This is a genomic window from uncultured Paracoccus sp. (genome assembly GCF_945915435.1).
Lineage (GTDB): Bacteria > Pseudomonadota > Alphaproteobacteria > Rhodobacterales > Rhodobacteraceae > Paracoccus.
In genome coordinates, this window is the sequence record NZ_CAMEFG010000034.1 from 1 (window position 1) to 41,689 (window position 41,689).

Annotated in this window: 39 protein-coding genes, 1 tRNA gene and 1 pseudogene; 17 read left to right on the forward strand and 24 right to left on the reverse strand. The window is 65.1% G+C overall.

The features are described 5' to 3' along the window. Positions 1 to 154: 154 nt before the first annotated feature. The 6 genes from Q0O97_RS11885 to Q0O97_RS11910 are packed head-to-tail and all read left to right on the forward strand — an operon-like array spanning position 155 to position 6,923. Complete coding sequence (locus tag Q0O97_RS11885; protein ID WP_294929332.1) at positions 155 to 412, forward strand: DUF4212 domain-containing protein; 258 nt, start codon at positions 155 to 157, stop codon at positions 410 to 412. A gap of 13 nt (positions 413 to 425) precedes the next feature. Beyond that, positions 426 to 2,237 carry a sodium:solute symporter family protein gene (locus tag Q0O97_RS11890; protein WP_294929335.1) on the forward strand — a complete coding sequence of 604 codons (1,812 nt, stop codon included), beginning with the start codon at positions 426 to 428 and terminating at the stop codon, positions 2,235 to 2,237. A gap of 55 nt (positions 2,238 to 2,292) precedes the next feature. Beyond that, complete coding sequence (locus tag Q0O97_RS11895) at positions 2,293 to 4,104, forward strand: DUF294 nucleotidyltransferase-like domain-containing protein (protein WP_294929338.1); 1,812 nt, start codon at positions 2,293 to 2,295, stop codon at positions 4,102 to 4,104. 7 nt (positions 4,105 to 4,111) lie between these two features. Further along, positions 4,112 to 4,609 carry a hypothetical protein gene (locus Q0O97_RS11900; RefSeq protein WP_294929341.1) on the forward strand — a complete coding sequence of 166 codons (498 nt, stop codon included), beginning with the start codon at positions 4,112 to 4,114 and terminating at the stop codon, positions 4,607 to 4,609. Beyond that, positions 4,609 to 4,980, forward strand: coding sequence for a response regulator (locus Q0O97_RS11905; protein ID WP_294929344.1), 372 nt, complete (start codon positions 4,609 to 4,611; stop codon positions 4,978 to 4,980). The genes Q0O97_RS11900 and Q0O97_RS11905 overlap by 1 nt, the downstream gene beginning before the upstream one ends. After that, entirely contained in the window at positions 4,974 to 6,923 is a 1,950-nt protein-coding gene (locus Q0O97_RS11910; protein ID WP_294929347.1) for a 3'-5' exonuclease, read from the forward strand. Before Q0O97_RS11905 ends, Q0O97_RS11910 begins: the two co-directional genes overlap by 7 nt. Positions 6,924 to 7,069: 146 nt before the next feature. Here the strand turns inward: Q0O97_RS11910 and Q0O97_RS11915 are convergent, their stop codons facing one another. The 12 genes from Q0O97_RS11915 to Q0O97_RS11970 form a co-directional block, all read right to left on the reverse strand. Next, on the reverse strand, positions 7,070 to 8,596 hold the full coding sequence (locus Q0O97_RS11915) for a M81 family metallopeptidase (protein ID WP_294929350.1): 1,527 nt from the start codon (positions 8,594 to 8,596) through the stop codon (positions 7,070 to 7,072). A gap of 6 nt (positions 8,597 to 8,602) precedes the next feature. Further along, entirely contained in the window at positions 8,603 to 9,553 is a 951-nt protein-coding gene (locus Q0O97_RS11920; RefSeq protein ID WP_294929353.1) for an ATP-binding cassette domain-containing protein, read from the reverse strand. Then, positions 9,550 to 10,467, reverse strand: a complete 918-nt coding sequence (locus tag Q0O97_RS11925; protein WP_294929356.1) for an ABC transporter ATP-binding protein — start codon at positions 10,465 to 10,467, stop codon at positions 9,550 to 9,552. Before Q0O97_RS11925 ends, Q0O97_RS11920 begins: the two co-directional genes overlap by 4 nt. After that, positions 10,464 to 11,285, reverse strand: coding sequence for an ABC transporter permease (locus Q0O97_RS11930; RefSeq protein ID WP_294929359.1), 822 nt, complete (start codon positions 11,283 to 11,285; stop codon positions 10,464 to 10,466). Before Q0O97_RS11930 ends, Q0O97_RS11925 begins: the two co-directional genes overlap by 4 nt. A 3-nt stretch (positions 11,286 to 11,288) precedes the next feature. Further along, the gene (locus Q0O97_RS11935; protein WP_294929362.1) at positions 11,289 to 12,224 is read right to left on the reverse strand and encodes an ABC transporter permease; all 936 of its coding nucleotides are present in this window, start codon (positions 12,222 to 12,224) and stop codon (positions 11,289 to 11,291) included. 66 nt (positions 12,225 to 12,290) lie between these two features. Then, on the reverse strand, positions 12,291 to 13,883 hold the full coding sequence (locus tag Q0O97_RS11940) for an ABC transporter substrate-binding protein (protein ID WP_294929365.1): 1,593 nt from the start codon (positions 13,881 to 13,883) through the stop codon (positions 12,291 to 12,293). Positions 13,884 to 13,951: 68 nt separating this feature from the next. Beyond that, on the reverse strand, positions 13,952 to 15,589 hold the full coding sequence (locus Q0O97_RS11945; protein WP_294929368.1) for an amidohydrolase: 1,638 nt from the start codon (positions 15,587 to 15,589) through the stop codon (positions 13,952 to 13,954). A 158-nt stretch (positions 15,590 to 15,747) separates the two neighbouring features. Further along, complete coding sequence (locus tag Q0O97_RS11950) at positions 15,748 to 18,060, reverse strand: FepA family TonB-dependent siderophore receptor (RefSeq protein ID WP_294929371.1); 2,313 nt, start codon at positions 18,058 to 18,060, stop codon at positions 15,748 to 15,750. A gap of 126 nt (positions 18,061 to 18,186) precedes the next feature. After that, the gene (locus Q0O97_RS11955; RefSeq protein WP_294929374.1) at positions 18,187 to 19,119 is read right to left on the reverse strand and encodes an MYG1 family protein; all 933 of its coding nucleotides are present in this window, start codon (positions 19,117 to 19,119) and stop codon (positions 18,187 to 18,189) included. A 135-nt stretch (positions 19,120 to 19,254) separates the two neighbouring features. Further along, positions 19,255 to 19,566 (reverse strand): ETC complex I subunit, encoded by a 312-nt coding sequence (locus Q0O97_RS11960; RefSeq protein WP_294929377.1) that lies wholly within the window; start codon positions 19,564 to 19,566, stop codon positions 19,255 to 19,257. Positions 19,567 to 19,648: 82 nt separating this feature from the next. After that, positions 19,649 to 20,014 carry a DUF983 domain-containing protein gene (locus Q0O97_RS11965; protein ID WP_294929380.1) on the reverse strand — a complete coding sequence of 122 codons (366 nt, stop codon included), beginning with the start codon at positions 20,012 to 20,014 and terminating at the stop codon, positions 19,649 to 19,651. A 132-nt stretch (positions 20,015 to 20,146) separates the two neighbouring features. Further along, positions 20,147 to 21,307 (reverse strand): porin family protein, encoded by a 1,161-nt coding sequence (locus Q0O97_RS11970; RefSeq protein ID WP_294929384.1) that lies wholly within the window; start codon positions 21,305 to 21,307, stop codon positions 20,147 to 20,149. A 281-nt stretch (positions 21,308 to 21,588) separates the two neighbouring features. On the opposite strand from Q0O97_RS11970, the gene Q0O97_RS11975 reads away from it, so the two are divergent. From Q0O97_RS11975 to Q0O97_RS11990, 4 genes are all read left to right on the forward strand, one after another. Beyond that, complete coding sequence (locus tag Q0O97_RS11975; RefSeq protein ID WP_294929387.1) at positions 21,589 to 21,795, forward strand: hypothetical protein; 207 nt, start codon at positions 21,589 to 21,591, stop codon at positions 21,793 to 21,795. 6 nt (positions 21,796 to 21,801) lie between these two features. Continuing rightward, entirely contained in the window at positions 21,802 to 22,116 is a 315-nt protein-coding gene (locus Q0O97_RS11980; protein ID WP_294929389.1) for a hypothetical protein, read from the forward strand. Positions 22,117 to 22,445: 329 nt separating this feature from the next. After that, positions 22,446 to 23,252, forward strand: coding sequence for a DNA adenine methylase (locus tag Q0O97_RS11985; protein WP_294929392.1), 807 nt, complete (start codon positions 22,446 to 22,448; stop codon positions 23,250 to 23,252). Between the two features lie 5 nt (positions 23,253 to 23,257). Then, the gene (locus tag Q0O97_RS11990; protein ID WP_294929395.1) at positions 23,258 to 23,464 is read left to right on the forward strand and encodes a hypothetical protein; all 207 of its coding nucleotides are present in this window, start codon (positions 23,258 to 23,260) and stop codon (positions 23,462 to 23,464) included. Positions 23,465 to 23,662: 198 nt separating this feature from the next. Here Q0O97_RS11990 and Q0O97_RS11995 read toward each other — a convergent pair. After that, a pseudogene (locus Q0O97_RS11995) lies at positions 23,663 to 23,770 on the reverse strand (IS5/IS1182 family transposase); the annotation flags it as partial. 213 nt (positions 23,771 to 23,983) lie between these two features. Further along, positions 23,984 to 25,345 (reverse strand): hypothetical protein, encoded by a 1,362-nt coding sequence (locus Q0O97_RS12000; RefSeq protein WP_294929398.1) that lies wholly within the window; start codon positions 25,343 to 25,345, stop codon positions 23,984 to 23,986. 403 nt (positions 25,346 to 25,748) lie between these two features. Between Q0O97_RS12000 and Q0O97_RS12005 the strand changes: the two genes are divergently transcribed. Then, positions 25,749 to 26,801 carry a hypothetical protein gene (locus Q0O97_RS12005; protein ID WP_294929400.1) on the forward strand — a complete coding sequence of 351 codons (1,053 nt, stop codon included), beginning with the start codon at positions 25,749 to 25,751 and terminating at the stop codon, positions 26,799 to 26,801. A gap of 214 nt (positions 26,802 to 27,015) precedes the next feature. Here the strand turns inward: Q0O97_RS12005 and Q0O97_RS12010 are convergent, their stop codons facing one another. From Q0O97_RS12010 to Q0O97_RS12020, 3 genes are all read right to left on the reverse strand, one after another. Further along, entirely contained in the window at positions 27,016 to 27,159 is a 144-nt protein-coding gene (locus Q0O97_RS12010) for a hypothetical protein (RefSeq protein WP_294929403.1), read from the reverse strand. Between the two features lie 45 nt (positions 27,160 to 27,204). Then, positions 27,205 to 28,134 carry a mechanosensitive ion channel family protein gene (locus tag Q0O97_RS12015; RefSeq protein ID WP_294929406.1) on the reverse strand — a complete coding sequence of 310 codons (930 nt, stop codon included), beginning with the start codon at positions 28,132 to 28,134 and terminating at the stop codon, positions 27,205 to 27,207. Positions 28,135 to 28,817: 683 nt separating this feature from the next. Continuing rightward, positions 28,818 to 28,893: transfer RNA gene (locus Q0O97_RS12020), tRNA-Ile, on the reverse strand. A 170-nt stretch (positions 28,894 to 29,063) separates the two neighbouring features. Between Q0O97_RS12020 and purM the strand changes: the two genes are divergently transcribed. Together purM and purN are read left to right on the forward strand one after the other, a co-directional pair. Next, positions 29,064 to 30,110 carry a phosphoribosylformylglycinamidine cyclo-ligase gene (gene purM, locus Q0O97_RS12025; protein ID WP_294929409.1) on the forward strand — a complete coding sequence of 349 codons (1,047 nt, stop codon included), beginning with the start codon at positions 29,064 to 29,066 and terminating at the stop codon, positions 30,108 to 30,110. After that, positions 30,107 to 30,703 carry a phosphoribosylglycinamide formyltransferase gene (gene purN / locus Q0O97_RS12030; RefSeq protein ID WP_294929412.1) on the forward strand — a complete coding sequence of 199 codons (597 nt, stop codon included), beginning with the start codon at positions 30,107 to 30,109 and terminating at the stop codon, positions 30,701 to 30,703. Before purM ends, purN begins: the two co-directional genes overlap by 4 nt. Here purN and Q0O97_RS12035 read toward each other — a convergent pair. From Q0O97_RS12035 to Q0O97_RS12055, 5 genes are all read right to left on the reverse strand, one after another. Continuing rightward, a complete protein-coding gene (locus Q0O97_RS12035; RefSeq protein WP_294929415.1) occupies positions 30,700 to 32,040 on the reverse strand; it encodes a branched-chain amino acid ABC transporter permease in 1,341 nt (446 codons plus the stop codon). The two genes, purN and Q0O97_RS12035, sit on opposite strands and share 4 nt — an antisense overlap. Positions 32,041 to 32,052: 12 nt before the next feature. Then, a complete protein-coding gene (locus Q0O97_RS12040; protein ID WP_294929417.1) occupies positions 32,053 to 33,060 on the reverse strand; it encodes a branched-chain amino acid ABC transporter permease in 1,008 nt (335 codons plus the stop codon). A gap of 5 nt (positions 33,061 to 33,065) precedes the next feature. Continuing rightward, a complete protein-coding gene (locus Q0O97_RS12045) occupies positions 33,066 to 33,776 on the reverse strand; it encodes an ABC transporter ATP-binding protein (RefSeq protein WP_294929419.1) in 711 nt (236 codons plus the stop codon). Further along, complete coding sequence (locus Q0O97_RS12050; RefSeq protein WP_294929424.1) at positions 33,773 to 34,558, reverse strand: ABC transporter ATP-binding protein; 786 nt, start codon at positions 34,556 to 34,558, stop codon at positions 33,773 to 33,775. The genes Q0O97_RS12045 and Q0O97_RS12050 overlap by 4 nt, the downstream gene beginning before the upstream one ends. 84 nt (positions 34,559 to 34,642) lie before the next feature. Next, a complete protein-coding gene (locus Q0O97_RS12055; RefSeq protein ID WP_294929427.1) occupies positions 34,643 to 35,830 on the reverse strand; it encodes an ABC transporter substrate-binding protein in 1,188 nt (395 codons plus the stop codon). Positions 35,831 to 36,041: 211 nt separating this feature from the next. Between Q0O97_RS12055 and Q0O97_RS12060 the strand changes: the two genes are divergently transcribed. Further along, positions 36,042 to 37,445: a class II 3-deoxy-7-phosphoheptulonate synthase gene (locus Q0O97_RS12060; protein WP_294929431.1), complete on the forward strand. Its 1,404-nt coding sequence runs from the start codon at positions 36,042 to 36,044 to the stop codon at positions 37,443 to 37,445. A 68-nt stretch (positions 37,446 to 37,513) separates the two neighbouring features. Here Q0O97_RS12060 and Q0O97_RS12065 read toward each other — a convergent pair whose 3' ends face one another. Beyond that, a complete protein-coding gene (locus Q0O97_RS12065) occupies positions 37,514 to 38,218 on the reverse strand; it encodes a PAS domain-containing protein (RefSeq protein ID WP_294929434.1) in 705 nt (234 codons plus the stop codon). Positions 38,219 to 38,492: 274 nt separating this feature from the next. Here Q0O97_RS12065 and gmk point away from each other — a divergent pair, with 274 nt between their 5' ends. From gmk to Q0O97_RS12080, 3 genes are read left to right on the forward strand one after another with little or no spacing between them, the layout of a single operon-like run. Further along, positions 38,493 to 39,122 carry a guanylate kinase gene (gene gmk, locus Q0O97_RS12070; protein WP_294929446.1) on the forward strand — a complete coding sequence of 210 codons (630 nt, stop codon included), beginning with the start codon at positions 38,493 to 38,495 and terminating at the stop codon, positions 39,120 to 39,122. A gap of 2 nt (positions 39,123 to 39,124) precedes the next feature. After that, on the forward strand, positions 39,125 to 39,661 hold the full coding sequence (locus tag Q0O97_RS12075; protein WP_294929437.1) for a gamma carbonic anhydrase family protein: 537 nt from the start codon (positions 39,125 to 39,127) through the stop codon (positions 39,659 to 39,661). Continuing rightward, positions 39,661 to 40,725 (forward strand): ATP-binding protein, encoded by a 1,065-nt coding sequence (locus Q0O97_RS12080; protein ID WP_294929440.1) that lies wholly within the window; start codon positions 39,661 to 39,663, stop codon positions 40,723 to 40,725. The genes Q0O97_RS12075 and Q0O97_RS12080 overlap by 1 nt, the downstream gene beginning before the upstream one ends. A gap of 20 nt (positions 40,726 to 40,745) precedes the next feature. On the opposite strand, the gene Q0O97_RS12085 is transcribed toward Q0O97_RS12080, so the two are convergent. Further along, the coding region (locus Q0O97_RS12085) for an amidophosphoribosyltransferase (RefSeq protein ID WP_294929443.1) at positions 40,746 to 41,689 on the reverse strand (944 nt) is incomplete at its 5' end.

Below are 41,689 nucleotides of genomic sequence, written 5' to 3' on the forward strand. Positions count from 1 at the left end.
GGCCGTCGTCGACGAACTGATCGAAAACAGAATGAACAGGGAGTGAGGGGAACGCAGGAAGCGCATCCCGGCCCCACCGCCGGAGGATCGGGATGCACATTGTTTCAAGGAAAGGCGGACAGAGACTTGTCTGAACAGGGAGGAACTGACGGACATGAGTGACAAGCAATCATCGAATGCCTATTGGCAGGCGAACCTGAGGCTGATCTATATCTGCATGGCCATCTGGGCACTGGTGTCCTACGGCTTCGGGATCATCCTGCGGCCGCTGATCTCGGGCATCACCATCGGCGGCACCGATCTGGGCTTCTGGTTCGCGCAGCAAGGCTCGATCCTGACCTTCATCGTGCTGATCTTCTTTTATGCGTGGCGCATGAACAAACTCGATGCCGAATATGGCGTGGAAGAGTGAGGGGAATGGATAGATGAGTCAATTTACCCTCAACCTTCTGGTGATCGGGGCGTCCTTTGCCCTTTACATCGGGATCGCGATCTACGCACGCGCCGGATCGACGGCGGAATTCTACGCCGCGAACCGCGGCGTCAGCCCGGTGATGAACGGCATGGCGACGGCGGCGGACTGGATGTCGGCGGCCAGCTTCATCTCGATGGCGGGGATCCTGGCCTTCGGCGGTTACGACACCTCGGCCTACCTGATGGGCTGGACCGGCGGCTATGTGCTGCTGGCGATGCTGCTTGCGCCCTACCTGCGCAAGTTCGGCAAGTTCACCGTGCCCGAATTCATCGGCGACCGCTTCTATTCGCAGACTGCGCGCATCGTCGGCGTGATCTGCCTGCTGGCGATCTCGATCACCTATGTGATCGGGCAGATGACCGGCGTGGGCGTGACCTTCTCGCGTTATCTCGAGGTCTCGAACTCGACCGGGCTGTGGATCGGCGCGGCGCTGGTCTTTTGCTATGCGGTTCTGGGCGGCATGAAGGGCATCACCTATACGCAGGTGGCGCAATATGTCGTGCTGATCATCGCCTATACGATCCCGGCGGTCTTCATCTCGCTGCAACTGACCGGCCATGTGCTGCCGCTGACGGGGCTGTTCGGCTCGCTCAGTTCGGATGGCGGCAAGTTCCTTGCCACGCTGGACCAGGTGGTGACGGATCTGGGCTTCAACAGCTATACCGGGCATCATGGCTCGACGCTGGACATGGTGCTGTTCACGATGGCGCTGATGATCGGCACGGCGGGCCTGCCGCATGTCATCATCCGCTTCTTCACCGTGCCGAAGGTGGCGGATGCGCGCAAATCGGCGGGCTGGGCGCTGGTCTTCATCGCGCTGCTCTACACCGTCGCGCCCGCCGTGGGCGGGATGGCGCGCTTCAACCTGACCACGACCATGTGGCCGGGCGCGACCACGGGCGAGACCTTCAGCCAGCCCGCCGTCTCGCTGGAAGCCATCGAGAACGATCCTGACAAGGAATGGATGCGGACCTGGGGCCAGACCGGCCTGCTGGCGTGGGAGGACAAGAACGGCGACGGCCTGATCCAGTATTACAACGAAGCCGGTGCCGGGAACGAACCGCTGGCCGCCGCCATCGAGGAACAGGGCCTTGTCGGCAACGAACTGACCACCGTGAACAACGACATCATGGTTCTGGCCAACCCGGAAATCGCCAACCTTCCGGGCTGGGTCATCGCCATCGTCGCGGCGGGTGGCCTGGCTGCGGCGCTGTCCACGGCTGCGGGCCTGTTGCTGGCGATTTCCAGCGCGGTCAGCCATGACCTGATCAAGGGCGCGATCAACCCCAATATCAGCGAAAAGAACGAGCTGCTGGCGGCCCGTATCTCGATGGGGGTGTCGATCCTGGTGGCGACCATCCTGGGGCTGAACCCGCCGGGCTTTGCGGCGCAGACCGTGGCGCTGGCCTTCGGGCTTGCGGCAAGCTCGATCTTCCCGGTGCTGATGATGGGCATCTTCTCCAAGCGCATGAACAAGGAAGGTGCGATCGCGGGGATGCTGGCGGGCGTCGTTGCGACGGTGCTTTATATCTTCACCTACAAGGGCTGGTTCTTCGTCGCGGGCACCAACATGCTGCCCGATACGCCTGACGCCTGGCTGTTCGGCATCTCGCCCGCGTCCTTCGGGACGGTGGGTGCGCTGATCAACTTCGGCGTGGCCTACCTGGTGTCGAGCGCCACCAAGGCACCGCCCGCCGAGGTGCAGGAGCTGGTCGAATCGATCCGCGTCCCGCGCGGCGCCGGTGCGGCCCACAGCCACTGAAAAATCGGCCGCGCCCCATGATTCGGGGCGCGGCCTTCACCCAGGGGGCAGGACCATGACCGATATCGCCGAATTCATCGCCTCGGTTCACCCTTACGATTCTCTGCCGCGGGACGAACTGGCGCGCGTCGCCACTTCCTTCAGCCGCAGAACCTGGCCCGCGGGCAGCGAGATCTATCGGCAGGGCGAGGCATTGCCCGGCATCTTCCTGATCGAAAGCGGGGTCGTGCGGATCTCGGACGCGGGGGGCGACAGCGTTTCTGAACTGCACAGCCGCAATTCCTTTGGCGAACGCGGACTGCTGCGCGACGGCGTGGCGGTCACGACCGCGACGGCCACCCAGGACGCCGCCGTGCTGATGCTGCCCCATGCCGAGCTGATGCGGCTGATCGACGCCTATCCCGCCGTTGCGCGTTTCTTCGACCGGGGCGCATTGGCCAGCCCGCGCGGCAACGACCTGGCGGTGCTGAAGGTGGGCGACCTGATCGGGCGGACGGCTCCGCTAAGCTGCGCGCCCGATACGCCGGTGATGGATGCCGCCCGCGCCATGCGCGATGCCCGGGCGGGCAGTATCGGCGTCGTGGACGGCGGGCGGCTGGCCGGTATCGTCACCATTCGCGACATGTCCAGCCGCGTCGTGGCCGAGGGACTGGACGTGAACACCCCGATCAGCCGGGTGATGACGCCCGATCCGATCACGCTTTCACCCACTGAACTGGGCTATGACGTGCTGAGCATCATGCTCGAACGCCGCATCGGCCATCTGCCGGTGGTCAGCGAGGGCCGCTTTGTCGGCATGGTCAGCCAGACCGACCTGACGCGGGTGCAGGCGCTGTCGGCCTCGGCCCTGATCCGCGACATCGCGCAATCGGCCGATATCTCCGGAATGGCGGGCGCGACGGCGCGCATCCCCGAATTGCTGATGCAGATGGTCAATGGCAATTACCGGCACGAAACCATCACCCGCATGATCACCGATATCGCCGATGCCGTGACCCGCCGCCTGCTGGTCATGGCCGAGGCGCGGCTTGGCCCGGCGCCCGGCCCCTGGCTGTGGGCGGCCTGCGGCAGCCAGGGGCGGCAGGAACAGACCGGCCTGACCGATCAGGATAACTGCCTGATCCTTGGCGACGATTGCGACCCGCTTGATCCGTGGTTTGCCGAGCTGGCGCGTTTCGTCTGCGATGGGCTGAACGCCTGCGGCTATGTCTATTGCCCCGGCGAGATGATGGCGATCACCCCGCGCTGGCGCCAGCCGCGCCGGGTCTGGCAGGAATATTTCCGCGACTGGATCGCCCATCCCAGCCCCGAGGCGCAGATGCTGGCCTCGGTCATGTTCGACCTGCGGGCGATAAGGGGCGATGCGGCGCTGCTGGACGGGCTTCAGGCCCAGACCCTGGCGATGGCGTCGAAGAATTCGATCTTCATGGCGCATATGATTGCGAACGCCCTCAAGCATCGCCCGCCTTTGGGGCTGATCGGTGGGTTTTCGACGGCGCGCTCGGGCCAGCATCGCAACCGGATCGACATGAAGCTGAACGGCGTCGTGCCGGTCGCCGACCTGGCCCGCGTCTATGCGTTGCAGGGGCAGGCGACTGCCGTGAACACCCGTGCCCGGCTGGTCGAGGCGCAGGCGGCGGGCGTGATCTCGGGGCGCGGCGCGGGGGATCTGATCGCGGCCTATGACCTGATCCAGTCCACGCGGCTTGAACACCAGGCCGCACAGGTCCGCGCGGGTGAACGGCCCGGCAACCACCTGGCCCCCGCCGATCTGCCCGATTTCCAGCGCAGCCATCTGCGCGATGCTTTCGTGGTGGTGCGCGGGATGCAATCCGCGCTAGGCCACGGCAAGGGAATGTTGGGATGAGGTGGACATGACCGGAATCGGGGTCGAACTGCTGGGCGTGATCGCGGTCGGCGTGGGGGCGGCGGCGCTGCTTTATGCGGGGATGCACCTTGCGCGCAAGCTGGGGCTGACGCCCGCGCGCTGGCTGCTGCCCGCCGGAATCGGATTGGCGATGGTCACCTATTCGATCTGGTATGACTACGCCTGGTATGACCACGAGGCGGCGCAACTGCCGCCGGGTTCGCATATCCTGCTGGTGGGGCGCGACAGTCAGCCCTGGGCGCCCTGGACCTACCTTGCCCCGGTCGAGACCCGCTTTGCCGCACTGGACCCCGCCAGCGTTTCCGACCTGCCCGCGGGCACCCGCCGGGCCGAGATCAGGCTGGTCGAGCGCCGCGGTCCCACGGTGATCGTGCCGCAGGAATTCGACTGCGCAAGGGGCATGATCCGCCCGGCGCGGGGCGAATGGATGCCCTCCGGCCCATCAGACCCGGCATGGACCCTCGTCTGCGAAGGGCAAGGCTGATGGCGCGGATCCTTGTGGTCGAGGATGAGGACAACATCGCCATCGCGCTGGATTTCCTGCTGACGCGCGACGGCCACGATCACCGGCGTCTTGCCACGGGGGCCGGGGCGGTCGATGAAATTCGCGCCAGCCCGCCCGATCTGGTGTTGCTGGACGTGATGCTGCCCCAGGTCTCGGGCTATCAGATCTTGCAGGATCTGCGCGCCGATCCTGCCCTGAACGATGTGCGGGTGCTGATGATGACCGCGCGCGGCTCGGCCGTGGAACGGCGCAAGGGGATGGCGCTGGGGGCGGACGGCTTCATCGCCAAACCGTTCGAGCTGTCCGAGCTGCGTGCCGAACTGGCACGGCTTCTGGACGGGCGATGCTGACGCGGCTGTCGCTGCGGACCCGCGTCCTGCTGATCTTCGCGGGGCTTGCGGGCGGGGTTCTGGCGCTGCTGGCGCTGGGGCTGTGGGTTGCAGGGCAAAGCCTGGCCTCGGGCGCGGCGGTGATCGACGCGCTGGTGCTGGCGGCCTTGATCGCGGGTTTCGGGGCGCTGGGGATCGCCGTCTGGGTCTGGTTCCTCTTCGACCGCAACGTCGCCCGCCCCATCGAGATGCTGGCAGGCGGGCTGCGCACCGGCCAGACCCCGCAGATCGACGAGGCCCGCTACCTGGCCGATCTCGGTCCCGCCGCTCGCGATGCCGCCGAGGCGCGGGCGCGTTCCGCCGAGGCGCTGGCCGAGGCCGTGACCGAACACGCCGCCGACCTGCAACGCGAGAAAGAGACGCTCGAGGCCATCCTCGCCGATATCGGCGCGGGCGCGGTGATGACGGATGCAGCGGGGCGGGTGGTCTTTTACAACGCCTCGGCCAGCAACCTCTTGCCGGGTATCGCGCTGGATCGCCCGATCGACCGCCACCTGCCCGGCGGCGCGATCGAGGCCGCCGCCGCGCGCTTGGCGGCGGGGGCGGCGGCAACCGATATGACCTGCCTGACCTCGGGCGGCCAACGGCTGTGGGGGCGGATGCGCGGCATCGACGGCGGCATGCTGCTGATCCTGCGCGACCGCCCCGCGCAGCGTCCCGCGCCCCACGCCCGGATCGAGGCGCTGCGTCGCCATGCCTCGACCCTCGTGCCGATGCTGGACGCGCTGGACGGGCCGATCCCGCCCGCCCTCGCGCAGGCGATCCGGGCCGAGGGGCAGGGGCTGGCCAATGCCCTGCGCGGCCTGACCGAGGCGGTCAGCGGCGATGCCTCGCCGGGACGCGCCGGGCTGAACGAACTGGCCGCCGGGCTGGAGCTTGCGCCCGGCCAGCCCGCGCTTGCGCTGCTGGCCGATGCCGCCGGGCTGAACGGGTTGCTGCGCCACCTGGACCGGCGCCTGCGCGAAGGCGGCATCACCCCCCGGTTTGCCGTCGAACCCGACGGGACCGAGGCCCGCCTGCTGCTGGTCTGGCCCGGCCCGCCCGTGCCGATGGACCGGCTGGAGGACTGGCTTGCCGAGCCGCCCGATTCGACGCAGCCCGAACTGACCGGGCACGAGATCCTTGCCACCCATGCCACCGGCATCTGGCCCGAGGCGCAGGGGGAACAGGCCCGCCTGGTCCTGCCGCTGCCCGTCGCGACCGGCGGTCCCGGGGGCACCGGGCTGACCTATGATTTCGCGCTGTCGCGGCGCGGCGCGGCCTCGTCGCGGGTGGCGGACCTGACCTGCGTGGTCTTCGACACCGAAACCACCGGGCTGGACCCCGCCACCGACCGGATCGTGCAGATCGCCGGCGTCCGCATCGCGCGGGGCCGCCTGACCGGCGAGCGTTTCGACACGCTGGTCGATCCGGGCCGCCCGATCCCGCCCGGCTCGACGGCGGTGCATGGCATCACCGATGCGATGGTCGCGGGCGCCCCCGACATGACCGCCGCGCTGACCGCCTTTCGCCATTTTGCCGAGGACGCCGTTCTGGTCGCCCATAATGCGCCCTTCGACATGGGTTTCCTGCGCCGCGCCGCGCCCGAGACGGGGGCGCATTTCGACAATCGTGTGCTGGATACGGTGCTGCTGTCGGCAATGGTCTGGGGCGGATCCGCACCCCATTCGCTGGATGCGCTGGCCGAAAGGCTGGACATCGTGATCCCGCCCGAGGACCGCCACACGGCGATGGGCGACACCATCGCCACGGCCCAGGCCTACCTGCGCCTGGTCGCCGCGCTGAAGGCGCGCGGGCTGGAACGGATCGAGGATGTCCTGGCCGAATCCCGCCGCCACCGCCGGCTGATCGAGGATGCGAACGAAGCGGATGCCGATTCCGCCGCCGCGACGCCAGCGACCTGATCGCGCGCGCGACGGGGCGAAAACGCCCCCCTTTCTTCATCATGCAAATACCCATGCGACGCTGCCGCCCGGCGTTGTGCAGGCATTCTACGCCCGCCCGCGACTGCTGGCGGATCGGGCACGACCGCCGCCCGATTGCCCGCCGGTCAGGTGCGGGTGGGCGAATCGAAGGCGGGCGGCTGGAAGTCGCGGTCCAGTGGCCACAGCGGGCGGGGCACGCGGCGATAGGGCCGCCGCTCGGCCCGCGGCGTCGCCAGCGCACCCGAATCGCACAGGACGACCTTGCCCGCCACCGGCTCGAACGCGGCGCGGAAATGCTGCATCGACTTGACCGCCAGCACGCGGCGCGCAGTCGGCTCGATCCCGAAGGCGCGGAGTTGTTGCAGGTCACGCATCTGTTCGGCCTCGCTGGTGACCAGCACCTCGATGCCCCGGACATCCAGCACGGCGGTCGGGCCAAAGCTGTGCGCCAGCCCGCCAAGGATCGGCCCGTCGCCGGTATAGGTCCCGTCCGACAGCTTGCGGATCACCCCGGTCACCTTCAGCGGGCCGCCGCCGAAATTCGGGTCGCCCTTGCCGCCAAGGGCAAGGGTCACGGTGTCGCCCTCGCGGTGGCGATGCAGCAGGGCCGCCGCCCCGGCATCGACCATCGGGGCCAGCACGGCGCCGGTGACGCCCGCGTCCAGCAAGCCTTTCAGCAGCGCGGTCGAATCGCCATAGGCCCCCGCGCCGGGGTTGTCGGCGTAATCCGCGATGACCAGCGGGCGCGGACCGCGCCACGCCAGCGCCTCGGCGGCGGCCTGATCCACGTTCAGGAAAGGGTCCAGCTTCTTCAGCCGCCCCTCCCATATCTGCGCGGCGATTTCGCGGGTCACGGCCTGCGCCATCGCCCGCGCCGCCGGGTCGCGGCTGTCGTAACTCGCAAGCACGGTCGGGCCGACGCAGGACACATCCGCCCCGGTAAAGCCCGCGTTGACCGATACGGCCAGCAGCCCCTGCGCCTCGGCCTGCCGCGCGCGGTCGTAGAGCGCCCGCGTCGCGGGGATGTCGCTGCGGCCCGCGTTCGCCTCGTCCAGCATCGGCACATGGGTGCGCAGGGTGCGGGGGGCGATCTCGCCCGCCATCGCGCGGCCAAGGATGCGGGCGGCCTGCGCGCCCACCTCGCGCATGTCCACATGCGGATAGGTCTTGTAGGAAACGACGATCTGCGCATCGCGAACCATCGCGCCCGACACCATCGCATGCAGGTCCAGCGTGATCGCGATGGGAATATCGGGGCCAAGCCGGGCGCGCAGCAGGGCCAGCAGGTGGCCCTCGCCATCCTCGCAGAACTCGGGCACCATCGAGCCGTGCAGGCCCAGCAACACCCCGTCGATCCGGTCGCGGTTCGCCTGCGCGGCGGCGACGATCCGCCCGGCGATATGGTCATAGGCCCCGCGCGTCACCTGTCCGCCGGGCACCGCATGGGCCGAGACCGCATGAATCACGCGCCAGCCCGCGGGCCGCGCCACGTCCAGAAAACCCGCAAGCTCGGTATTGGCGTCGCTTCGGGCGCGGATGGCGTCCTCGCCGTAATGCAGCGTGTCTATCTCGAACTGCGGCAGGTCGGTGCGATAGCGCGAAAACGTGTTGCTTTCGTGCATGAATTCGGCGGTCAGGACGGTAAAGGACATGTCGGATCAGTCGGCAAGGCGGACGCGGTGACCGGGTCCGATTTCGGTCAGGCTGCTTGGCTCGGGCATATCCGAAGGATCGGGCCGGGCCGAGATATCGGGCGAAAACCGCCGCCCTTCGGGTATCGGCGCGGGGTCGGGGACCCTGCGCGCGCCGGTCAGGATCGCTTCGGCATCGGGGACCGAGCCGATCAGGCGGCGCGTATAGGGATGGGTCGGGCGCTGGAAAACGGATTGCCAGCCGCCTTCCTCGACCACGCGGCCGAAATACATCACCGCCACCCGGTCGCTGACATGTTCCACCACGGAAAGATCGTGTGAAATCATGATGTAGGACAGGCCCATGCTTTCCTGAAGGTCCATCAGCAGGTTGATGATCTGCGCCTGGATGGACACGTCCAGCGCCGAGACGGGTTCGTCCAGCACAAGGATCTGCGGGTCCAGCATCAGCGCGCGGGCAATGCCGATGCGCTGGCGCTGGCCGCCGGAAAACTCGTGCGGGAAACGCCCGGCGTGGTCGGGTTGCAGGCCGACGCGGGTCAGCATGTCGGCGACGCGGTCGCGGGCCTCGGACCCGCGCGCGATCCCGTGCAGCGCCAGTTGCGCGGCCAGCGTGCTTCCGATCGTCTGGCGCGGGTTCAGCGAGGCATAGGGGTCCTGGAATACCATCTGCGCGATCCGCGCGCGTTCCTTGCGCCCCGGCGCCCCCGGCCCGGCCAGCGGCTTGCCCCGGTAGAGAACCTGCCCCGAGGTCGGTTCCTGCAATCCCATCACGGTCAGCGCGGTGGTCGATTTCCCGCAGCCGGATTCGCCGACGATGGACAGGCACTCACCCTCGTTCAGCGTCAGGTTCACGCCCTGGACGGCGCGCAGGATGCGTTTGGGGCCGAAGGGCGTCTGGCGGGGCAGGGTGAAGTGGACCGAGAGGTCGCGGATTTCCAGAAGCGGTGCGCTCATGCCGTCACCTCTTCCCTTGGGCCGCGCGGGGTGACCAGCGTGGGCGCATCGCGGCCCCGGTCGCTGGCGGTGACGACCTGATCCAGTTCGGTCAGCCGCCCGCGCTGGCCGGCGATGCGCGAGCCAAGGCGCGGGCGCGCGGCCAGCAGGCCACGGGTATAGGGGTGCAGCGGGTTTTCGAACAGGGCACGGGTGTCCTGTTCCTCGACCAGCCGCCCGCGATCCATGACGCCGACGCGCTGGCACATGTTGGCGATCACGCCAAGGTCGTGGCTGACCAGCAGGACCGCCGTGCCCTCGGCCCGGCACAGATCGGCGATCAGTTCCAGCACGCCCGCCTGAACGGTCACGTCCAGCGCGGTGGTGGGTTCGTCCGCGATCAGCAGGTCGGGGCGGCAGGCCAGCGCCATCGCGATCATCACGCGCTGGCGCATGCCGCCGGAAAGCTGGTGGGGATAGGCGCGGGCGCGTTCCTCGGGTGCGGGGACGCGGACGTTCTCCAGCGCCTCGACGGCCTTTGCGCGGGCCTGCGTCCAGCCCATGCCGCGGTGGATCACGAACATCTCGGCGATCTGGCGACCGATGGTGGCCAGCGGGTTGAGCGCCGTCATCGGTTCCTGGAACACCATCGCCATGCGGTCGCCGCGCAGGCGGCGGCGTTCGCGGGCGGACAGTTTCAGCAGCTCGCGGTCCTTGAAATACAGCGCGCCGCCGTTCACCGCCAGCGGGCGCTTGAGCAGCCCCAGGACCGCAAGGCCGGTCACGCTCTTGCCGCTGCCGGATTCGCCGACAAGGCCGTAGGTCTCGCCCGGCAGGATGTCGAAGGAAACGCCGTGCAGGATCTGGTGCTGCCGGGCGGCGCAGATGCGCAGGTCGCGGACCGAAAGGATCGGGTCGGGCAGGTGATCGCTCATGCCTTCCTCGTGCGCATATGGGGGTCCAGCATGTCGCGCAGCCCGTCGCCCAGCAGGTTGAAGCCAAGCACGGTCGCAAAGATGGCAAGGCCGGGAAAGATCGCGGCCCAGGGGGCGGTGCGGATCAATTCGCGCGCATCCGACAGCATGTTGCCCCAGCTTGGTTGCGGCGGGCGGATGCCGATGCCAAGGAAGGACAGCGCGGCCTCGGCCAGGATGGCGCTGCCGATGCCAAGCGTGCCGATCACCAGCACCGGCCCCAGAATGTTGGGCAGGATCTGCGTGCGCATGATGTTCAGATCGCCGAAGCCCGCCGTCCTGGCCGCCTGCACGAAGCCCTGGTTCTTCAGCGACAGCGTGGACGAGCGCGCGATCCGGCAGGTCCATGACCAGTTGGTCAGGCCAAGCGCGATCAAGAGGCTGGGCAGCCCCGGCCCAAGCACCGCCATGATCGCCAGCGCAAAGACCAGCGAGGGGATCGCCAGCATCACGTTGGTCAGCCCGTTGACCAGATCGTCCCACCAGCCGCCGAAATAGCCCGCCGAGACGCCAAGCGCCGTCCCGATGCAGGAATTGATGACCTGCGAGATCACCCCGACGGCAAGCGAGACCTGCGCGCCGTAAAGCACCCGCGACCACACGTCCCGGCCCTGCCCGTCGGTGCCCATCAGGTGCCCTCCGCCGGGCGGCAGTTCCGAACTCATCAGGTCGGCGTCCAGGATCGGGTCGAAGGGCGCCAGCCACGGCGCCCCAAGCGCGCAGACCACCGCCGTCAGGACCAGCACGAGGCCAAGGGTGAAGTTGAAGCGAAGCCGCATGGTTCAGCCGACCTTGATGCGCGGGTCGATCACCGCATAGGCGATATCGACCAGCATGTTGATGACAAGGAACCAGACGACGATCACCAGCACCGCGCCCTGAACCACCGGGATGTCGCGCGTCGCCACGCTGTCGACCAGAAGCGAGCCGATGCCGGGCCATGAGAACAGCTTTTCGATCACGATGGCCTGTCCCATCATCGCGCCGATCTGCAAGCCCATCGTGGTCAGGATCAGCACCAGCACGTTGCGCGCGACATGGGCCTTGACCAGACGCGGCTCGGACAGGCCCTTGGCGCGGCCGGTGCGCACGAAATCGGCGTTCATCACGTCCAGCACCCCGGCCCGCGTCGTCCGCGCCAGCAGCGCCATCGGCGACACGCCAAGCGCGATGGCGGGCAGGATGATGTGCTGCAAGCTGCCGGGCTGATAGCCGAAGCTGGGCAGCCAGCCCAGTTGCAGGGCAAAGACATACATCAGCAGCAGGCCGAACCAGAATTCGGGCAGCGACAGACCGGAAACCGCGACGACCATCGTGGCGCTGTCGAAGATGCTGCCGGGGCGCAGGGCGGCCATGAAGCCCAGCGGAATTCCCACCACCGCCGCCAGCCCCATCGCCATCAGCGCCAGCTTGATCGAGGGCCAGAGCCGCGGCTCGATCACGTTCCAGACGGGTTCGCGCGTGCGGTAGGAAATGCCCAGGTCACCTTGCAGCAGCCCGGTGACATAATTCCACAGCCGCACGGGAACCGGCTGGTCCAGCCCGAATTGCGCGTTCAGGTGCTGCATCGCCTGGATGTTGGTGGCATTGCGCCCCTCGGACATCAGGCCCGAGATGAAGCTGCCGGGAACCACGCTGAAGATCACGAAGACGATCAGCACGACCGCCAGCATCGTCGGGATCATTTGCAGCATCCGGCGCAGGATGAAATGCAGCATCGTCAGACCCGCCCTTTCGTTTCAAAGCAGGCCGGGCAGGGGTCAGTGGCCCCGCCCGGCCGGGCGTCACTGGCGCGCGGCGGGCGCGTTTTCGTCGATCCACAGGTCGGCGTAATCCTGGATCGCCAGTTCCATCGCATTGGGCTGGAGGCCGTGGACCCAGGGCTGATAGGCCATCACCGCCTTGTTGTAGTTGAAGAACCAGACCGGCGCCTCGTCTTGCAGCAGGTTGTTGGCCTGCCGCAGAAGGTCGTTCTGCGCCTCGGCGTCGGTCTCGTTCGCGGCCTGGTCCAGCAGCGCGTCGAATTCGGGGTTCGAGAACTTGACGTAGTTGCAGGCGTTCTGCGGTGTGCTGGAATGAAAGCATTTCAGCTCGTCCAGCGGATCGGGACCCGAGGTGTTCGACCAGATATAGGCCTGGTAATCGTCAGAGATGATCTTGTCCGACAGCACCGGCGAATCGACCGGATCGGTGGTCACGGTGACGTTCACGCGCGCCAGCATCGGGATGATCGCCTCGATGATCGGCACGCCCCAGCTTTCGTTCGAGGTCGCCGTCACGGCAAAGCTGAACCCGTCCTCATAGCCTGCCTCGGCCAGCAGTTCGGCGGCGCGCTCGGGGTCGTAGGCGTAAGGCTCGGCCCCCTCGTCGAAGGCGGGCGAGGACACGGGCAGCCAGGACACGGCGCGATACGCCTTGTCCTTCAGCAGCCGGTCGATGATGATTTCCGAGTTGATCGCGTGGTTGATCGCCTGCCGGACGCGCTTGTCCTGGAAAGGCTCGAAATTCGGGTTCAGGCCCATGTTGCGGGTGTAGACCTCGGCCACCTCAAGGATGTTGTCCTGCAAGGCGGGGTCCTGGCCGTAAGCTTCGTATTGCACCGGACCCAGCACGTTCACGTCGATCTCGCCGTTGCGGAATGCCACGTCGCGGGCGGCGGCCTCGCCCATCATCATGATCTCCAGCCGGTCCAGATAGGGCTTGCCGTCTTCGTAATAATCGTCAAACCGCTCGTATTCCGCTTTGGATCCGGGGGTGTAGCGCACCAGCTTGAAAGGTCCCAGCCCGTTGGGGCGCGAGGCAAGCTGATCCTCGGGATAGTCCTTGCTGTAGATCGGCGCGAAGTTCGACATCAGCGCCCAGCCGGGATCGGCAAGGTCGGTCATCGTGATCTCGACCGTCATGTCGTCGATCTTCTTCAGGCCGGAAATCTCGTCGGCCTCGCCCGCCTGCACGGCGGCCACGCCTTCGATGCCAAGGATCTTCTCGACCCCGGTCAGGCCCTTGGCGGGGTCGGCAAGGCGGCTATAGCTCCAGATCACGTCGTCGGCGTCCAGCGTGTCGCCGTTGTGGAATGTCGCCTCGCGCAGCTTGTAGGTATAGGTCCGGCCATCGTCGGACACCTCGACCGATTCCGCCAGCGCAAGCTCGGGCTGGCCGGTTTCCGGGTTCCAGGAATAAAGCGAGCGGTTGACCGCGCGCGAGAAGATTTCATCCTGCGTGTGCGGCGTCGCGGTAATGTCCAGCGATCCGACCGACGACCCGTAGGGCGCGGTGAATACCAATGTGCCGCCCGCGCGCGGGGTCGCGTCCTGCGCCAGCGCGGCAGTCGCCGCCCCCATCGCAAGCGCCGCCGTCAGGCCAAGTCTGGTCAGCATGCTTCGTCTCTCCCTGCTGTCTGCGCAAGCCCTTGCCCGCGCCTTCTTGTTCGTGGCCGCGTGGACGTTCAGGCCCCGGCGCCGATCCTGTCGTGGACGATGCGCCCGTCCAGGACCGTCATCTCGCAGCGCGTGTCGTGCAGGATGACCGACGGGTCCGCCGTAAGCAAGTCGTTTGAAAAGACCGCGACATCCGCCAGCATCCCCGGTTCCAGCCGTCCCTTGATATGCTCGGCCCCCTGCGAATATGCGCCGTGTTCGGTATAGGCGCGCAGGGCGGCCTCGGGCGACAGGATCTCGCTCGCGTCCATGACCGTGCCCTTGTGCGTCTGCCGCGTCAGCATCGCGTGCAGGTCGGGGAAGGGGTTGGGCGAGCAGACCGGGGAATCGCTGCCGGTCGAGGGCTTCATCCCCAGCCGGTCCCATGTCCCGATGGGGTAGGACCGCAAGCCGCGCGCCTCGCCCAGCACCGCGATATAGGCATCGCCGAAGTCGTGAATGAAGGCCTGTTGCGGCGCGGGCAGAATCCCCGCTTTCAGCATCCGCTGGTTCACGCTGTCATCGACATAGCCGCAATGTTCGATCCGGTGGCGGCGGGTGTCGCCGGGATTGGCCGCGCGCACCCGTTCATAGGCGCGCACCAACTGGTCGATGGCGGCATCGCCGATCCCGTGGCAGACCATCGTGTAGCCCATGCCGGCATAGCGGTCGACCAGTTCGAACAGCCGCTCGTCCGACAGCATCTGCACGCCGGTATTGCCGGGCTGGCCCGCGTAAGGCTGCTTCATCCACGCCGTCCGCCCGCCGGCCGAGCCGTCGGTGAAGATCTTGACGCCGCCGATGCGGAACATGTCGTTGCCCACCCCGGTGACAAGGCCGGCCTCATGGCAAGGCTCGACGATGGAGGAACCCGGATCGCCCAGCAGCGTCGCCCAGACCCGCACCGGCAGGCGTCCGTCGCGAAGGGCGAGGTGGTAGGCCCGGATCTCGGCCATGCCGTCGATCTGCCCGGTCGCCGCATCCATGCAAGAGGTGATGCCGAACTGCGCCAGGTGCTGCCCGCCCGCCTCGATCGCGTCGATGAGTTCGTCAAGCGAGGGCGTTGGCTGGACGTCATAGACCAGGTTCTGCGCATTCTCGGCCAGCATGCCGGTCAGCCGTCCACCCTCTCGCCCGATCACGCCGCCGTCGGGGTCGGGCGTGTCGGGACCGATCCCCGCCAGCTTCAGCGCGGCCGAGTTCGCGACGGTCACATGCCCGCAGGCCCGCGTGACGGAAACCGGATGGTCGGGCAGGGCGGCGTCCAGTTCGTCGGCGGTCGGCATCAACCCGTCGGGATAGCGCGTCTGGTCAAAGCCCCGCGCGCGCACCCATTCGCCCCTGGGCGTCTGTTCGGCGCGGGTCCGCAGCGCGCGGATCAGCGCGTCGCGGGTGGGCGCGGCTTCGACCGTGGCATCGACCTGCCCGCGCAGAAGCCCGGTCGAGACCAGATGCAGATGCGCGTCGTTCAGCCCCGCACAGGCGAAGCGCCCGCCCAGATCGACCACCTTCGTCTGCGGCCCGATCAGCGCCGCGATGTGGTCGTCATCGCCAAGCGCCAGCACGCGATTGCCGCTGATCGCCAGCGATTCCACGACCGGCGCCCCGAAACCGGGCCAGATCTTGCCCCGCCGCAGCACGAGACTGGCAGTAATCCTGACTGTCATGATGGTGGTGTTCTTCCCCCGGCGGTGCCGATGTCTTCGGTTGATTGTCTGGACATAATCGTCCAGCTTCCGCCCGCCGGAGTCAAGAGAGGCCGGACCACCCCATGCGTCCGGCCAGGTCAGGATGCCGCCTGCAAAAGGCGGCATCCCCTGATTCGTCAGAAGCTTTGTTGCAGCGACAGGTAGAACGCGCGCCCCGGCTCGTTGAAGGTATTGGCGTCGCTGATGCTTGCGCCCGTGTCCGGGTCCCAACTGGTTTGCGTGCGGTAGATTTCCTTGTCGAACAGGTTGCTCACGCCCGCCGACAGCACGGCGTTGTCGTTGATCTGCCAGCGGCTGCTGAGGTTGAACAGCGTATAGCCGGGCCGCTCGACGATGCGGTCGTAAGGCTCGCCGGTCGAGGTGTTGACCGTGCGCGGCTTGATCCGCCCGTAGTTGGTCGCGGCCAGCGTGAAGGTCAGGTCGGGCGTCGCGAACCAGTCGACCGAGGCGTTGATCGTGTGCTTCGGCACCAGGCTGAGGGGCTGGCCGGTTTCCTTGTTTTCGGATTTCAGCATATAGGTCGCATTGACGTTCAGCGCGAAATTCTCGCCCAGGGGGGTCGAGAAGTTGCCCTCCAGCCCTTGCACGACGGCCTTGGGCGTATTGTCCCAGATGAAGATGCGCCGCCCGTCGATGGGATCGTAGCCGATCAGCGTGTCGCCCGCCGCGATGCGGTTCTTGTAGTCGTTGTGGAAGAAGGTGAAGGACCCCGCGATGCCGTTCAGCCCGTCATAGGCCAGGCCGATTTCGGCATTGATGCTGGTTTCGGGCTTCAGGTCCGGGTTGCCGTAGATATAGCAGGTGTTTTCGCCCGCGCTGCCGCCATAGGGCGGGCGGGTGTCTTCGTCGTCCACACGCATGCAGCCGTTCCCGCGCGAGGTATAGCGGTAATTCGGGTTCAACTGGAACAGGTTGGGCGATTTGAAGGCCCGTGCGACGCCCATCTTCATCTGCCATTCGTCGTTGAAGGCATAGGTCGCGTTCAGGCTGGGACTGGCGTTGAAGCCATAGGTGTCGGCCCAGTCCAGGCGCAGGGCGGGGGTCAGGGTAAGCTGCTCGCTCCACTCGATATTGCTTTCGGCATAAAGGCCCAGGTTGGTCTGGTCCGTCTTGCTGGGCGCATCGGTCGGATCGCCCTCGGGCGAGGGAAGCAGGTTGGTTGTCGGATCGCTCATCCGTTCGTGGCGGATTTCGGCGCCAAGCGTCATGGTCTGGTTGCGCCCGGCAATGGCCATCGGCAGGATCCACTCGCTTTTGCCGATGATGTTGTCCAGCGTCACCGTGTCGAAGCGATAGCTGTCGTTGGTGCCGTCGCCGTCGCTGTCCTCGCAGAAGGTGGGCGATCCTTCGCCCGCCCCGGCGGTGCCGCGGCAGATCGAGGCGTTGCGGGTGTTTTCCCATTGCAGATAGGAAACCGATTCCCCGAAATCATATTCGCCCCGATGCGTCAGCCCCAGCGTGCGGCGGTAGATGCGGCTGGTCGTGGCACGTTCCTGCGCCAGATCGTCGGTCACGCTGCCCGGCTCGCCCGAGCCGCCGGTGCCGCGTTCGCCGGTATAGACGTTTGCCTGACGCGAGAAGTTCAGTTCGAAATCGACCTCATGCCCCTCGGCGAGGTTCCACGTCAGAAGCGAGCCGATGTCCTTGTTGGTCACGCCCTCGCGCCCGGCGGGGGCGGTTTCGCTGTCGGTGGCGTCGTCGTTCAGTTCAGGTGAATCACCGTTCTGCTTGTTGAAGTTGCCGGTCAGGCGGAAGGTCAGGTGTTCGCCCGCCGGACCTGCCAGCAGGAAGTTGCTGCGGATATTGTCGCCCTCCAGCGAGCTTTCGGGCTTGTGATAGGACAATCCGACCGAGCCGGTGAAGGTATCGGGCCGCTTGGTGATGATATTGACCACCCCGCCCGATGCGCCCGAACCGTAACGCGCGGCAGCGGGCCCGCGCAGCACGTCGATGCGTTCGATCAATTCAGGGGCGACCCAGTTCGAATCGCCGCGCGTGTCGCGTTCGCCCGCGCGCCCCATCTTGGCCGAGTTGCGCGACAGCACCGGCTTGCCGTCGATCAGGATCAGCGTGTTTTCCGGCCCCATGCCGCGAATGTCGATCTGGCGGTTGTTGCCATATTGCCCCGACGCGGCATTGCCCGTCAGGTTCACCCCCGGCATCCGGCGGACGACTTCGGAAATGTCGTTGACGACAGGTTGTTTCTCGAGATCCTCGGCCGAGATCGACGAGGTGCCAAGCGCCTGCTTGGCCTGCTCCTCGGCGGTGATGACGACGGTGTCCAGGACGATCACGTCGCTGGCTTCGGTTGCGATGGGTTGGTCGTCCTCGGTGACGGCTTGCGACCAGCCGGGACCGGCCAAGAGCGCACATGACATGACGAGAGACAGCGCCGTTCCCGACGCCAGGCGCGAATGCGAGATCGCCATCCTGATTCTCCTGCTGAAAGATGAAGTCGGATGGCTGGCGTGAGTGGCGAGCTGTTGGCGCCTTCAAGCACCCGGACGGGCGGCGCGCACGGTTGTTGAGTAAAAAACTCGTCTATTGTGGCAAAATTAACGCGCGCCTTGCGCCGCCGCTTCCTGCACGGCGATGGCGGCCATTTCCAGCGCGGCGTCCCGGCTGGCGGCGGCGGCGATGAAGCGGCCATTGTGGCAGAAAAGCGCGCCCTTGACGCCGGATGCGTCCTCCAGCGCCGCGCCGCTTAGCCCGGCCCACGGGGCGGGCAGGTCGGCGCGCTGTTCAAAACCATCCGCGGATTTGCGGATGCCCCCGATCACCCAGTCGCTGCCGCGCGGGTTGACGACGAACCACAGGTGATCCGCCCCCGCCTTTTCGACGGCGGGGCGGAAGGGCATGCCCATCGGCAGCTCCAGTATGCGGCTGTCGCCCGCCCTTGCGATGGCCTCGAGGACGATGGTTTCGGCGCGCAGCCTTGCGGCGGCGCGGCTGATGCGCGCTTCAAGGACGGTTCGGGCGACGGCCAGGGCGGTCTGGAAGGATCGCGCCTCGGATTCCGGGTCGAGGTCGTCGAAAACCGGCTTCAGGCTCTCGATCAGTTCGGGCAGCAGCAGCGACGACAGCGGGCCGGCGCTGCCCGGATCGACCGCGCCATTGTCCAGCAGGTCGATCGGCAGCACGAATTTGGCGTCAAGTGCGGCGTGAATTTCGGCGATCCGATCGGCGGGAACGCCGGACAACGCCAGGTAGTCCCGCCCGAAATGCCGCCAGACCAGCCCGAAGGAACTGAAGGGCTGCCCATCGTCGCGCAAGGGCGCGCCGCGTTGGTGGTGATCGAAGATCCTCGCCTCGGCGTCGTAACCGCCGCCCACGTCGTAGACGATGCGGTCGGGACCAGGCGTGATCCACGCGGCGGCCCGGCTGCGGATCACCTGCGCCTGCGGGAAAAGCCGCGTCAGGATCACGGTCGAAAAGACCTCATCCGCATGAAAACCGCCGGAATGGGTGACAAGATAGGCGGGGGTCATGGCAGATATTCCTTGGTGATGCCGGATTGCGCCATCAGGCCGCAAACCGAGCGCGGGGGCCGCGAGACCAAGGGGCCGTCACAGCTTGCCCCCATCCGGGCGTGGTTGCAGGCGTTTTCCTTGCCCGATGTGCGGTCAATGCGTCCAGGGTGCACGCCGGTCGGTGGCGAAATTCTCGCCATATCCGCGGGGGCGGATATTGGGCTGGCGCTTGTGAGAGGCGATCACCTCATAGTCGAGACCGTGTTCCCTGGCGTAATCCTCGGCCTCTTCGCGGGTCGCGAAGCGCAGGCGGACCTGGCTTTGCGTATCGTCGCTGCTGGTCCAGCCCATCAGCGGGTCGATTTCGCGCGCATCCGCCTGCGGAAAGACCAGCACCCATTCGCGCGTCCGCGCGGTTCCCGACTGCATCGCGTTTCGTGAAGGCTGATAAATGCGCACTCGCATGGCTCGACTCACCTGATCTTGCTGCTTCCTTATTCCCGAAGCGGACCGGGCTTGCAAGCCGGAACGGCCCGCCCGGCGGGGGTCACGCCCCCCGGTCCTGTTCGTTCTTGGCCCAGAGATAACCGACGAAAGCGCCCTTCACCAGCCGCAGGACCACCAGCGTCAGCAGCGTCACGATGATTGTGGTGCTTGCCAACAGCACAAGGGGCGAGGGCCGAAACAGCGCCCATGTGAACCCCAGAAGCGGAATCAGCAGCAAAAGCATGATCGTCATGGTGAAGAAGGCAGGCCCGTCGGCGGCCGGATAGCGGGCCAGCGGCGCGTGGCAGACCTCGCATTCCGGCCGGATCGCCAGGTAGCCGCGAAAAAGCGTCCCCTCGCCGCAATTCGGGCATCGGTTCGCCAGCCCTCGCCTGATCGAGACCAGGCCGTCGCGTTGCGTTGTCATCCCATCCCCCGTCCTTCGTATCGACAGAATGCAGCAGAAGCCGCCCTTGTTCCACCCGATACGAAAACGAAGCCGCCCCTGGGCGCAGGCGTGCAGGCTCCCGGCGGTGCGATGGCCCCGCCGGGCAGCGGGTCAGAACTTCAGCCCGGCGCGCAGGCTGACCATGTTGCCATCGGCCTCGAACTTGCGAAGATTGTCGATGCTCTTGATGTCGCCAATGTCGAAATGGGTGTATTTGGCGCCGACGATCACGCGGTCCGTCACGGCGTAATCCAGCCCCAGCGAGAGGGTCAGCGCGCCCTCGTCCAGCACATTGGCATAGCCCACGGCGGCATAGGGCAGGGCGCGGTTGATTGCGTAGCCCGCCTGAAGTTCGGCACCGTAGATGTCCTTGCCGAACTTCACCGGGCCTTCGATGCCGGAAATGCTGAACTCGTTGGCGCTGTTCCTGCCGTAAAAGGCTTCGATACCGCCGACAAAGTTGTTCTGCCATTGGTGACGATAGCCCGCAAAGAGACCGTAGGCATTGCCATCTTCACTGAAATTTTCAGTGAGCTGTTCGGTCCAGGCTTCCCTGACCACCTCGGTCCATGCTTCTTCGACGACAACGCGCTCGACGACTTCCTCGACCCAGGCTTCTTCGATCACCACGGTTTCGGTGACGGTTTCGGTCCACGCCTCTTCTACGATGACTTCCCGTTCGGGTTCGACGATTTCGGTCCATGCTTCCCGGACCACGCGTTCTTCGTAGATGGGCCGTTCTTCGTAGAGGGGAACTTCCTCGTAAATGGGAACATGACGCCAGCCGGTCGGATGATTTTCATCCCGGTGCTTTTCGCCATTCTCATCCCGATATACGTCTTCCCTGACCTTTACTGTTTCAGTTCCGACCTGAACCGTTTCAGAACCTGTCTGGACCGTCTCTCTCACCTCGGGATGTTCTCTGGTCACGGCAGGGATTTTCTCGACGACCGGGCCGTGTTCGATGATTCCGACAACCCGTTCCTCGGTAATCTCGTCGTGCTCGATGATCTCGACGACCCGCTCTTCGGTGACCTCTTCGTGTTCGATCGTGATGGCGTCGTGGTGGATTTCACCGGTCGCTTTCAGATCGAACTTGGTGCTGCCGATGAAAAGGCCAGCATAGGGACCGGTCCAGTTGAACGACGGACGGTCGGCCTCCACGATCGGGCTTACCTGCGGTTGGATGACCGGGGCGACATAGCCCCCTGCAAGGGCGGAAGAGGCAAGGAGGGTAGCTGCGGCCAAACCCAGAGGGATGCGCTTGTTCATCTCGATATCCTATTAACTCGTTAACAATTTCTTAACATCCGCAAGTTCATGGATTTTACAACCTATACGATTGTATATGGGTATGGGTGGCGTTGTCCGTTCTGGTAAGCCACAGAGATTGCTGTATTTTCAGGAAGATAGAACTGAACGGCACAGTATCAGCCGCTTCCCGGATGTCGGGTGCCAAGGGATGGCTGCGCCACCTGACCAATTCGGCAACTTCTGGTTGTTGCCCCTGCGTGCTAGCACAGGCTGATGTTTAGCCAGTTTGTGAGGTTACCATGTTGCCAGTCGATCAATACGCCCGTTCGTCCTTTCCGAAGCCCGTCGAAACGGTCCGTCGTCCAAGCCGGAAGAAAAGCCGCATCGTGACGCATATGGAGCTTATGGACACGCTCTATGCTTGCGCGCAGGATCTGGAGGGGGATCACCCGCGGGACGACGCCTATCTTCAATCGGCTGCTGTTCCGGCGAACCTGACGTTCTGATTCTGCATGTCCAGAAGCCTGACACCACAGCACAACGTGGACGAAACCGCCTTTCCCGTGCGGGTTATCCTGCGCGGGCTGCCGGGTGAGGTGCAGGCTCTGCTCGGGCCGAACCGCGATCCCCAGGTCTGGATTGCCGAGAACCTGGGGCGGGCAAACGCCCGACTATACGGCTGGACGACCTCGTGCCGCGTCGAAGGCCATGCACTCTACTGCCGGTCCCTGGTAGAAGCCCGGCTGTTCATGGAGGCATTCCCCGAGTTCAGGCTGCCCAACGGCACGGAATCCGCAGTCTACAGATGCGCGGAAGTCAGCCCCTGAGCAAGCAGCCAACGCGATCCCCGGCGGGTCGCGTTTTGCATATGCATATCAAGCGAAAATCCAAAGGGTGTGGTAGGCCCGGAGGGTCAAAAATTTCCGCGATTTTCGATTGGATTTCAACAGGCGGGTGTCCCGCGATTTCACTATTTCGACTATAACGGAATCAATGAGTTGCGTTATGGGTGTCCCACGCTCACCACTCCATTCCAGACAGGAGAGACATGGCGTGCGCGGCCAATTCATCATGGTCCACGGCGCGGAACCTGTTGTCAAACGAGTTTGATGACGCAAACGGCTTTCCCTGATCTGTCAGGAGGTATGTCGGGCCTATGCCGGCGCACCGGGTCTATGTCGAGCCGTTCGGCGGTGCCGCATCGGTGCTGATGCGCAAACCCCGCAGCTATGCCGAGGTCTACGACGATCTGGATGATGAGGTCATTAACCTGTTTCGGGTTCTGCGATCTGACCAGGCAGCATCTCTCGCTGACATGATCCGGTTGACGCCGTTCGCTGAAAATGAGTTTCGCGCGGCCTATGACCCAGTCTTTGATCCAGTCGAGCGCACCCGCCGCCTGATTATCCGCAGCTTCATGGGCTTCGGATCGAACGGGCATCAGCGCAAGACCGGGTTCAGGTCTAACAGCAACCGATCCGGCACCACACCGGCGCGAGATTGGCGCAACTATGCCGATGCTCTTGCGGCGATCATCGACCGCCTGGCAGGCGTCGTGATCCAAAACCGTGACGCCATATCTGTCATGGAGGCTCACGACTCCCCCGACGCCCTGCATTACGTCGATCCGCCCTATGTCGCGGCCACGCGCGATCCCGGCCGCGATTATGCCCACGAGATGACCGAGGCGGATCACGCGGACCTGCTGGCGTTTCTGCGGACCCTGCGCGGCCGGGTGATCCTCTCGGGATATGCCCATCCGCTCTACGACGACGCCCTGTCGGACTGGCGGCGCGTAGAGCGCCGGGCGCTGGCCGATGGTGCGCACGAATGCGTCGAGGTGCTTTGGCTGAATTTCGAACATGAGGGGTTGATGTGCTGGCCGCACCCTCTGCAAAGCCCCGCTGAAAGGCGGGGCTTGACGCTTAGTCTCGCGGCAATCTACTCCTTCGATGAAGGATGATTGCCATGAATGAAAATCAAAAAATCGCGGCCCTCGAAGCCGAGTTGCGGACCCGCAAGCGTACGATACTATTTCTGGTGGCGGAATATGCTGCGCAGAACGAAGGGGAGCGGCGCAAAATCATCTCCTTCTTGAAGGAAACTATGCCCGACCTGTCGGAAAGCGCCGCTGCCATTGCCCGAGAGGTGCTAGACGCGGTCGAATATCCCTGATGCACTTCGACTTTTAGTTGAGCATCAGTATCGATCCATCGACCTCTGGAAGCACTGGCGGGGCTGAAACTAAGACGCCCCATCGGGGGAACCGGACGGGGCATTTTCAACCAAAGGCACTCATTACAAGGTCGATGTATACTATACTTGTATAGGTTGCAAATGGGCACGATTACCTAGGGTCGATCCCTATAAATTTTAGATCCAGAAGATGATGATCGCGGCGAGGATGATTGCGTTGAGGAAGTTGTCGCCGCATCTCTCGTAGCGGGTAGCAATACCGCGCCAGTCCTTCAGACGACCGAAGGCATTCCTTCTCGCCCAAGGTGCGGTGCTGATCGAGCGTGCCCTGGGTAAATCCCGCGTTGTCTGGAATCGATGCCAGGCGGTCGAGGCTGTCGAGGAAGCCGACGCCCTGTCACGGGCGCTGGAAAACGCAGGGGCGGGGGATTAGGCCCCTACGCCGTGGGATCGGTGGATAGCAGAGCCAGAATATGGCTCTGCTGTAAGCTGTCCTGTCTATTCGGCGGTAGTTATTTTGGTTACCGAGCCGGTCTGGGAATCCGTCTCAGGGTTTCCATACATCGAGATCAGGTAGACTTCGCCTTCAGCACCAACTGAGACATGGTTGGGCGTCTGCCCGGCCGGAATATTTGCGATAAGATTCCCATCTATGTCCAGAACGGCAACCGTCCCGCCTGCGCGGCTAACCGCAAAGGCGTGTCCGCTGGCCGGGTTCCAAGCTGCCGACACGCCGCCCGCTCCGATATAGGTGTCGGCAATGACCTCGCCGTCTTTGTCCAATACGACAACGTTGTTCGTATCCTGCGACGAAATAAAGACCCGCTGAGTTTCAGGGTCGACCGCCACCCCCGTCGCGCCTTGAGCCTGCGGGATTTTTACTGTTGAAACCTCATCGCTTTCAAGATCTACCCAGCCCACCCAGGGCGTCGTCTGGCTGACAGAATAGAGTCGCCCGTTTTCTGTATCCAGCGCCAGATCGACAGTTGAGAAGCTTTCGGAGCCTTTTTCCGGAGAGAACTGGTAATGTCCGATATGTTCGAGGTTGGCGGTGTCGTAGATCTCTACGAACCCGGTGCGCGCCGCACTGACATAAGCGCGTCCGCGATCTTCATCGATTACGACGCTCCGCGGATGATAAACCGAACCCTGGGGGAATACCTTGACGACCGAAAGGTCATTGGCATCATAGACGGTGACGGTTTCGGACCGGGTATTGGTTGTCCAGACCTGGTTATTGGAATTATCGACCGCCAATCCGAAAACGGCAATATCCTCGCCGGCATCGTCTTTTGCCAATTCGGCCTCTGCTTCCACTTCAAGAGTTTCCGCGTTCAGGCGCAGGAGGCGACTGCCATCGTTAGGCCCCCTTGCCGATGCGACGAACAGCTTGCCATTAGCCGACGGCGCGCTTTGATAGGCGCGCTCGCCCACCTCCGCGCTTTCGAGATTGTAAGCTTCGGCATTCATAGGCTCGACCACGTCCGATAGCTTCAGCACGACCTGAGAAACGCTTGCCGGGTTCTGGGTCAGGACCGTCAATGGATGAAGCCCAACCTCCGCGTCGCTGGGAACTTTGATCTCGACGGTGATCTGGCCGTCCTCCCCCGCCGTCAATGGTTCTTCAGTAACCGGTTCGGCGCCGTGCAAGACGGTCACGGTCGTGCCTGCCGGCAACTGTTGCATGGAGATCGAAGTCTCATCGCCCGGTCTGATCGGCACTTCACGCGATCCCGCGCGCATGCTGCCAGGAAACTCAGTAGAGGCGGGTGTCCATGTGGTATCTGCGACCGCCCCGGTGGCGGCTGCGATAGCGATGGCAGAAGCCGACAGGATGGACTGTACGAAACGCTGGGCCAATTTTCTCTCCGTATGTCTGTTGCCAATCCTTCCACATGGAAGAGGCGCGCAGAGGCGTCTTTGCATATCTTATAAAAATAATCAACAATACTTGTTCTGGGGTCTCCGCGTTTGCTCACGGTTCTCCCCCGTCAAATATCGGTATCTGTTCATTCCTGCCGCTGCCGATCGGGCGATGGGAGTAGGCGGCGACGGCCCGACGGGCGTCATGGGAACCGGACTTACGCTCAGCGGTTTCTCTCAGCGTGTACACTCATATTGCGGGGTATGCGCGGGAAACATGCAACTGCCTCGGAAGGCATCTAGAGGAGCGCGCTGTGCACAGCATCATTTACCTGGTCGGCCTTGTCGTGGTCGTACTTGCCATTCTGTCACTTTTGGGGCTGCGATAGGGAGTATCAGCATGGAACACAACGAAGCAACAATTGCTGCATCCGCACCGCGGCGTGATCTGCCCGGGGCTTACATAGACTGGGCTGCAATCTTTGGTGGTGCAGTCGTGGCAGCAGCAATCGGCGTGCTGTGTACGGCGTTTGGCGCTGCACTGGGGCTGTCCACGGTATCGGTTGAGCCAGGCGAAGGATCGTTCAATCTCTGGGTTGGCATCAGCGCAGTCTGGGTAGTCGTCTCGTTGGTCCTGAGCTATCTCGCCGGCGGGTATGTGGCCGGTCGGATGAGGCGCAGGGTTGACGATGCCGTTGCAGAGGAGGTGGCGACCCGAGACGGCTTGAACGGCTTGGTCGTCTGGGGCCTTGGCATCCTTCTCACGACGTGGATGGCGGCAGGTGCCATCAGCGGAGCGGGGTCGGCTCTCGGAACTGCCGTTACCGCAACGGGATCAGCCGTAGGCGGTATTGCGCAGGGGGCCGGATCGGTGGTTGGCGGCGCGGTGCAGGGTGTCGCACAAGCTGCGGGTGCGGCCGTACCGGACGATGTGGACGAGGGTCTGATGGACTATCTTAACAGTACCCTGATGCGTCCTGCGGTGGATGGTGTCCAGCAATCTGATGGTGTCACGACACCAACCGCGCCGTCGATGAATGACGAGGAATTGGCGCGTCAGACCGGCATGGTTCTGGGCAATGTTCTGAGGACGGGTGAAATCTCTGACGAGGACAGGTCCTTCCTGATCGCCGCAGTCGCGCGTCGCACTGGTGAGAGCGAGGCGGAGGTAGATGCTCGCGTCGAACGAGCAGTCGCCGCAGTCCAGGAGGCCCGCGCGGAGGCTGAACAGATCGCAGCCGACGCCCGTGCCGAGTCCGAGCGCTTGGCGACCGAGGCCGAGGAAACGGCGATCGAGGCGGCGGAAACCGCTAGAAAAGGTGCTATTCTAACTGCTTTCCTGCTGACAGCCGGCGCACTTGTCGCGGGAGCGGCAGCGGTTATCGGCGCCGTTCGCGGTGGTCGTCACCGTGATGAGGGACGGGTCTGGAATGGTCTGAGCTTCCGCCTTTAATCCTTGGTCAGAAAGGAACTTCCCTGTGTTTTTTGCGTTGGGCTACACGACTCCCTGATGGCTCTCTCGCCCCGCCCAGCTCGCGCTTGGCGGGGCTTTTTCGTTGCAGCACAGGCTTACGCCATATTGGCACGCACTCATGTGAAGACATCGCCGGATGCAAGGATCCCTCGTTTCAATTTTTAGCATTGTTTCCAAATGGTCTGTGACGTGATCAACTGCCATCCAGCCCTGCGTCCACAGCGGCCATAGCCAGCCGCAGCGCAGGCTCATAGGCCACCGGTTTTCCAGACAGCCAGCCGGTGACCGTGATGCCCCGACTGATCCCGAGGCGCTTAGAAACCGAATAGGCACTCATCTGCTGGCATATCCTTGTTGCCACCGTCATCCGGGTGCTGGAAACCTATGGCGGAGGACAGCGGGTGTCTCCCGCCATATGTCCGTTTCCTGACCCGCAGTTGCACACCGGGCGGGGCAGGATGCGCACCTTATCCCGGCGCAGTTGCGCATCGATCAGGCTGAAAAGTTCGTTGCGGCAGGTAGCTTCTCGATCATACCGCGGCACCCAGTATTTTACGCGATAGGTTATCCCTCCGGGGCCGTATTCAAAGACCTGAACCTCGAACCTTTTTCCCTTCAGGATGTGCTCCGCGTTCAAAACCGCGCCTTGGATCACGGTCTTGGCTTTTGCCACTTCCAGATCGGCGGGCAACGTCAGTTCAACATGATCGCGGTATTCCTGGCGTGGGGCGCTGTAATTGGTAATCCTCTGGCGTGAGATCTGGCTGTTGGGCAATATGACATAGGTGCTGTCGCGCGTGACAAGCTGCGTCGTGCGCCAACCAATTTCCCTGATCCGGCCCTGTGCTAGTCCCTCTATATTAACCCAGTCGCCGATGCGGAAAGGGGCCTCAAGACCCAGTGCCAGCCCCGAGAACATATCAGCCACCACGTTGCGGATGGCGAAACCCAGCACCGCCAGCAGAAGCCCTGATCCGGTCAGGATTCCCGACAGGTCTTGGCGGAAGAAAAGCGACAGGCTAATCAGCGCGGCGATCGTGAAAAGCACGACCCGCAACAGATCAAGAGCGACCTTGGGCACCGGAGGTTTCGCCTGCCTACGGGTGGCAAGCCGGGCGGCGGCCAGCCCATGCAGGAGATGGGCACTCAGAAACAGAGCCAAGGATATGGCAGTGTTCTGTAGTGGCCCCCACAGGTTCGGCTGCTCTGGTATCAGCTTTACCAGCGGCTGGCCAAAGACGGCGAACAGGACGAGCAGCGCGATCACCGCAATCAGCCGCAGGGGTGGCGCGGGAAAGTCAGCTTTCGTCATCAGCTGCTCCTTTCTGCGGCGGCCTTGGAGGGGAGGGTCGGTTTGGAGCGAAGAAGACCCCGCGAAACGGGAAGAGGCAAAGCGGGCAGCGGTGGGCGGCAGCACGCGGCACGTTTTCGCCGCAAGAGGGGCAGACACCGGGCAACCAGGCACGATACATGGCAAAACCTTCTGGCAGTAAGGGAACAGGAGGAAACCCCCGGCTCCATCACGTCAGACGGCGTGGACTAGCGAAGCCGGGGCCGAACATGCGCCTGTTCGGTGCATTTCCTTTCGGATGGGGGAGGGGACCGGCGCATGGGGTTCTTCTCGCAGCAAGGAAAATGGCGCGATTTGCATCGCGCTCTTTTTATATGGGGTGTTATTAAATATTTTCAACAGCTTGTTGTGCATCTGATCTGCGTATGGGTGACCGGGTTACGCACCGGGCGTGGCAGCCCGCGCTATGGTCTCATTCACGGCCTAGTGCGCCAGCCAATACGCAGGCCGGCCGTGTTTTGCCTGTCGCGCTGCACAGCGTGCGGACGGCGCAAGGCGGTCAACGTGATCATCAGCGGGTCGCATCTGACATGGAGTTCTCTCAACTGGACCCAAGGACGATGACGGCTAGTGCCCCAAGCCCTCTTATGGTGCGGGATACTTTCCTTATATCTAATTGATAATAAATATAAATCCAAAGGGTTTGGTAGGCCCGGAGGGACTCGAACCCCCAACCAAGGCGTTATGAGCGCCCTGCTCTGACCATTGAGCTACAGGCCCCCGTGGACAGCTTATTGAGTAATCGTGCCGGGGCATCAGGTCAAGCGGACTTGCCGCAGATACGGGCCGCATGCGCGCGATGCCCTTGGCGGATTGCCTGTCGGCAGGGGTTGCGCTATCGGGTGGGGGCCTCGAAACAGGGCGAAAGCGGGCCAGAGAAAGGGTTTCCCATGACCGAGCGTAAAACCGGGCTTTCCTATGCCGATGCGGGTGTCGATATCGATGCCGGGAATGCGTTGGTCGAAAGGATCAAGCCCGCCGCCGCCCGCACCACGCGCCCCGGCGTGATGGAGGGGCTGGGCGGTTTCGGTGCGCTGTTCGATCCGCGGGCCGCGGGCTATGCCGACCCGGTGCTGGTCGCGGCGACGGATGGGGTGGGCACCAAGCTGCGCATCGCCATCGACACGGGTAAGCTGGACGGCGTCGGCATCGACCTGGTGGCGATGTGCGTGAACGATCTGGTTTGCCAGGGCGCCGAGCCTTTGTTCTTCCTTGACTATTTCGCGACCGGCAAGCTTCTGGTCGATGAGGCCGCCCGTGTCGTCGCCGGTATCGCCGAAGGCTGCCACCGCGCCGGCTGCGCGCTGATCGGCGGCGAGACGGCCGAGATGCCGGGCATGTATCACGGCGGCGATTTCGATCTTGCAGGCTTTGCCGTCGGCGCGTTGGAGCGGGGGACCGCTCTGCCCAGGGACGTGGCGGGGGGGGACGTGCTCTTGGGGCTGGCCTCGGACGGGGTGCATTCCAACGGCTTTTCGCTGGTGCGCCGGGTGGCCGAAAAGGCGGGGCTGGGCTGGAACGATGCGGCGCCCTTCGCGGCGGGCACGCTTGGCCAGCAACTGCTGGTGCCGACGCGGCTTTACGTCCTGCCGGTGCTGAAGGCGGTTCGCGCGGGCGGGGTCCATGCTGCCGCCCATATCACCGGCGGCGGGCTGACCGAGAACCTGCCGCGTGTCCTGCCGCAAGGCCTGGGCGCCGAGGTCGATCTGGATGCCTTCGCCTTGCCCCCGGTCTTTGCATGGCTGGCCGAGGCGGGCGGGATTCCCGAACCCGAGATGCTTAAAACCTTCAACTCGGGCATCGGGATGGTGCTGGCCGTCGATCCCGCGCGCGCGGATGGCTTGCAGGCCCTGCTGACGGATGCGGGCGAGACCGTCTGCCGCCTTGGCCATGTGACCCAGGGGCAGGGCGTCCGCTACAGCGGAAAGCTGCGGTGAAACGTGTCGCGATCCTGATTTCCGGCGGCGGGTCGAACATGGTCCGGCTGGTGCAGGAGATGCAGGCCCAGGGGTGGGCGCGGCCCGTGGCGGTCGGCTCGAACGATCCGGCGGCCGGGGGGCTGGGCAAGGCGGCCTCGCTGGGGCTGGCGACATTCGCCGTCGATCATCGCAAATACAAGGGCGACCGCGCGGGCTTTGAGGCCGAACTGCTGCACCAGTTGCAGATGACCGCGCCGGATGTCGTCTGCCTGGCCGGTTTCATGCGCATCCTGACGCCGGATTTCGTGGCCCGTTTTCAGGGGCGGATGCTGAACATCCATCCCTCGCTACTGCCGAGATATCCCGGCCTGAACACCCACCGGCGCGCGATCGAAGCGGGTGACGACCAGGCGGGCGCGACCGTCCACCTGGTCACGCCGGAACTGGACGGCGGGCCGATTCTGGGGCAGGCGCGCGTGGACGTTCTGCCGGGCGACACCGCCGACACGCTGGCCGCGCGGGTGCTGGTGCAGGAACATCGCCTTTACCCCGAAGTGCTGCGCCGCTTCGTCCTGAACCAGCCGCTGCCGGTGATGCTGGACGCCGATTAGCGTTCGGGCACCAACCCGCGCGGGGCGAAGCGCAGGACCAGCAGCAGCACGACGCCCATTGCCAGAAAACGCATATGCGGCGCGCTTTCGATCAGGTGGCTGCGCAGCCCGCCCGCAGGCAGAAAGGCGGTGACCAGGCCCATCAGCGCCGGACCCCACGCCTCGGCCTTGATCCACAAAAACCAGATCAGGATCGCCCCCAGAACCGCGCCCCAGTTGTTGCCCGATCCGCCGACGATGACCATCACCCAGATCAGGAAGGTGTAGCGCAGCGGCGCATAGCCCGCAGGCGCCATCAGCCCGTCCAGCGTGATCATCATCGCCCCCGCAAGCCCGATCACGGCCGAGCCGATGATGAAGATCTGCAAGTGGCGGCGCGTGACGTCCTTGCCCATCGCGGCGGCGGCGGTTTCGTTGTCGCGGATCGCGCGCATCATCCTGCCCCAGGGCGATTTCAGCGCCAGTTGCGACAGGCCGATCAGCGCCAGCAGCACCAGCGCGAACAGCCCCGCATAGCACAGCTTGACCCAGATCCCCGAGGCATTCGCCGCGCTCAGCCCCCATTCGGCGGCGCGGGCGACGAAATCGGGGTCCTGTTGCAGGTTGATCTCATAGGGGACGGGGCGGGGGATGCCGGTGACGTTCTTGACGCCGCGCGCCAGCCATTCCTCGTTGCGGGCGACGGCGACGATGATCTCGCCGATTCCCAGCGTCGCGATGGCCAGGTAGTCCGAGCGCAGCCCAAGCGCGACCTTGCCCACGCACCACGCGGCAGCGGCGGCAAAGATCGCGCCGACCGGCCATGACAGCAGCACCGGCAGGCCAAGCCCGCCGATATTGCCGGCGGCGGCGGAATTATTCGCCTCGATCGCCGCCACGGCGGGGTCGAAGATGTTGCGATAAAGGACGAATCCCAGGATCAGGACGGCGACCAGCGCCAGCGCGTTCCAGGGGCGCGTCAGCCGTTTCCACGCGATGCTGGCAAGGGCCAGCGTGCCCGCCGCGGCCAGCAGGGCAAGGATCAGGCGGGGGGTGCCCGCCTCCCACGCGCCGGGGACGGGCTGGGTCGAGATCAGCACCGGCGCCAGCCCGCCGATGGCGATGAAGCCCACGACGCCCGCATTGAACAACCCGCCATAGCCCCATTGCATGTTGACCCCAAGCGCCATCACCGCCGAGATCAGCCCCATGTTCAGGATCGCGAGGGATGAGTTCCAACTGCCCGAAAACATGCTGTTGCGGACCGTTCCCTCCAGTACGAAAAGCGCGGCCAGAACGGCGAACAGCAAGGGCGCGCGCCAGATGGACGAGGCATCCTGTTGTCTGTTGCCCGACATTTTGGCCCCCTTCTAGAACGATTTGCCGCGGAACAGGCCCGTGGGCCGGAACAGCAGGACGACGATCAGGATGACGAAGCTGACGGCGAACTTGTATTCCGTCGACAGCAGTTGCAGCAGCCCGGCGGGTTGCCAGTCGGGCAGCAGATAGCCCGCGATCTTGCGCCAGGGATAGGTCACCGCGACCTCGGAAAAGGCGACGATGAAGCCACCCGCCACCGCGCCAAGCGGATTGCCAAGCCCGCCCACGATGGCGGCGGCGAAGATCGGCAGCAGGATCTGGAAATAGTTGAAGGCGCGGAAGCTCTTGTCCAGGCCGTAAAGCACCCCCGCCGTCGTCACCAGTGCGGCGGCGATGATCCAGGTGATGCGCACGACGCGGTCGGGGTCGATGCCCGACAGCAGCGCCAGGTCCTCGTTGTCGGAATAGGCCCGCATGGCCTTGCCCGACCGGGTGCGGTTCAAAAACCAGAACAGCGCCCAGCAGGCCAGGGCGGTCACGACCAGCGTGATCACCTGGCTTTGGCGCAGGGCCAGCCCCTCGGACAGGCCGGTCCAGGCGCGGAACTCGGCCACGCTGACGACGAAACGGGCGCCGTCGTCGAAGCGGATCTCGTTCACGCCGATCAGCAGGCGGGTCAACCCGTTCATCATGAACATCACGCCGACCGAGGCCATGACCATGATGATCGGCGCCGACCGCTGGCGCCGGTAGAAGCGATAGACGGCGCGGTCGGTCGCGACCATCAAGAGCGCGGTCAGCGCGATGGCCGCGGGCAGGGCCAGCAGCGCGGTGGGCAGCGGTGCGATTCCGATTCCCGCCGCCTGCAATGCCCAGACCAGCAGGATGCAGATCGCGGTGCCGAAGGCCATTGTGTCGCCATGCGCGAAGTTGGAAAACCGCAGGATTCCATAGATCAGCGTCACCCCAAGCGCGCCAAGCGCAAGCTGCGCACCATAGGCCGCCGCGGGAATGACGACGAAATTCAGAAGCGTCACAAGGGCGTTGAGAATATCCATCCGTCCTAACCCCCCAGGAACGTGCGGCGAACCTCGGGGTCGGCCAGAAGCGCGGCGCCCGAGTCGGTGAAGCGGTTGGCGCCCTGCACCAGCACATAGCCGATGTCGGCGATCTCCAGCGCCTGGCGGGCGTTCTGCTCGACCATGAGGATGGAAATGCCGGTGCGGGCGATTTCGATGATGCGGTCGAACAGCTCGTCCATGACGATGGGGCTGACGCCTGCGGTCGGTTCGTCCAGCATCAGCAGGCTGGGGCGCGTCATCAGCGCGCGCCCGACGGCGACCTGCTGGCGCTGCCCGCCCGACAATTCGCCCGCGCGCTGGCGGCGCTTCATGGCGACGGCGGGGAACAGGTCGTAGACCTGCTGCAACGTCTCGCGGAAATCGTCCTGGCGGGTGAAGGCGCCCATTTCCAGGTTTTCCTGCACGGTCATCGAGGGGAAGATGTTGTTGGTCTGGGGCACGAAGCCCATGCCCTTGCCGACCCGGTCCTGGGGGCTGAGCGCGGTGATATCCTCGCCCGCCAGCGTCACGCGGCCCTCGCGCAGGGGCAGCATGCCGAAGACCGCCTTCATCGCGGTCGATTTCCCGGCGCCGTTCGGGCCGACGATGACGGCGATCTGGCCCTTTTCGACGGTGATCGTGCAATCGTTGAGGATATCGGCCTTGCCGTAGCCGCCACGCATCCCGGTGGCGGAAAGATAGGGTTGGTTCATGTCCCACCCCCTGCGGCTTTGTTCTTCAGCCCGGTGCCCAGATAGGCCTCGATCACGGCCTCGTTCTGCATGATCTGGTCGGCAGAGCCTTGCGCCAGCACCTTGCCCTCGGCCATGACGATGACGGGGTCGCAGAGGCGGGCGATGAAATCCATGTCATGCTCGATCACGCAGAAGGTATAGCCGCGTTCCTTGTTCAGGCGCACGATCGCCTCGCCGATGGTGGCCAGAAGGCTGCGGTTCACGCCCGCGCCGACCTCGTCCAGAAAGACGATCCTGGCATCGACCATCATCGTGCGGCCCAGTTCCAGCAGCTTTTTCTGGCCGCCCGACAGGTTGCCCGCCTTTTCGTCGGCAACATGGGAAATCGTCAGGAACTCAAGAACTTCGTCGGCCTTCTTGCGGATTTCGCTTTCCTGCCGGCGGATCGTGCCGCGGCGGAACCATGTGTTCCACAGCGTTTCCCCCGCCTGTCCCGTGGGGACCATCATCAGGTTCTCGCGCACGGTCATGGATGCGAATTCCTGCGCAAGCTGGAAGGTGCGCAGCAGGCCACGGTGGAACAACTCGTGCGGGGGCAGGCCGGTGATGTCCTGTCCGTCCATCGTGACGCGGCCCGAGGTCGGTTCAAGAACACCGGCTATCACGTTGAAAAGCGTTGACTTTCCTGCGCCGTTCGGGCCGATCAGCCCGGTGATCGAGCCGTTCTGAATCGTCAGGCTGGCGCCGTCCACCGCGCGAAAGCCGCCGAAATGCTTGTGCAGATCGTGGACCTGGATCATGTGTCTCCCCATCCCCCGCGGCGGTTTGCGCGGGGGTTTATTGGTATTGAGACGGGGCCGGTCGCGGCCCCGTCCGACGGTGGATCAGCGATAGCCGATGGTGTTCATGGTGCCGCCGGTGAACTCCAGCACGCGGAAGGTGCCCGCGGTTTCGCCCGGTCCGATCAGTTCGACCCCGGTGGCGCCGACGTAGTCGATGGCTTCGCCATTGACGAGCAGTTCCAGCCCCTTGGCCAGTTCGCCCGGCAGGATCGGCTCGCCCGGTCCGTTGGCGACCTCGACGACATGATCCTTGTAGACCGACGGGTCGGACGAGCCTGCCGAAGCCATCGCCAGCAGGATCAGCGCCGTGGCGTCATAGGATTCGCCCGCGAATTGCGAACCGCCATCGAAACCCGCCGCCTCGGCCAGTTCGTTGAACCTGTCGCGGCCCTCGCCCTCGGATGAAGGGCTTTGCCCGAACGAGGTTTCCAGGTCGGGACCGAAATTCTCGACCAGCGTCTGGCTGATCATGCCGTCGGGAAAGACGAAGGTCGAAAAGGCGCCCGAATCCAGCGATCCGCGCAGGATGCCCGCGCCGCCCTGATCGACGTAACCGACCAGCACCAGCGCATCGCCACCGGCGCTGGCAAGGGCCGCGACCTCGGCGGAGTAGTCGCCCTTGCCGTCGTCATGGGCGGCGTTCATCGTCACCGTGCCGCCCTGCGCGGTGAAGGCGGCGGCGAAGCTGTCGGCCAGCCCCTTGCCGTAATCGTTGTTGGTATAGCTGACGGCCACCGTGTCGATGCCGCGTTCCAGCGTCAGTTCGGCCATCACCTCACCCTGCCGCGCGTCCGAGGGCGAGGTGCGGAAGAACAGCCCGTTGTCCTCGATATCCGTCAGCGCGGGCGAAGTGGCCGAGGGCGAGATCATCACGATGCCGTTGGGCACGCCGACGCGTTCCAGCGTGGCGATGGTTTCGCCCGAACACATGCCGCCCACGATCCCTTGGACCTGATCGGCGGTCACGATCCGCTCGACCGCGGTGACGGCGGCGGCGGCATCGGCGCAGGTCGTATCGACACGAACCGGCGTCACGGTCGAGCCGTCCAGCAGCAGCCCGCTGTCCGTCACCTCGGTCATCGCCATTTCGGCGCTGGTCGCCATGTCGGGCGACATCGATTCCAGCGGTCCGGTGAAACCGAAGGCGATGCCCAGCTTCACCTCTTCGCCCGAAGCGGCGCCCGCGGCCAGGGTTGCACCGGCAACCGAGGCCAGAAGGAACTTCTTCATCCGTATATCTCCCCCATCTGTTCATTGTTTCTGTTCCGAAGGCTATAAGCGCAATTCGTAAAAGAAAAGAGAATTGGCGGGCCTTGCGCCGTGGCGTCACACCGTCCGCCGAAATTGCCGGCCCGAGCGGCAAAACGGGCCTGCGCGCAAGCCTTTCCCTTTCTTCGCGCAATCTTTATATGGATTGCGACAGAGTGGTGAGGATTTGAACATGGCCCAGACGACGATCCGCGATGCAGCCGCATCCCCGGCATGGGACAAGCGTGGCTGGCGCGACCGGCCGCGCATCCAGATGCCCGATTATCCCGACGCCGCCGCCGTTCAGGCGGTCGAGGCGCAGCTTGCCAAATATCCGCTGCTCATCTTCGCCGGCGAGGCGCGCCGCCTGCGTGCCCACCTGGCCGATGTCGCGCAAGGCCGCGCCTTCCTGCTGCAAGGCGGGGATTGCGCGGAAAGCTTTTCCGAATTCTCGGCCGACAATATCCGCGACACCTTCAAGGTGATGCTGCAAATGGCGGTCGTGCTGACCTGGGGTGCGCAATTGCCCGTGGTCAAGGTGGGCCGCATGGCGGGGCAATTCGCCAAGCCGCGCAGCGCCCCGACCGAAACCATCGGCGGCGTGGAACTGCCCAGCTATCGCGGCGACATCATCAACGGCTTCGACTTCACGTCCCAATCGCGCGTGCCCGATCCGCAGCGCATGCTGGCCGCCTACACCCAGGCGGCGGCGACGCTGAACCTGCTGCGGGCCTTCTCGACCGGGGGTTATGCGGATATCCACCGGGTGCAAAGCTGGATCAGCGATTTCACCGGCGGGCCGGAAGCTGCGCGTTACCGCGACATCGCCGACCGCATCAGCGACGCGATGGCCTTCATGTCGGCGGCGGGCGTGACCGGCGAGACCGCCCATCAGCTTGCCCATGTCGAGTTCTACACCAGCCACGAGGCCTTGCTGCTGGAATATGAAGAGGCGCTGGCGCGCACCGATTCGACCACCGGCCTGCCCGTGGCGGGTTCGGGTCACATGATCTGGATCGGCGACCGCACCCGCCAGCCCGACGGCGCGCATGTCGAGTTCTGCCGGGGCGTCCAGAACCCCATCGGGTTGAAATGCGGCCCCTCGACCACCGCCGAGGATCTCAAGGTCCTGATGGAAAAGCTGAACCCCGCGAACGAGCCGGGCCGCCTGACGCTGATCGCGCGTTTCGGCGCGGGCAAGGTCGGCGACCACCTGCCGCGCCTGATCCGCGCCGTGGCCGAGGAAGGGGCGAATGTCGTCTGGTCCTGCGACCCGATGCACGGCAATGTCATCAAGTCCTCGACCGGCTACAAGACGCGGCCCTTCGATTCGATCCTGCGCGAGGTGCGCGAGTTCTTCGCCATCCACAAGGCCGAGGGCACCATCCCCGGCGGCGTGCATTTCGAGATGACCGGGCAGGATGTGACCGAATGCACCGGCGGCGTCCGCGCGGTCAAGGACGAGGATCTGTCCGACCGCTATCATACCGCCTGCGACCCGCGGCTGAACGCCAGTCAGTCGCTGGAACTGGCTTTCCTGGTGGCCGAGGAACTGCGTGGCCGCCGCCTGAACGGGGCGCTGGACAAGGCGGTCTGACCCGCCTGTCCGACCTTTGCCGCGCCGTCGCGGGCCTGTGCCTGCGGCGGCGTTCCCTTGTCCGGGCTTCATTTGTCCGGGTCGGGCGTCCTGTCCCTTTTTCGGCTGTTGTCGGCGACGATGCGAAAGCGCGCGCGCCGTTCCTCGGGCGTTTCGGGCACCGGGTCGGGGGTCCTGGCCGTGCCTGACGGATCGCGCGGCACCCATGCGGCGGGTGGTTCGGCAAAACCGGCGGTCGAAGGCGACGGCTCGACCACTTCGCCCCCGGCGATCACCGGCAGAACCTTGTCCGCGCGGATATCGAAGCGGCGCGGGGGGCGGCCGATCTCGCCTTCGGCGGCGATGCAGCCAAGCACGCGGGTGACATCGCCAAGGTCCGAACGCAGCGGCAGCAACAGCATCCGTGCGTTCAGTTCCGGCCGGGCGAAACCGGCGGGGGAATGCAGTTGCAATTCCGCGATCTGGGGCGCGTGAAAGACGCTTTCCAGAACATCGGACAGCCGCCCCCGAAAGGGCGGGTTCAGCAGCGAACACAGCGGCATCCCCCGCACCTCCATCCCCATCAGGTCGATCAGGTGCCGCCCGGCAAGGCGAAAGCGGCCCGCGGCGGGGGCGATTCGCTCGAGGATGAAGGCATAATCCAGCGCCCCCCTGATGCCGCGCGGTTCGACATCGGCGCGCAGGGGGATGGCGCGTCCGTGGCGCAGGCTGTCCCAATAGCTGCGCAATTCCAGCAGGATGCGACCGGGCCGGACTGGATCGAAATCGCCCATCCGTATCAGATCCCCACCCCTGCCAGGCGGGGAATCGCCCTTGCCCTTCCGGCCTTTTTGACCAGAGCCTTGCCCATCATCGCCGCACATACCGATACTCGTGAACTCTATACTGTCGCGGATAACTGCACTTGGATAGGTTGTTTCGCGCCGAAAGCCGATCAGAATCTTCACGAATGGTTAAAATCCCGGCGCGGAGCCGCCCTTGACCCCGTGGCGCGGCCCGCGCATTGAAACGGGCAAGACCAAAGGAAGAAAAAGGGACATGCGGATCATGCAACGCAGCGGGCTATTGATCATCCTTTCCTCGCCCTCGGGGGCGGGGAAGTCCACCCTGGCGCGGCGGCTGATGGAGTGGGACCCGGTGCTGAAATTCTCGGTCTCGGCCACCACGCGGCCGCCCCGTCCGGGCGAGGTCGAGGGACAGCACTATTATTTCCGCTCGCCCGATCAGTTCCGCGAGATGGTGGAAAACGGCCAGATGCTGGAACATGCCGAGGTCTTCGGCAACCGTTACGGAACGCCCCGCGACCCGGTCGAACAGGCGATGCTGGCGGGGCGCGACACGATCTTCGACGTGGACTGGCAGGGCGGCCAGCAGATCCGCGCGTCGGTGCTTGGCGGGCATGTCGTCTCGATCTTCATCCTGCCGCCCAGCCTGGCCGAACTGGAACGCCGCCTGATCTCGCGCGGGCAGGATACCCCCGAGGTGATCCGGGGCCGGATGGAAAAAAGCCGGGCGGAAATCAGCCATTGGGCGGAATACGACTATGTGCTGGTCAATGACGATCTGGACGCGACCGAGCAGGCGCTGCGTGCTATCCTGACCGCCGAACGCCAGCGGCGCGAACGCCAGACCGGGCTTGGCGAATTCGTGCGCAACCTGATGCAGGAAAAGGAATGACGATGATCTGGGAACTTGACGGCATCCGCCCCTCCATCGCGGCCAGCACGTGGATCGCCCCCGACGCCCAACTGATGGGCCGCATCGTGGTCGAGGACGAGGCCAGCATCTGGTGGGGCTGCGCGCTGCGCGGCGACAACGAAGAAATCCGCATCGGGCGCGGCTCGAACGTGCAGGAACATTGCATCATGCATACCGACCCCGGCTATCCGCTGGTGATCGGCGCGGATTGCACTATCGGCCACCGCGCCATGCTGCATGGCTGCACGATCGGGGACGGGGCGCTGATCGGCATGGGGGCGATCGTGCTGAACGGCGCAAGGATCGGCCCCGGCGCGCTGATCGGCGCGGGCGCCCTGATCACCGAGGGCAAGGAGATCCCCGCCGGTGCGCTGGTCATGGGCGCGCCGGGCAAGGTCATCCGCCAGCTTGACGATGCGGCGCGGGCCGGCCTGCTGGAATCGGCCCGCCATTACCGCGAGAACGCGGCGCGTTTCCGCAACGGCCTGCGCGCCGTCGGGGACGGCGGCACCGCCTGATGACGCTGCCCGATCCGCTGAAGCTGATCGAGGCCGTGCCGCTGGCGATGCTGGTCGTCGATGGCGCGGCCAGGGTCGTGCTGGCCAACGATCCGGCGCGCGCGCTGTTCGGGGACGGCATCCTCGGGCGGCCCTTCGTCACCGTCCTGCGCCACCCCGCCATCAATGAGGCGGTCGAGAATATCCTGGAAGGCCGCGCCCACAGCCGCGATAGGCAACAGGCGCGGATCAACGCGCAGGGGCGGATGCTGTCGGTCGCGGCGACGGTCACCCCCTTGCCGCTGAACGGCGGGCAGGGCGCGGCCATCGCCTTCGAGGACCGCAGCGGCATCGAACAGGCCGACGCGATGCGCCGCGATTTCGTGGCCAACGTCAGCCACGAATTGCGCACGCCCCTGACCGCGCTGGCCGGTTTCATCGAAACCCTGCGCGGCGCGGCGCGCGACGACCCTTCCGCCCGCGAACGCTTTCTGGACATCATGCAGCGCGAGGCGGGGCGCATGAACCGCCTGATCGGCGACCTGCTGTCGCTGAGCCGGGTCGAGGCCGAAGAGCGCAGCCGCCCCGCCGAAAGCGTCGATCTGGCCGCGCTTTTGCGCAATGTCGTCGCAACCCTGTCCCAGGGCGCGGATGCGGCGGGCGTCAGGATCGCATTCGAGACGCCGCCCCAGGGCGTTCTGGTTGCGGGCGATTCCGACCAGCTTGTGCAGGTCTTTCACAACCTGATCGAGAATGCGGTGAAATACGGCGGCTCGGGCGGCGTGGTAACCCTGACCATCGAAAGCATCGCGCATGAGCCGGTCCTGCGCGGCCCCGCGTGGGCGATCACCGTGGCCGACCGGGGCGAGGGGATCGAGGCGCAGCATCTGCCCCGCCTGACCGAGCGTTTCTATCGCGTGGACGGCCACCGCTCGCGCGAGCGCGGGGGGACGGGGCTGGGGCTGGCCATTGCCAAGCATATCGTCAACCGCCATCGCGGACGGCTGCGCATCGAAAGCGAAAAGGGAAAGGGCAGCCGCTTTACCGTGGCGCTGCCCGTGCTGGATCCGCCCGCATCGAAATGACGCGGGCCCGGCCTGCGGCGCTATTCTGCCGCGTGATTCGCCGCGTCCGTCTCGGACCCGGATTTCATCACGAAACCCTGCTGAAGCTGGTCGAAGGGCGCGACCGGGTAATCGCCCGAGAAACAGGCATCGCAATATTGCGGGCAGGAATTGTTGCGCCCCCCGGCCTCGCCCGCCGCGCGATAAAGGCCGTCCAGCGAGACGAAGGCCAGGCTGTCCACGCCGATCCATTCGCGCATTTCCTCGGGCGACATGTTGGCGGCCAGCAGCTTGCCGCGCTCGGGCGTATCGACGCCGTAGAAGCAGGGCCATGCGGTGGGGGGGGAGGCGATGCGGAAATGGACCTCGCTCGCGCCGGCGGCAAGGATCATGTCCTTGATCTTGCGGCTGGTGGTGCCGCGCACCACGCTGTCGTCCACCAGGACGACCCGCTTGCCGCGCACCAGCGCGCGGTTGACGTTCAGCTTGAGGCGCACGCCCATGTTGCGGATCTGCTCGGTCGGTTCGATGAAGGTGCGGCCGACATATTGGTTGCGGATGATACCCATGCCAAAGGGGATGCCGCTTTCATGGGCATAGCCGATGGCCGCCGGGGTGCCGCTGTCGGGAACGGCGCAGACCAGATCGGCCTCGACCGGCGCTTCGCGGGCCAGTTCCACGCCGATCTGGCGGCGCGTCTCATAGACCGAGCGTCCGCCGATGATCGAATCGGGGCGCGAGAAATAGACATGCTCGAAGATGCAGAACCGCCCCTTGGACGGGCCGAAGGGGCGCGAGCTTTCGATATGGCCCTTCGAGATCACGACCATCTCGCCCGGTTCGACCTCGCGCACCAGTTCGGCGCCGATGATGTCCAGCGCGCAGGTTTCCGAGGACAGCACGAAGCCGTCGTCGCCCACCCGGCCAATGACCAGCGGGCGCACGCCAAGCGGGTCGCGCACGCCGATCAGCTTGGTGCGGGTCA

Bases quoted from the DNA above. Each gene is read 5' to 3' on its own strand.
- Q0O97_RS11885 (WP_294929332.1), top strand. From the start codon at position 155: ATGAGTGACAAGCAATCATCGAATGCCTATTGGCAGGCGAACCTGAGG.
- Q0O97_RS11890 (WP_294929335.1), top strand. From the start codon at position 426: ATGAGTCAATTTACCCTCAACCTTCTGGTGATCGGGGCGTCCTTTGCC.
- Q0O97_RS11895 (WP_294929338.1), top strand. From the start codon at position 2,293: ATGACCGATATCGCCGAATTCATCGCCTCGGTTCACCCTTACGATTCT.
- Q0O97_RS11900 (WP_294929341.1), top strand. From the start codon at position 4,112: ATGACCGGAATCGGGGTCGAACTGCTGGGCGTGATCGCGGTCGGCGTG.
- Q0O97_RS11905 (WP_294929344.1), top strand. From the start codon at position 4,609: ATGGCGCGGATCCTTGTGGTCGAGGATGAGGACAACATCGCCATCGCG.
- Q0O97_RS11910 (WP_294929347.1), top strand. From the start codon at position 4,974: ATGCTGACGCGGCTGTCGCTGCGGACCCGCGTCCTGCTGATCTTCGCG.
- Q0O97_RS11915 (WP_294929350.1), bottom strand. From the start codon at position 8,596: ATGTCCTTTACCGTCCTGACCGCCGAATTCATGCACGAAAGCAACACG.
- Q0O97_RS11920 (WP_294929353.1), bottom strand. From the start codon at position 9,553: ATGAGCGCACCGCTTCTGGAAATCCGCGACCTCTCGGTCCACTTCACC.
- Q0O97_RS11925 (WP_294929356.1), bottom strand. From the start codon at position 10,467: ATGAGCGATCACCTGCCCGACCCGATCCTTTCGGTCCGCGACCTGCGC.
- Q0O97_RS11930 (WP_294929359.1), bottom strand. From the start codon at position 11,285: ATGCGGCTTCGCTTCAACTTCACCCTTGGCCTCGTGCTGGTCCTGACG.
- Q0O97_RS11935 (WP_294929362.1), bottom strand. From the start codon at position 12,224: ATGCTGCATTTCATCCTGCGCCGGATGCTGCAAATGATCCCGACGATG.
- Q0O97_RS11940 (WP_294929365.1), bottom strand. From the start codon at position 13,883: ATGCTGACCAGACTTGGCCTGACGGCGGCGCTTGCGATGGGGGCGGCG.
- Q0O97_RS11945 (WP_294929368.1), bottom strand. From the start codon at position 15,589: ATGACAGTCAGGATTACTGCCAGTCTCGTGCTGCGGCGGGGCAAGATC.
- Q0O97_RS11950 (WP_294929371.1), bottom strand. From the start codon at position 18,060: ATGGCGATCTCGCATTCGCGCCTGGCGTCGGGAACGGCGCTGTCTCTC.
- Q0O97_RS11955 (WP_294929374.1), bottom strand. From the start codon at position 19,119: ATGACCCCCGCCTATCTTGTCACCCATTCCGGCGGTTTTCATGCGGAT.
- Q0O97_RS11960 (WP_294929377.1), bottom strand. From the start codon at position 19,566: ATGCGAGTGCGCATTTATCAGCCTTCACGAAACGCGATGCAGTCGGGA.
- Q0O97_RS11965 (WP_294929380.1), bottom strand. From the start codon at position 20,014: ATGACAACGCAACGCGACGGCCTGGTCTCGATCAGGCGAGGGCTGGCG.
- Q0O97_RS11970 (WP_294929384.1), bottom strand. From the start codon at position 21,307: ATGAACAAGCGCATCCCTCTGGGTTTGGCCGCAGCTACCCTCCTTGCC.
- Q0O97_RS11975 (WP_294929387.1), top strand. From the start codon at position 21,589: ATGTTGCCAGTCGATCAATACGCCCGTTCGTCCTTTCCGAAGCCCGTC.
- Q0O97_RS11980 (WP_294929389.1), top strand. From the start codon at position 21,802: ATGTCCAGAAGCCTGACACCACAGCACAACGTGGACGAAACCGCCTTT.
- Q0O97_RS11985 (WP_294929392.1), top strand. From the start codon at position 22,446: ATGCCGGCGCACCGGGTCTATGTCGAGCCGTTCGGCGGTGCCGCATCG.
- Q0O97_RS11990 (WP_294929395.1), top strand. From the start codon at position 23,258: ATGAATGAAAATCAAAAAATCGCGGCCCTCGAAGCCGAGTTGCGGACC.
- Q0O97_RS12005 (WP_294929400.1), top strand. From the start codon at position 25,749: ATGGAACACAACGAAGCAACAATTGCTGCATCCGCACCGCGGCGTGAT.
- Q0O97_RS12010 (WP_294929403.1), bottom strand. From the start codon at position 27,159: ATGAGTGCCTATTCGGTTTCTAAGCGCCTCGGGATCAGTCGGGGCATC.
- Q0O97_RS12015 (WP_294929406.1), bottom strand. From the start codon at position 28,134: ATGACGAAAGCTGACTTTCCCGCGCCACCCCTGCGGCTGATTGCGGTG.
- purM (WP_294929409.1), top strand. From the start codon at position 29,064: ATGACCGAGCGTAAAACCGGGCTTTCCTATGCCGATGCGGGTGTCGAT.
- Q0O97_RS12035 (WP_294929415.1), bottom strand. From the start codon at position 32,040: ATGTCGGGCAACAGACAACAGGATGCCTCGTCCATCTGGCGCGCGCCC.
- Q0O97_RS12040 (WP_294929417.1), bottom strand. From the start codon at position 33,060: ATGGATATTCTCAACGCCCTTGTGACGCTTCTGAATTTCGTCGTCATT.
- Q0O97_RS12045 (WP_294929419.1), bottom strand. From the start codon at position 33,776: ATGAACCAACCCTATCTTTCCGCCACCGGGATGCGTGGCGGCTACGGC.
- Q0O97_RS12050 (WP_294929424.1), bottom strand. From the start codon at position 34,558: ATGATCCAGGTCCACGATCTGCACAAGCATTTCGGCGGCTTTCGCGCG.
- Q0O97_RS12055 (WP_294929427.1), bottom strand. From the start codon at position 35,830: ATGAAGAAGTTCCTTCTGGCCTCGGTTGCCGGTGCAACCCTGGCCGCG.
- Q0O97_RS12060 (WP_294929431.1), top strand. From the start codon at position 36,042: ATGGCCCAGACGACGATCCGCGATGCAGCCGCATCCCCGGCATGGGAC.
- Q0O97_RS12065 (WP_294929434.1), bottom strand. From the start codon at position 38,218: ATGGGCGATTTCGATCCAGTCCGGCCCGGTCGCATCCTGCTGGAATTG.
- gmk (WP_294929446.1), top strand. From the start codon at position 38,493: ATGCAACGCAGCGGGCTATTGATCATCCTTTCCTCGCCCTCGGGGGCG.
- Q0O97_RS12075 (WP_294929437.1), top strand. From the start codon at position 39,125: ATGATCTGGGAACTTGACGGCATCCGCCCCTCCATCGCGGCCAGCACG.
- Q0O97_RS12080 (WP_294929440.1), top strand. From the start codon at position 39,661: ATGACGCTGCCCGATCCGCTGAAGCTGATCGAGGCCGTGCCGCTGGCG.